Below are 51,770 nucleotides of genomic sequence, written 5' to 3'. Positions count from 1 at the left end.
GCCGGCGTGCAGTAACAGAACCCGAAGCCGATGCGCGCTCCGGCGGTGAACCGTCAGCAGCACGGACTCGCCGTTCCCCGAGCCCCTGAAGGGGCTTTCGCCCCGGGGGTCAGAGCTCGCGCAGGGTGCGGGCGGCGGCTTCGGGGCGGACATCGTTCATGAAGGCGCCCATGCCGGACTCGGTGCCGGCCAGGTACTTGAGCTTGTCGGCGGTCCGGCGCAGCGTGAACAGCTCCAGGTGCAGGGCGAGTTCGGTGGCGGCGGGCCGGGGGGTCTGGTGCCAGGCGGCGATGTACGGGGCCGGTTCGGGGAAGAGGCGGTCGAAGCGGCGCAGCAGGTCGAGGTAGATCCGCGGGAACTCCTCGCGGGCGGCCTCGTCCAGCCCGGTGAGGTCGGCGGCCCGGCGGTTGGGGTAGAGGTGCACCTCGTACGGCCAGCGGGCGGCGAACGGGACGAAGGCCGTCCAGTGCTCGCCGGCCAGCACGACCCGGGAGTCCGGCTTGCCGGTGGTGGCGCGCTCGGCGGCCAGCACGTCGTCGTACAGGTTGCGGCCGGTCGCGGCGTGGTGGGCGGCGGCGCGGTCCAGGGCGAGCGCGGTGCGCGGGGTGGTGAACGGGAAGGCGTAGACCTGGCCGTGCGGGTGGCCCAGGGTGACGCCGATCTCGGCGCCGCGGTTCTCGAAGCAGTAGACCTGCCGGACGCCGGGGCGGGCGTACAGCTCGGCGGTGCGGTCGGTCCAGGCGTCCAGGACGAGGCGGGCGTGCGGCTCGTCCAGGTCGGCGAAGGAGGCGGCGTGGTCGGAGGTGAAGCAGACCACCTCGCAGCGCCCGGTGCCGGGGGTGAGCGCGTACGGGCCGTCGGCCCAGGGGGCGACGTGCGCGGCGGAGGAGTCGGCGAGCGAGGGGAAGCGGTTCTCGAACACCGCGACCTGGTAGTCCGCGGCCGGGATCTCGCTGAGCCGGCCCTCCCGGGACGGGCAGAGCGGGCACTCGTCGGCCGGCGGGTGGTAGGTGCGGGACTGGCGGTGGGCGGCGATGGTGACCGCGTCCCCGGTGAACGGGTCGACCCGGACTTCGGAGACGCTGGCGGCCGCCTCCAGCGGGCGCTCGTCGAGCGCTTCGCGCGGGGTGGGTTCGGCGTCGTAGTAGACCAGTTCGCGGCCGTCGGCCAGCTTGGTCACCGTCTTGTGCACGGCGGCACTCCTCGTGGTTCGTGGCGCGGCTCGGGGCAGGAGTGTCGAGCCGATACATCAAACATCTTCGAACAGAGTGCACCACAATGCAACACCCCTCCGGTCAGCGGACCGAAGGGGTGCGGCGGAGGGGGTGGCAGAGGGGTGCGGCGGAGGGTGTGGCGGACCGGGCGGGCTCACGCCTTGGCGAGGACCTCGGTGACCAGTTCGCGGGCCTCGTCCTGGACCTGGGCGAGGTGCTGCTCGCCGCGGAAGCTCTCGGCGTAGATCTTGTAGACGTCCTCGGTGCCGGAGGGGCGGGCGGCGAACCAGGCGCTCTCGGTGGTGACCTTGAGGCCGCCGATCGCCGCGCCGTTGCCCGGGGCGTGGGTGAGGACGGCGGTGATCGGCTCGCCCGCCAGGGTGTCCGCGGTGACCCGGTCGGCGTCGAGCGCGGCCAGGGCGGCCTTCTGGGCCCGGTCGGCGGGGGCGTCGACCCGGGCGTAGACCGGGTCGCCGTGCCGGGCGACGAGTTCGCGGTGCAGCGCGGAGGGGGTGCTGCCGGTGACGGCGGTGATCTCGGAGGCCAGCAGGGCCAGCAGGATGCCGTCCTTGTCGGTCGTCCACGGCGAGCCGTCGCGGCGCAGGAACGACGCCCCGGCGGACTCCTCGCCGCCGAAGGCGACCGTGCCGTTCAGCAGGCCGTCGACGAACCACTTGAAGCCGACCGGGACTTCGAGCAGCTCCCGGCCGAGCCCGGCCACCACCCGGTCGATCATCGAGGAGGACACCAGGGTCTTGCCGACGGCCGCCGCGGCGGGCCAGCCCTCGCGGTGCCGGTACAGGTAGTCGATGGCGACCGCCAGGTAGTGGTTGGGGTTCATCAGCCCGCCGTCGGGGGTGACGATGCCGTGCCGGTCGGCGTCCGCGTCGTTGCCGGTGGCCAGCGCGTAGGCGTCGCGCTTGTCGATCAGCGAGGCCATCGCGTACGGGGAGGAGCAGTCCATCCGGATCTTCCCGTCCCAGTCCAGCGTCATGAACCGCCAGGTCGGGTCGGTCAGCGGGTTGACCACGGTCAGGTCGAGCCGGTGGGTCTCGGCGATCCGGCCCCAGTAGGCGACCGAGGCGCCGCCGAGCGGGTCGGCGCCGATCCGCAGGCCCGCGTCCCGGACGGCGTCCAGGTTGAGCACCGCGGGCAGGTCGTCCACGTACCGGCCGAGGAAGTCGTAGCGGCCGGTGGTGTCGGCGGCCAGCGCCCGGCCGTACGGGACGCGGCGGACGCCCTCCAGGCCCGCGGCGAGCAGGGCGTTGGCGCGGCGCTCGATCCAGCCGGTGGCGGTGGAGTCGGCCGGGCCGCCGTGCGGCGGGTTGTACTTGAAGCCGCCGTCGGCGGGCGGGTTGTGCGAGGGCGTCACCACGATGCCGTCCGCGAGCGCGGCGGGGCGGGCTCCGTCGTGGGCTCGGTTGTGGGTGAGGATGGCGTGCGAGACGGCCGGGGTCGGCGTGTAGCCGTCGGCGGTGTCCAGCAGCACGGTGACGCCGTTGGCGGCCAGCACCTCCAGGGTGGTGGCCCGGGCGGGCTCGGACAGCGCGTGGGTGTCGATGCCGAGGAACAGCGGCCCGGTGGTGCCCTGCTCGGCCCGGTAGTCGCAGATCGCCTGCGCGGTGGCCGCGATGTGGTCCTCGTTGAACGCGGCGCGCAGCGCCGACCCCCGGTGCCCGGAGGTGCCGAACGCGACCCGCTGTCCGACGTCCTCCGGATCCGGGTGCAGCGCGTAGTAGTCCGTCACCAGGCGGGCGACGTCGATCAGGTCCTGCGGCTGCGCCGGCTGGCCGGCCCGCTCGTGCACCATCGTGGCTACTCTCCTCGGTCGGTACGGCAAGGATGCCCGTCGACCATCATGCGGGCCACAGCGCGTCAACTGCGGGAACGCCGTGGGGTGCGTGGTCGACGGACCGGAAAAGCTGACGTAACGTCAGCCGTGACCCGTTCGATGTACGAACCCTTCCCTGTTTTGGGGGCGTCATGGCCATGCGTCCGTCCAACGGCTCCAACCACGACTCCGACCACGACTCCGACCACGCCGCAGGTCTCGGGCCGCTCGTCGGCGGTGCCCGGTGAGCGCGGTCCCCGCTCCGGCCGCTCCGCCCGAGCCGTCCGGGTCGTCCGGGTCGTCCGGGCCACTGGAGACACCGGTAGCGCCCATACCATCCGTGCCGTCCGTGCCGTCCGTGTCGCCGGAGGTCCTGGAGCTGTACAAACTGGCCGTCGAGATGGCCGACCGGGTCTCCGCCCGCCGGGGCACGGCCAACGCCTTCTTCCTGTCCGTGCAGACCGCCCTGATCGCCGTGATGGGGCTCAGCTTCCCCGAGTTGGCGCAGGCCCCGTGGTGGGCGTCGGCCGCCCTGAGCGCGGCCGGTCTCGCCCTGTCAGCCACCTGGTGGCTGCAGCTGCGCAGCTACCGGGACCTCAACAGCGCCAAGTTCGCGGTCATCAACGGGCTGGAGAACGGCCTCCCGGTGAGGATCTTCGCCGACGAGTGGAGGTACCTGAAGCAGGATCCGGTCCCCCCGCTGCGCAACCGCTACGCGGAACTCGGCTTCTCCGAGCGCGGCGTCCCCTGGGTCTTCGCCGCCATCTACCTGTTCGTGTTCGCCGGCCGACTGCTCGGCTGACCCGCCCCGGCCTCCCCCGGCCTCCCCCGATCTCCGTCGGCCTCCGTCGGCCTGCCCCGGCCTCCCCCGGCCTCCCCCGATCTCCGTCGGCCTCCGTCGGCCTGCCCCGGCCTCCGTGCGGGGCCCGGGGTCATTCCCGGCCCCGCCGCGCGGCCCCCCGCGGCCACACGACGCGTACCGGCACGCCCGCGCCGCGCGCCCTGAGCACCGCGTCGGCCGTACCGCCGCCGCGGCCGGTGGGGGGCGTACCGTCCCACACCGCCACCAACACGTCGGCCCGCGCGACGAGTTCGGCGTTCGCCGCCTCGTAGGCGTGCCGGTCGGCGGTGGCGAAGGGCAGGACGACCACCTCGGACGCCGCCCGCACGAGGCGGTCGAAGTCGGGCGCGTGCTCCGGGCCCACCAGCGCCTGCCGGTAGTCCCGCGACGGCAGGACGACGAGCAGGTCCCCGCCGGCCCCGAGCACGGCCTCGGCGAACAGGGTGTCCGACCCCGGCGCCAGGCAGGAGATCCCGACCAGCCCGCCGCCCGCGCGGACCTCCTCGGCCAGTACCCGGCGCAGGGCGTCGCGGACCGGTTCGCGGCTCGCCGCGGTGAGGTCCATGTGACCGGTGGTGGCAATGATCGGCATCCGTCGGCTCCCCGGCTCCCCGTGCGTCGTGCGTCGTGCGTCGTGGGTCAGTGGTGGCGGCCGGGGCGGTACCGGTCGAGCACCGGCCGGAGCCCCTTCGCCATGGCCGATCGGCCCGCACCGCCGGATCCGTTCCAGCCCCCGCCCCCGCCCCCGCCCCCGCCGAAGAGCACGAGGTGCGGGGCCCAGTCGCCGTCGAAGTACACGGCTCCCGTGAAGGCGAGGTCCTCCGGGGGCTCGCCGTCGGGGTAGGGCGGCAGGGCGGGCCGGGGCGGTGCCGCGTCCGGCCGGGGTGGCGCCGCCTGGGCCCGGAAGGTCTCGTACTCCTCGCGGTCGGACAGCAGCAGGACGAGCCGTTCCGCCGGGAGCAGCCGGGTCGCCTCCCCGAACTCCCACAGCAGCCCGGGCCCCAGCCCCACCGCCATCACCACCAGCCGGGCCCGCCGCATCAGGTCCAGGACGGTGTCCTGCCAGTCGTCGATCGGCAGGTACAGCCGCCGGGCGCCGACCAGGGGCAGCCGCTCCCCGGGCCGGCCCACGGCGACCATCGGCGCCACCGGCCGCAGCAGCCGGGCGAGTTGCTCCTCCTCGGTCTGCACGGACAGGCTCAGGTCCGACACCGCCGCGCCCGGCCCTGGGGCCGGGTGCCGGTTCTCCTCCAGCGCCGTGCGCCGGACGTCGTCCTCGAAGGACCGCAGGTAGAGCGTGAACGAACCGGCGGGGAGCTGCGCCGGATCCCGGACGACCTCCGCGAGGTGCTGGCGCCCGAGCACGGCGGTGCGGCGCGCACCGGCCAGCAGGGTCTGGGCGGCCACCACCACGAGGGGCAGCAGCAGGACGAGGTCCCACCAGGGCACGAGCACGTCGTCCGTCCAGAGCACGGAGACGAGTTCGAACCCCATGACCGGCAGGAAGTACCGCAGCCGGACGAACCCCGGCCCGACCGGCCGCCGCCGCAGCACCACAGCGTGCACCGCCTGGAGCCCCGCCGCCGCCACCACGGCCACGGCCGCGGCAGCAACCGTCGCGTACCACAGCGGGCCGTGCACGCCCAGGAACACCTTGACGGGCAACGTGACCTCAGGCTCGGCACCCTTCCAGTGGCTGAACGCGGACAGGGCCAGCCAGAGCCCCGCCGCCCCCATCGACCAACTCGCGACCAGCAGCAGCCCACCCCGGACCCGGGACTGCCGGGGCACGACGAGCCCCGCCCGCTGTCCGTCCCGCTTCTCCCCCACCGCCCCGCCCCCGTCCGGAACGGCCACCGCTGTCGACCGCCCCTGCCCGCCATGGTGCCGGAGCCGGAGCAAGTACGGAACCGGCTTGCCGGATCGGGGCCTTGATGCTGTGGATTCCCGCGGCGGCGTGAAGGAAGCGCGCCCTCAAGGGAGTTGGCGTATCGCCACCGAACCCCTGGCCCTTCCGGAGGGCGGAGCCGGGCCGGGTCGGCGGCGCCGAAGCGGGCCCTCCGCTCGGACGCGCAGGAGCCCCGCACACCCGAGTGGCGGGGCTCCCGAAGACGACCGAACGTCAGATCTCGCCGAACCGGCCGGACTTGACCGCCGCGACGAAGGCGGCGAAGCCGGACGCGGGAAACACCAGGGCCGGACCGTGCGGGTCCTTGGAGTCGCGGACCGGCACGAGACCGGCCTGCGCTCCGGGTGCCCACTCGACGCAGTTGCCGCCGTTGCCGCTGTAGCTGCTCTTCACCCAACGGGCGCCGGCCAGATCGACCTTCATCACAGTTCCTTCCGGAGAACGCGGACCCTGGCGAGTGTTGCCGCCGTGGACAACGACTCGACCTGGAGTCGATCGTAGTCGCTCTCCCAGGCCGCCAACGTGTCCCGGCCGCGTTCCACGTAACCGCGCGCCTGTGACTCGGAGTAGCCCAGGACCACGTGGTTCGGCATGTTCAGCAGCACCATCGAATGCGCGAAGGGGCGCGCCTCCGCCAACTCGAACGGCGCGATCTGCAGCGTGACGTTCGGCAGGTCGGAAAGCTCCTCCAGATGGGCGAGTTGGGCGTCCATCACGGCCCGCCCACCGATCGGCCGGCGGAGGCAGCTCTCGTCCAGCACGGCGTGCACGGTGGCCGTCGGAATGCGGTACAGGATCTTCTGCCGCTGGCTGTTGCGCTCGACCCGGCCGTCCGCCTGCTCCTGGGTGATCCGGCCGCGCCGGACGTTGCCCTGCTCCAGAGCGGCCAGGTACTCCGGGGTCATGAAGATGCCGAGGACGACGTCCATCTCGAAGGCACGGAGCCGCACGCACCGCGCCTCCGCCTCGGCGAACTCGTCGAAGCCCTCCAGGAAGCTCGAGTTCGCCACTCGGCGCCAAAGCTCCTGGAACCGGCCGCCGGTCTGGAACACCTCGTCGGCGCTGAGCGCGAAGTTGCGGGTGACGGTCTTCTTCCCCCGCTCGACGTACGAGATGAGCCCGCCCGAGTAGCTCATCCGCGCACCCAGTTCGGTCTGGGACCACCCCCGGGCCCGTCGCGCCCTGGTGAGTTCCGCGCCGAAGCGGAGCGCGGGAGAGTGCGTCGCGTCAGTTCCGCTCTCTTCCGTCACAGTTGACCCCCTGGAGTCCAGCTGATCCATCAGTTTTCACGTCCTGGTCAGCCTAGCCATCCCCACCCGCGCTCGTGACGCAAAGGACTCGATCGGACGCTTTCGGTGACCGGGAGGTCAGGAGTGGAAGGAGACCTCCGGGTTCTGCGGAGTCGGGCCGTCGAGGAGCGGCTGGGGGACGCCCTTGAGCTGCAGGTCGAAGAAGGCCGTGACGTACGTGCGGGTGAGCTGGAGGGCGCGGGCGGACGGGATGGTCCGGCCGCCGTCGGGGAGGCCGAGCCCGTCGAGGAGCACCGGGAAGTCGGTGAACGAGGCGTGGTTGGTTCCGGCGACGGTCAGCCAGCGCTTCCAGCCGTCGAGGCGGGTCCAGCCGTCGGTCCAGCTGGGGTCCTCGGCGCCGTCCGGCAGGGGGTGGCCGATCATCAGGAACGGTTTGCCGCCGAGGCCGGTGGCGGGCACGGGCTCATCCAGGGTGCCGTCCAGGTCGACGCCCGCCCGGATCCGATCGTCGGTGAGCAGGGCCGGGACGGCGGCCGCGCCGCCCGCGGAGTGGCCGGCCATGCCGACGCGGGACGGGTCGATCATCCGGGCGTAGCGCCAGGCCGGGTGGGGGTGGGCGGTGAGCCGGTCGAGGACGAAGGAGACGTCCCGGGCCCGGCTGCGCTCCAGGCCCGCCCAGTCCTCCGGGCTCTTCAACTGCCCGCACTCGGCGCACGGGAGGGTGCTCCCGTCGGGGAAGGTCGTCCCGGTGTTCTCGTAGGTGTGGTCGATCAGCGCCACCACGTAGCCGTGGCTGGTCAACTCCTCGGCGAGGCCGGTCAGCGAGGTGCGCGGCATGGTGAACCCGGGCGAGAGGAGCACCAGCGGGTAGCGGCCGGGCGCGGGGCGGGCCCCGGAGGCGGCCCAGGTCCGGGTCCCGGTGAGCGCCTCGGTGAGGATGGTGTTGCCCGGCAGTTTGGCGTCCAGCAGCATCCGGGCCGCGCCCGGGGTCATGTACGGGGTCGGGCTGCCGGTGCCCGCCCTGGCCGGGTAGTACACCGACACCATCAGCCGGCGCGGGCCCGCCGAGGGCACCCACGGGTCGGGGCGGTCCTGGTCGACGAGTTCCAGCACCTCCTGCCCGACCGCGTACGGCCCGGTGGGGCGCGGAAGTTCGGTCCGGACGGCGGTCGGTGCGGTGGCGGGGGCGCCGACGGTCGTGGTCGCGGGGGCCGGGGCTGCCGTCGCGGGCGGGGCGGCGGCGACGGACAGCGGCAGGGCAAGCAGCAGGGCGGCCGCTGCGGCGGCGTTGCGGATTCCGGTCATGTGGTGAATCTAGGTATGTCAGAAGGAAGTTGACGTCAGCTCAGCGGCCTAGGGGTTCTTCCGGAGGGCGCGGCGGCGGTCGGTGCCCGGCCCCTACGGGTTCCCCGGGCGGGTCGACCGGAGGAGCCGCCCCCGCAGTTCGCGCAGGCGCCACGGGGTCAGGTGCCAGGCGGCCGCGCCGAGGGTGAGGGAGGCGGCGGCCAGCAGCCAGCTGGGGGTGCTGTGCCAGTCCTGCCAGGGCCAGTTCCACCAGCGGACCGTGCCGGACGCGTCCCAGCCGAGGTAGCCGAGCGGGAAGAGCGTCGCCGCCGGCAGGATCCAGACCTGCGGGCGGCCCCAGAGCCGGCCGGAGAGGACCGCGAGGCCCCACCAGATCAGCAGGGCCCGGCCCAGCGCGGCCGCGCTCGCCGGGCCGGAGATCAGGAGTTCCGCGCCGCAGGCCAGGGCGAGGGCGGCCGCCCCGGCGGTGAGCAGGTGGGTGCGCTCGGCCTGCCGGAGCCGGGGGCCGGCCGCCGCCTCCCAGCCGTGCATGCCGCTGTGCAGCGAGCCCGCCGCCAGGGCGGCCCAGGCCACGGCCAGCAGCATGCGCAGTTGCAGCGTGCTGTCGCCGCCGAAGCCGCCGGGGAGCACGACCGCGACCGAGCCGAACCACAGTTGGACTCCGGTCAGGGCCAGCGCCGCGGCCGCGGCGCGGCCGAGCAGGCGCGGGCGCGCGTACAGCGCCGGATAGGTCGCCGGCGGTTCAGCCACAGTGACCCTCGCGCGGCAAGTGCTGGTCGAGCCAGGCGAGTTGGACGTCCTCGGGCTGGGCGACCAGGCGGCCGATCGCCTCCTGGTCGACGCCGGACGGGCCGCCGTGGACGCTCGCCGGGCGGCCGCCGCCCGCGAGCCGGGCGGTCAGCCAGGCGATCAGCTCCCACGGTGCCTCGCCCGTGCCCCGGCAGGACTGCGGGATCGTCGCGTCGACGGTCTGGAACGCGATGCTCGTCGCCACCTCCCAGGTCTCGCCCTCCCGGAGGTAGAACCCGTTCCCGTGGTCGAGCGGCTCCCCGTTCAGGCCCTCCTCCAGGAAGCGGTCGGGCACCTGGAACCGCCCCGCGGGCAGTGCCGCCGCCCTCCCCGCCATCGCCTGCAGGGCGGGCAGGTACTGCCGGCTCTCCGGCCACACGCAGATCGTCGGCGCACCCGTGGTGCACAGCGGGTGGGCCGGGGCGGGGCGCTGCACGAGCAGCGGGCCGGCCGACGCCCACAGCGCCACCGCCCCGGTGAGCGCCAGCACGCCGCCGGCCGTGCCGAACCGGCGGCCGCGCCACTCCGGGCCGTGCCCGTCGGTCCGCACCCGCCGCCCGGTGGCCACCGCGAGCCCGGCCAGCGCCAGCACGGCGGCGGCCCGAGCCAGCAGCGGCCAGGCGGCGACCGTCCGGCTCGGGTACCCGGACAGCACGGCGAGGCCGATGCCCGGCTCGGTGCCCTGCGGGACGAACCCGTACAGGCCGAGGAACGCCAGGCAGCCCAGCGTGCACACCACCGGCACCGCGAGCAGCGAGCGTGTCGCGCGCCCCACCAGGTGCCCCAGGGCCGTGCAGCCGGTGATCAGCAGCGCACCGAGCAGCACGTACCCGGGCCACTGGAAGGCGGGGCCGCCCCTCGGCGCGGTCACCGCGGCGGCCGTCAACACGCCGATGCCGTAGGCCGCCAGGCCGTACGTCAGCGTCGCCGCGAACTGCGCGGCCTCGATCCGCCAGGACGGCCGGGCCGCCGCGAACCCGGTCGGCACCCCGCTGCGCCGCCGGGCGGCCGCCGCCCAGGACGCCGCGCCCGCCATCGCCGAGCCGAGGAAGAACGCCGGGATCTGCGCCGCCGCGCTCGCCTGCGACCACACCCCGATCCAGGACCGGCTGCGTCCGAACAGCACCAGCAGCACCACCGCCACCAGCACCGGGAAGACCCAGCGCAGCGGCGAGCGCCGCAGCTCCGTCCGATAGGCCCAGGTCACCGCCGCACCACCGGCCGCCCGTCGAGGGCGCGCATGTAGCCGCGCTCCAGCGGGGTGTCGCCCGGGTCGCCGTCCCGGGCCAGGCCGGCCAACTCCTCGGCGGTGCCCCGGAAGACGATCCGGCCCCCGTTCATCACCACGACCTGGTCGCACACCGCGGCGACGTCCTCCACCAGGTGGGTGCTCAGCACCAGCGCCGTGCCGCGCAGCGAGCGGAGCAGCGCGCGGAACTCCAGCCGCTGCGCCGGGTCCAGGCCGACCGTGGGCTCGTCCAGCAGCACCAGGCGCGGTCCGCCGACCAGCGCGGCGGCGATCCCGGCCCGCCGCAGCATGCCGCCGGACAGCGACTTCATCCGCGTCCCGGCCCGGTCGGCGAGCCCGACCGCCTCGACGGCCTTCCGGGCGGCTTCGGCCGCCTGCCCGTCGGGCACCTCGCGCAGCCAGCCGCAGTAGCGGACGAACTCCTCGACGGTGTAGCCGGGGTGGTACCCGAAGTCCTGCGGCAGGAAGCCGATCCGCCGCCGCGCGGCCCGCGCCGTCCGCTCCGAGTCGACCCGCTCCCCGCACACCTCCAGCACGCCGCCGACCGGCGGGGCGACCGTCGCCAGCGTCCGCAGCAGGGTGCTCTTGCCCGCGCCGTTCGGCCCGAGCAGGCCCAGCACGCCCTCCCCGACCGCCAGGTCCAGCCCGTCGATCACCGTCCGGCGCCGGTACCCCTGCACCAGCCCCGCCACCCGCACTACCGGCTCCACGCCGCGCCTTCCCCACCGGGCTGTGTGCCCTGCGGCCCGGCAGCCCGGACCGCCCCTCGGACGAATTCGACGGACCGGACGCGGCGCGGCTTCCCCCGCCCACCACCGCCCGGTCGGAACCCGCACCGGCGCGGTGGGCCCGGCGGCGGTGCGGAGTTCCGGCCCAGCGTACGCAGAGCATCCGGCCCCGGCGGCCGTTTCCGCCATTTCGGGCCCCCGACCCCGCGGGCGGACGGTTACTTCTTGCGGCCGCCGCCGCTGCCGCCGCGCTTGGGCTGGGCGGTGCGGGCGCCGCCGGTGCGCGAGCCCGGCTTGGGCCTGGGCTTGCCGCCGGCCTGGGCGGTGCGGTGCTGGGGCTGGGCCTTGGACTTCTTCGTGGTGGACGGGCGGCGCTGCTCCTCGGCGGCGGCGGTGCGGCCGCGGGAGCTGTTGGCGGTGCGGCCGCGGACGATGCCGATGAACTCCTCGACCAGGTCGGTGGTGGCCTCCTCCGGCCAGGCCAGGGCGACCTGCGACTGCGGGACGTCGACCAGGGTGCGGTAGGTGAGGTCGCGGCGGTGGTGCAGCCGGGCCAGCGACTGCGGGACGGCCAGCACGCCGACGTTGGCGGCGACCAGTTCGATCGCGTCGGCGGTGGTGGCGGGCCGCTCGAAGGCGGGGCGGCCGGGGAGCTCGGGCCACTCCAGGGTGTCGTCCTGCGGGTGGAAGACGACCTCCTCGGCGAGGTCCGCGACGGTGACCTCCTCGGCGGCGGCCAGCCAGTGGTCCTTGGGGAACACCACGACGGTGGTCTCGGTGTACAGCGGGATCGCGCTGAGCACCGTCCGGTCCACCGGCAGCCGGACCAGTCCGGCGTCCGCGCCGCCGGACAGCAGCAGGGCGCGGCCGTCGTCGGGCGCCGACTGCAGCAGCTCGACCGGGACGTCCGGCAGCCGCTCCTCCCACACCCGCAGCCACTTGGTGGGCGTCACCCCGGGCACGTACACCAGGCGGAAGGGGGCGGGGGACTGCTCGTTCTCGGTCACGGGCTCCAGGCTAGCGGGCGCGCGGGCGGTGGGACGGCCGTGAGCCGGGCGGGCGCGCGGCGGCCGGGGCAGTGGGCGGGGCAGCGGGGCGGTGGCCGGGGCGATGGGGCGGCGGGACGGCCGTGAGCTGGGCAGGGGCGCGTTCCCTATACCCTTGTCGCATGACTACGCCCAAGCCCAAGACCTCCCAGACCATGAAGCCCGCGACCGCGGCCAAGAAGCTGGGGATCTACCTGGCGGCGACCCCCGCCGAGTTCCAGGCGGGCGTCGTCTCCCGCGACGAGCTCAACGCGATGCAGGCCGAGCCGCCGCAGTGGCTGGCCGACCTGCGCCGCAACGGTCCGCATCCGCGCCAGGTGGTGGCCTCGCGGCTCGGCATCTCGGTGACCGGCCTGAACCGCGCCGGGATCACCGAGGCGCTGACCACCGAGCAGATCGACGCGCTGCGCGAGGAGGACCCGGAGTGGCTGCGCCGCGAGCGCGCCCTCCAGGCGGACGTGCGCAAGGAGGCGCAGCGGGTGCAGGCGGCGGCGGAGAAGGCGGCGAAGGTGAAGGCCGAGCGGGCAGCCGGGAAGGCCAAGCGCAAGTAGCGCCGTCCTCGGGCAGCGGGATTCGAACGTCCGTCGGGGGTGTCGCCGGTCGGCGGCACTCTTTCGGATGGTGTGCGCACGACATGAACGGCGTTGCGGGGTACGGAGGCTGACGGTCCGTCAGCATGGCGATCATGATGTCGCTACGCCGTACTTCCTCGGCAGCTCTCGTCGCCTGCGCGGCCCTGCTGCTGCCGCTCGCCCCCGCTGCCCAAGCCGCCGCCGACCGGGCCGGCTCCCGCCCCACCGAGGCGGCCGTGAACGGCCTGCTGGACGGGATCCGGCAGGACCCGGCGCGCCTGGACGCCTTCCTGCGGGCGATGCCCAAGGGCGGTGACCTGCACAACCACCTCTCCGGCGCGGTCACCACCGAGTTGCTGATCAAGCTGGCCGCGCAGGACAGCCTATGCATCGACTCGGTGACCTTCACCTCGGCGACCGGCCCGTGCCAGGGCACCGCGCGGCCCGCCGCGGACGCGCTGGCTGAGGGCGAGTTCCGCACCCAGGTGATCCGGGCCTGGTCGATGCAGGACTTCACGCCGGGCGCGGAGTCCGGCCACGACCACTTCTTCGCCACCTTCGGCAAGTTCGGCGAGGCCAGCTGGCGCCACCCGGGCACGATGCTCGCCGAGGTGACCGACACCATGGCGGCGCAGCACCAGAGCTACCTGGAGACCATGCTGACGCCGGCCTCCGGCGGGGTCGCGGCGCTGGCCGCCAAGGTCGGCTTCGACCCGGACTTCGCGGCGCTGCGGCAGAAGCTGCTGGCCGGCGGCCAGATGCAGGCCCTGGTGGACTCGGCCCGCGCCGACCTGGACGCCGCGATGGCCGAGTACCAGGACACCGAGCACTGCGGCACCGCGCAGGCCCGGCCGGGCTGTTCGGTGACGGTGCGGATCCAGTCCCAGGCGTCCCGGGCGTCCACTCCGGCGCGGGTCTTCGCCCAGCTGCTGATCGGCCTGGAACTCGCCTCCCAGGACGAGCGGTTCGTCGCGGTGAACCTCGTCCAGCCGGAGGACTACCAGGCATCGCTGGACAACTACCAGTTGCAGATGCAGATGCTCCAGTACCTGCGCCCGCTCTACCCGAAGGCCCACGTCAGCCTGCACGCGGGCGAGCTGGTGCCCGGACTGGTCAAGCCGGAGGACCTGACCTTCCACATCCGGCAGGCCGTGCTGACCGGCCAGGCCGAGCGGATCGGGCACGGCGTGGACGTCACCCACGAGGACGACTCGGCGGACCTGCTGCGCACCCTGGCCGAGCGCAAGGTGCTGGTGGAGGTGCCGCTGACCTCGAACGCGCAGATCCTCCAGGTCGAGGGCGCGCAGCACCCGTTCCCGCTGTACCGCAAGTACGGGGTGCCGACCGCGCTGGCCACCGACGACCCGGGCGTGGAGCGGATCGACATCACCCACGAGTACGTGCGGGCGGCGCGGACGTACGACCTGGGCTACACCGACCTGAAGGACCTGGCGCGCAACTCGCTGGAGTACGGCTTCGTGGCGGGCCGCAGCCTGTGGCGGGACCGGAACGGCTTCAAGCCGGTGCCGGAGTGCCAGGGCCGGCCGATCGGGTCGGAGAACCCGGCGCCGAAGTGCGCGGCGCTGCTGGCGGCCAGCCCGAAGGCGGCCCTGGAGTGGAAGCAGGAGGGCGCGTTCCGGGCCTTCGAGGCTTCGGTGCTACATCTGAAGTAGCCTGCGGGCCGCCGGCGTACCCGCCGGCGGCTTCAGCGGCGGGCGAGGTGGGAGCGGAGTTCGACCAGTGGTTCGGCGGCGTCGGGGGCGTCGGCGGCGGTGAGTTCCGCGATGGCGGCGTCCAGGCGGGCCCGGGCGGCGTCGGGGCGGTCGAGGCGGCCGGCCTCCAGGACGGCGGCGACCCGGATCGACTCGGCCTGCCCGTGGTACGCGTCGGCGCCCAGGGCGGCGAACGCGGCGATGGCGAGTTCCATCTCGGCGAGCGCCTCCTCGTCCCGGCCCAGGGTGCTCAGGGTGCGGGCCCGGGTGTCGTGCAGGGTGCCGTCGGGGCAGCCGTAGTCGAAGTCCTGGCCCTCGCGTTCGGCGGTCGCCGCCACTTCGGCGGCCTCCGTCAGCCGGGCCAGCGCCTGGTCGGCGGCCTCGGGGTGCGCCTCGTCGTGCAGTTCGGCGAGGTGGCGGGCCTGGCGCAGCAGCATGTCGAAGACCGAGTCGGGGTGCGGGCCGGCCCGGTGCGCCTCCAGGGCGCGCTGCCGAGTGAGGTCGGCGGCGGGCCACTGTTCGGCGGCGGCGAGGGCGACGGCGGCTTCGGCGGCGACCATGGTGAGGATGTGCTTCTCCTCGAAGTCGGCGACCCGGTCGGCGAGCAGCAGGTACTCCTCGGCGGCGGCCCGGGGTTCGCCGGCCCCGCGCAGGCCGCGCGCCAGGGTGAGCCGGGCCTGGGCCTGTTCGCGGACGTCGAGTTCGGCGAACGCGGGCTCCAGCAGCACGGATTCGAGGACGGCCACGCCGTCGTCGGGGCGTCCGGCGCTGCTCAGCGCCTGGCCGAGCATGATGCGGGCGGACGCGGCCTCGCCGGCCTCGCCGAGGCGGTCGTAGCGGGCGGCGGCCTCGGTGAGCGCCCGGGCGGCCTCGGCGTGGCGGCCCAGGCAGAGGTGGGCGCGGGCCAGGCCCGCGTGGACCCGGGCGGCGGCGCTGGAGCGGTCGCCGTACCGGGCGGAGACCTCGGTGGACCGCTGGAAGTGCTCCACCGCCTCTTCCAGCTCTCCCCGGCAGAAGGCGAGTTCGCCGCGCTGGCTGTGGACGTGGGCGAGCCGCCAGGGGGCGGCGGCCTGTTCGATCAGCCGCTCGGCCTCGGTGACCAGCCGCTCGGACTCGGCGAAGTCGGCGCCCTCCTGCTGGCGTTCGGCCAGGAAGCGGATCCGGGCGCCGAACAGGCGGGCGTTGGCCTGGCGGTGCGGGAGGCCGTGGCGGGCCGCCTCGGTGTGGAGCAGTTCGAGGGTGGCCTCGGCCTCGGCGAGCTCCTCCGGGTCCGGGTCCGGGCGGGGGAGGTCGGGGCCGCCCTCCTCGGAGGTGCTCTGGAAGACGGCGCGCAGTTCGGCGCTGGCCTGGACCTGGAGCACGGCGACCAGTTCGCGGCCGCCGAACGGGGCTCCGGATTCCACCAACTCCTCGAGCTGGGCGCGCAGTTCGCGGATCACCCGGAGGTCGCCGGGGCGGCCCTCCTTGGGGCCGGCCAGCCGGGCCCGGCAGGCGAGGGCGCGGGCGGTCAACCCGGCCTGCTCGAACAGTTCGGCGGCCGAGGCGTACAGGGCGTCGGCCTGCTCGTCCGGGATGTGCTCCTCGAAGGCGCGCTCCAGGGCGAGTTCGGCCTTCAGCTGGACGAGCGGGCCGAGGCCGGACTGCTCGGCGTCCTCGGGGTGCCGGTGGTCGGGGTCCTCGATCAGGGCGGCGATCCGGTTCCAGTACAGGATCGACTCGGGGTGGTTGGTGAAGCTCAACTCGCGCGCCTTGGTCACGAGTTCGGCCAGGTCGGCGGGTCGGCCCGGGGTGGCCGGGGCGGCCGCGGGGGTGGGCTTCGGGGCCTCGGCGGGGGTGGCGGCGCGCAGGCCGAGCGGCAGCGGTTCGGCGACCAGCGGGGTGCGGGCCAGCCGGGCCCGGCGGGCTTCGCCGACCGCGTCGGTGCCGTTGCGGGCGTCGAAGCGGGCGGCCAACTCGTCGCCCTCGGTGCGCAGTTCGGCGTACAGGGTGGCGGCGGCGCGGTGCGCGCCGGGCGGGCCGGCCACTGGGACGTCGCCGTGGCCGTCCTCGACCAGCCGGCCGAGCAGGAGTTGGGCGCCGGTGAGGAAGTGCAGCCGGGCCAGCGGGTCGCCGTGCCGGTCGAAGAGGTCCCGGTTCTCGGCGAGGATCTCCAGGCCGCGCGGCTCGTTGCGGGTGAGCGCGCAGAACTCCAGGTGCAGGCCGATCGACTTGGCGGCGGCGGAGCGGCCGCGGGCCCAGCGGTAGCCGGTCAGGTGCGCGGAGCGGGCCTCCTCGACCCGGCCGGTGCGCAGCAGCGGCAGCAGCGCGAGGGCCCGGCTGACGTGCGGCTCCTCGGAGCAGGAGCGCTCGCCGGAGAACACCGGCCGCCAGACCTCCAGGGCCCGTTCGTCGTCGCCGAGCCGGACGAAGTGCTGGGCCTGCTCGCGCAGTTCGCAGGCGTGGCAGTCGCTGTAGCGGGAGCGCCAGCGGGTCGCCCACAGCTCGAAGACGTCCTGGACGCCCTGGCCGGTGTGCGCGGCCAGCTGGTACTGCCGGGCGTAGTAGGGCTGGAGATCGTGGCCCTGGGCAAGGTAGTGCGAGCGCAGTTCGCCGTGCCAGCGGCGGACGGCGTCCAGCGGCACCTCGGGGACGCTGAGCAGCGCGCTGGCGACCCACTTGTAGCGCCAGTCGGTGGCGTGGTTCTCCCAGTCGCCGAAGCCGTCGGGGTGCTCCTTGCGGAGCTTGGCGATCCGGGCGAAGGCGACCGGCAGCTTGCGCTGCTCGGCGTCGTACTCGTACGCCTCGGTCAGCTCCAGCAGGGCGACGGCGAGCAGCTCGGGGTCGTCGAACTGCTCGGCGGCGTCGACGAGTTCCTCGGCGGTGACGGTGCGCGGGCGGCCGTGCGGGAGTTCGTCGTTGGCGCGCAGGGCGGCGCGGACGGCGTCGATGGTGTCGAGCATCACGACTCCTGGTGCGGCGTGGTCGGGCCGGCCTGGTCGGAGGCGGCGGCGGGCTCGTGGCCGAGCATGGCGTGGTCGAGCAGGGCGAGGAAGGAGCGGTTCAGCAGCGCGGACTCGCTGGCCTTGAGCGGGCGGCGGGCGAGCAGCAGGGCCTGGCCGTAGAGCGCCTCGACGGTGGTGGTGGCGAGTTCGGGGTGCCGGATGGCGGCGGCCCGGCGCACCAGCGGGTTGAGGTGGTTGAGCACGAGTTGGGCGCGCGGCGCGGAGCTGCCCAGCGAGCCGAGGATGTCGGCCCACAACCCGTCGGCCTGGTCGGCGAGTCGGGTGCGGGTGCGCTCGTGCCGGGCCTCGCGGTCGTCGAGCAGCAGGGCGGGGGCGCTGCTGGGGTGGAAGGTGCGCAGCGCGACGTCGCAGTCGAAGCGGCCGAGGACTTCGCGGGCGGTGGCGAGGAACGCGGCGGCGGCGAGTTCGGTGGCCGGGTCGACGTTGTCCAGGTGCGCGGTGACGGTGGCCGGGTCGAGGTCGGCGACGGTGGTGCCGGTGCGGATCTCGGGCAGCCGGTGCACCAGGTCCCGGTCGTAGGTGTAGCCGCCGTTGATGACGCCGAGGCCGGCCGCGCCGGCGATCGGGGCGACCTGGCGGAACTCCTCGACGGTGCGGGTGACCAGCACCACCGGGTGGGCGCGGACGAACTCGTCGAGCGTGACGTTGCCGTCGGTGGTCTCGAACGGCAGCCAGGGCAGCAGCATCCGCAGCAGTTCGTCGTCGTGCCGGGCCAGCGACTTGACGGCCAGGTGGTGCACGGACAGGAAGCGGTGCAGCAGGCCCGGGTCGCTGGCGGACAGGTCGGTCAGCCAGTCGCGGATCCGCAGGCCGAGCGCGTCGCGGACGGCGGCGAGCGTCTCGTCCGCGTACAGCGCCTCGCGGGAGGCGGTGGGGCGCAGCCGTTCGGCGTCGACCACGCAGCGCACGAAGAACGCCCACTCGGGGAGCAGTTCGTCGGCCTGGTCGGAGAGCAGCATGCCCTTGAGGTGCACCCGGTGCCCGGCCCGGCGGGACGGCGGGACGGCCTCGGGCAGCACGTAGGCGACGCCGCTGAGGCCGACCAGCGGCAGGTCGAGGTCGATGGTGTCGAGCGGGGTGAAGTCGAAGGTGTCGCGGCAGTGCGCGGTGAGCGCCTCGCGGCGGGCGGCGGGGGTGTCGTGACGGCGGGCCCAGGGCGCGGGGGTCTGGTTGATCTGCGTGGCGCGCCCGGCGCCGTCGACCACGGTGACCCGGTGGCGCAGCAGGCTGCCGTAGTGCCGGGCCAGTTCGAGGACGCGGCGCGGGGCGGTCCACTCCTCGGCGTCGGTGCGCGGGGTGAGGGTGACGGTGGTGCCGGGCTCGGGGCGGGCGTCGGCGGGCAGGGTGGTGATGGTGTAGCGGCCGTCGGAGCGGCCGCGCCACTCGACCACCGGCGCGTCGGGGGTGCGGGCGGAGCGGGTGGTGACGGTGATCTCGTCGGCGACCACGAAGCAGGCCAGCAGGCCGATGCCGAACTGGCCGATGAACTCGGTGCGGGCGTCGGCGAGTTGCCCGGCGTCCAGGTCTCCGTCGGCGGTCCGCTTGGAGCTGCGGCCGATGGTGGCGAGGAAGGTGTGCACGTCGGCCTCGGTCAGGCCGACACCGGTGTCGGAGACCGAGAAGGCGTCGCCGGTGGTGACGGTGATCCCGGCGGGCGCGGCCGGGTCGAGGGCCTGCCGGGCGGTGATCGCGTCGACCGCGTTCTGCAGCAGTTCGCGCAGGTAGACGCGGGGGCTGGAGTACAGGTGGTGGGAGAGCAGGTCGACCAGGCCGCGCAGGTCCACCTGGAAGGTGTGCTGCGCGCTGGGCTCGTTCGGGGTCACCGGGGCTGGTCCTTCGGCTGGTGCGGGCGGCGGTCTGTGGGTGCCGGGGGCACGGCTGGGTGCGGCGGGGCGCTGCGGGCTGCGGACGGGCGCGGCCGGGGTCAGTGCCCGGCGCAGCGCAGGCGGGTGCGGTGGTAGACCTCGGCCGGGTCGCCCCAGTAGGCCCAGGGGCGTTCGGTGGCGAGGTCGCCGAGTTCGGCGAAGAGCCGGTTCGCGGCGGCGAGTTCGCCGGCCAGCGCGAACGCCATCGCGAACTCGTTGTGGGCGAGCGGCCAGTCCCGGCCGCGGACGTGCGCGGGGTGGCGCACCGAGCGGTCGGCGGCCTCGTGCAGCTGCTCGCGGACGTGCTCCTGAGCCATGTACACGGCGTCCTCCTCGGGCGGCAGCGAGAGCCAGTGCTCGATGTGGGCGCGGGCCACCAGCTCGCCGTGCGGGCCGCCCTCGGGGGCGGCGAGCATCGCGGCGCGGGCGAAGGCGTGCATCTGCTCGTGCGAGCCCTGCCACTTCTCGCACAGCTGCTGGAGGCGCTGGCGCTGCGAGGCGAGGTGGTGCGGGCGGCGGCGCAGCGCGGCCTCGAAGCGGTGGCGGGCGGCCTCCCGGTCGAGCGAGGCGCCGCGGCCGCTGATCTGCAGGAAGTACCAGGGGCCGAGCAGCTCCGGGTCGAGCTCGGCGGCCCGGTAGAGGTGCTCCTCGGCGCTCTCCAGCCGCTCGTGGAACAGCTTCCACTGCTCCTCGGTGACGTCCCGGGCGCCGGCCCTGGTCCGGGCCTCCCAGGCCCAGCTGACGTGCCGGGCGCCCTGGACGAGCTGCAGCAGCGGGTCGTCGGGGGCGGCGGCGAGGGCCCGGCCGATCAGCACCTCGGCGCCCCTGACGTCCGCGACGGCCTCGACCATCAGCGTCAGGTCCTCCTGGTCGGCGGCGCCGTCGAGGAGCGCCCTGGCACCGGGCCAGGAGCCGACACCGACGAAGGCCCGCAGCTTGGCCAGCCCGGCGTCACCGAACGCCGGGTCGACGACGGGGCGCTCCTGCGGCGGCGCGGCCGCGGCCGTCGACGCGGCGGTGGCCGCCGGGTGGTCCTCGCCGGCGTCGCGGCGGCCGAGCAGCCGTGCGAACAGTCCCATTCCTGGGTCCCCTCCGAAGTGCTTCGCGTTCCCGTGGGGGCCGCGCGTGGCGGTCCCCGGATCGAGATTCCTATCACGTCCGTGCGACAGGTGTGCGAAGTGTTTTCAGCGGGAGGGCAAGCACACCAGGGGCTCGGGGAACGGCGAGTCCGTGCTGCTGGGGGTCGGAGCCCATCGGAGTGTTCGTGCTGCTGCGTGTCTTTGACGGAACCGGAAGCCGATGCGCGCTACGGCAGTGAACCGCTCGCAGACTGGGTCTCGCCGTTCCCCGAGCCCCTGGTGGAGCCCTCTATTCGGCGGTGTGGACGGCGCGGCCGCCGACGTAGGTGCGCAGGACGCGGGTCTCGGCGATCTGCTCGGCGGGGGCGGCGAACGGGTCGCGGTCGAGGACGACGAGGTCGGCGAGGTTGCCGGGGCGCAGGACACCGGTGTCGTCGAGGCGGTTGAGGTGGGCGGTGCCGCTGGTGTAGGCGGCGAGGGCGGTGGCCAGGTCGAGGCGCTGTTCGGGCAGGAAGACCGGGGTGTCGGGGCCGGCGCCGGGTTCGCGGCGGTTGACGGCGGTGTGGATGCCGTCGATCGGGACGGCGCTGGAGACCGGCCAGTCGGAGCCGGCGGCGAGGGTGGCGCCGGTGCGCAGCAGGCTGCCGAACGGGTACTGCCAGGTGGCGCGTCGGGGGCCGAGGAAGGGGATGGTGAGTTCGTCCATCTGCGGTTCGTGGGCGGCCCACAGCGGCTGGATGTTGGCGAGGGCGCCGAGGGCGGCGAACCGGGCGAGGTCGTCGGGGTGGACGACCTGGAGGTGGGCCAGGTGGTGGCGGTTGCCGCGGCGGCCGTTGGCGGTGACGGCGGCCTCGACCGCGTCCAGGGCCTCGCGGACGGCGCGGTCGCCGAGGGCGTGGAAGTGCACCTGGAAGTCGAGCGCGTCGAGGGCGGTGACGTGTTCCTTGAGGGCCTCCGGGTCGACGAAGCTGAGGCCGCTGTTGCCGGTGGCGCAGCCGCAGCCGTCCAGGTAGGGGGCGGTGAGGGCGGCGGTGAAGTTCTCGGCGATGCCGTCCTGCATGATCTTGACCGAGCTCGCCCGGAACCGTCCGTGGCTGAACTTCTCGCGGCGGGCGACGAGTTCGGGGATCTGGTCGGCGCCGCGTTCGCGGTCCCACCACAGGGCGCCGACGACGCGGGCGGTGAGGGTGCCGTCCTGGGCGGCGGTGAGGTAGGCGTCGGAGGGGTCGGGGTTGCCGCCGAACTCGCCGAGCAGGGCGTCCTGCCAGGCGGTGATGCCGAGCGAGTGCAGCATCGCCTGGGCGCGGTGCAGGGCGGCGAGGCGGTCGGCGGCGGTGGGGGCGGGGGCGTGCCGGCCGACCAGGCCGACGGCGCCCTCCTGGAGCGTGCCGCCGGGGGTGCCGTCGGCCTCGCGTTCGATCCGGCCGTCGGCGGGGTCGGGGGTGTCGCGGGTGAGTCCGGCGAGTTCCAGGGCGCGGGTGTTGGCCCAGGCGCCGTGGTGGTCGCGGTTGGCGAGGAGCACCGGCCGGTCGGGGACGACGGAGTCGAGGAGCTGCCGGGTGGGCAGGCCGCCGTCGAAGCTCTCCATCGACCAGCCGCCGCCGGTGATCCACTCCTTGTCGGGGTGGGCGGCGGCGTACCCGGCGATCCGGGCCAGGTAGTCGGCGACGGTGACGGTGCCGGTGAGGTCGCAGGCGGCCATCTCGAGGCCGCCGTAGACGGCGTGCACGTGGGCGTCCTGGAAGCCGGCGATCAGCAACTTGCCGTGCAGGTCGACGACTTCGGTGCCGGGTCCGGCCAACTCCCGTACCTCGTCGTGCCCCACCGCGGTGATCCGCCCGCCGGTGACGGCCAGCGCGCTCGCCCGGGTGCGGGCGGCGTCGCCGGTGTGGATCGGCCCGCCGGTGAAGAGCAGGTCGGCACGGTTCATGGGTGGTGCTCCGTTTTCGTTGTGGGGTACGGGAGTTGACTGTTCGTCAGGTGAGGGTGGCGGATTCCGTCTCGGTGCCGGTGCCGGTGCCGGTGCCGGCCCGGTCGGTGGCGCCGGTGAAGTACGGCGAGCGGCGGCCCCAGCGCGACCGGGCGGCGGCGACCAGGCCGGAGCCGATCATCAGGGCGGGCACGGTCAGTTCGAACCAGCCGTTGTCGGCGGCGAGTTCGAAGTGGTCGGTGGAGTCGTAGAACGTCCGGGCGAGGTAGCCGCCGACCAGGAGCAGCACGATCGCGCCGAGCAGCGGGGCGACCACCGCTTTGAGGCCCTCGACGGGGCTCTCCCGCAGCAGGTGCCGGAAGCGCACCGCGGAGGCGATGGCGACCAGCGCGTAGTAGAGGGCGACGACGATGCCGATGGCGTTGACGGTGGCGGTGATCAGCTCGGTGACGGTCGGGATGGCCAGTGCCAGCCCGGCCAGTGCCAGCGCGATGCCGGTGATCAGCCAGGTGCCGGCGGCGGGGGTGCGGTGGCGCGGGTGCAGCCGCGTCCAGATCCTGCCGAGCGTGCCGTCGCGGCCCATCGCGTAGGTGCCGCGGGCGGTCGGGATGACGGCGGCCTGCAGCGAGGCGGCGGCGGAGAAGGTGAGGGCGACCAGCGGCAGCGCGGCCAGCGGCTGGTCGGCGAGCTTGTCGGCGAAGTACGCCAGGCCGGTGGTGCCGTTGTCGGCCAGCTCGTCGATCGGCAGCACCCGCTGGAAGGCGGTGCCCGCGAAGAGGAACAGTCCGAGCATCAGCAGCAGCGACAGGAAGCCGCCGCGGGTGGCGTCCTTCGGGTCGTGCACCTCCTCGCCGACGCTGAACACCGACTCGAAGCCCCAGTAGCAGAACACCGCGAGCACCATGCCCTGGGCGAGCGCCGCCATCGAGGGGATCTCGAACGGGTCGTACCAGGACAGGCTGAACGGCTGGTCGCCGGCGAACAGGCCGTAGCCGCAGAACGCGAGCAGCACCGCGTACTCGAAGACCAGCAGGTACTTCTGCAGCCTGGCGGCGAGGTCGAGGCCGCGGACGGCGACCACCGTCGCGGTGAGCAGCACCAGCATGCCGATCAGCGTGCACTGGAAGCTGGAGTCCGGGTCCAGCCGCACGCCGGGCAGCGCGTGCAGGCCCGCCGTACCGACCAGTTGGATGATCGCCGAGCCGGTGACGGTGGTGGTGTACGCCATGAAGACGATGGTGGTGACGATGTTGACCCAGCCGGTCAGGAAGCCGAGCCACGGGTTGAGCGCCTTGCCGACCCAGCGGTAGGAGCTGCCCGCGTCCGGTTCGACCCGGTTGAGCCGCCCGTAGCCGCAGGCGATGCCGAGCACCGGCAGGAAGGCCAGCAGCATGATGGCCGGCAGGTGCAGGCCGACCACGCCCGCCATCAGGCCCAGGCCGATGCCGATCGAGGTGGTGGCGGCCGTGCTGGACGCGGCGATCACCACCACCGCGCCGACACCGACCGACTTGCGCATCGCGTCCGGGCCCGCGGCGGGGCCGCCGCCGGAACCGCCGTCGGGGACGGAGCCCCGGTCCTTGACCGTCGTTGCCAAAGGATCACCGCCGAGAGGTGTGGTGGGGGGACGCCCGCGGGCGGGCGCCGGGTGGGGGTGCGCCGGAACGGTGGCGCGGGGGGGTCGCCGGTCGCCGGCGGGCGTCGCGGGGCTCGGCGCGCCGGGTGGGGGTCACCGGCGGAGAACCGCCGGCAGGGAGGCCATGAAACCCCCGCCCCCGGCGAACGTCAATGCTGTTGTCGTAAGGGGGATGCCCTAGGCTCACGGGCCATGACCGACCGCCCCGACCGTTCCGGCCGCCCCGGGCGCGCCGACCGCCCCGACCCTGTCGAGCGCCCCGACCGCGTCGTCCCCGAGACCGCGCGCCGCCGCCGGCGCCCCACCAAGCACGGCACCGTGCTCTCCGAACAGGTCATCGTCGACACCGCCCTGCGGCTGGTCGGCCAGCACGGCGCCCAGGCGTTCACCGTCCGCCGCCTGGGTCTCGCGCTCGGCGCCGACCCCAGCGCGATCTACCGCTACTTCCACAGCACCGACGACCTGCTGCTCGCCGTCGCCGACGAACTCATCGGCCTCGGCCTGGACGGCTGGCGGCCCACCGGCGACTGGCGCGCCGACCTGCGCGAGGTCGGCCTGCGCATCCACGCCCGCTCGCTCGCCCACCCGCAGGCCGCCGTCCTCGCCGCGTACCGCACCACCGGCCGGGCCAACGAGATCCGCGCCATCGAGACCATGCTCGGCATACTGCGCGAAGCCGGGTTCCCCGACCCCGACGCGGTCAGCCTCTACCACGCCTTCATCGACCAGGCGCTGGGCTTCGCCGTCCTCGACTCCGCCGCGATCGCCCTGCCCGCCCCCGCCCAGCACGCCGACAGCAGCGTCTGGGACACCGCCTACCGCGGCCTCTCCCCCGACACCCACCCGAACATCGCCGCCACCGCCGACCTGCTCGCCGCCGACATGCGGCGCAGCGCCTACCCGCTGGCCCTCGACCTGCTGCTCGACGCGCTCGCCGCCCGGCTGCCGTCCTGACCCGGTGCCGCCCCCGCAGGCACCGGATCACTACTGACGGACCGTCACAAGCCTTGCTGTTCCGGCAGGTTGTGCCAGTGGTGCGAGCAGCCGTCGGCGCACCAGCGGCCCCGGCGGCGCTCGTCGGCGATCGCGAACAGCGCGCTCAACAGGCGGTAGGACTTGACCTGTTCGTCGGCGGGCAGGAAGGCGATCCGCCCCGCGTTCCGGACGCCCCGGGCCAGCATGACGGCCGGGGTGTGGGTCGGCCGGAGGCCCGACCGGCGGACCGCCTCGGGCACGTCGGCGTCCTCGGCCCGAGCCTGGTCGCAGCAGAACCACAGGGCGTACAGCGCCACCTGCCGCTGCTCCCCCTCCAGGCCGGCGAACCACTCCAGGCCCTGCTCAGTGCTGCGCAGGCCCTGGGCGACCCGGTTGATCATCAGCAGGACGTTGTCCTCCTCCGGCTGCCGCATGCCACCCACCCCCTCCGTGCCGCCGGCGTTCCGCGCCGCCGACATTCCGTGCCGCCGACATTCCGTGCCACCGGTGTTCCGTGCCGCCGGTGTTCCGTGCCGCCGGTGTTCCACGCCATCCAAGCAGCCCGGCGTCCCGGCGTGCCGCCGGTTTTCGGCGGGGGGACGTCATAGGGTCGCCGCGTCCCCGTCCGTTCCCCCTCCGCAGGAGATCCGCATGCGCATCCACCTCACTTCGGTCTTCGTCGAGGACCAGGCCGCGGCGCTCGCCTTCTACACCGGCGTCCTGGGCTTCGTGAAGAAGCACGACGTGCCGCTCGGCGGCGGTGCCCGCTGGCTGACGGTGGTCTCCCCCGAGCAGCCCGACGGCACCGAACTGCTGCTGGAGCCCTCCGGCCACCGCGCCGTCCCGCCGTACAAGGCGGCGCTGCGCGAGGACGGCATCCCCGCCGCGTCCTTCGCCGTGGACGACGTCCCCGCCGAGTACGAGCGGCTGCGGGCGCTGGGCGTGGTCTTCACCCAGGAGCCGACGGCCATGGGGCCGGTCACCACCGCGGTCTTCGCCGACACCTGCGGCAACCTGATCCAGATCGTGCACGCGCCGTAGCGGTCGCCCGCGCGCCGCGGTGTCGGGCGCACCCGGTAGCCTCCCGGCCGTGATCATCGAGAACGGGCGCCGGAGCGGCGCGAGTTGGTGGGGGACCGTCGTGGACCGGCTGCGGGCCCGCGGTCTGCGGTTGCTGGCGGTGGTGGCGGCCGCGACGGCCGTCCAGCTGGTCGTCCTGGAGGTGCTCCGGGCACTGTCGCCGTCCTACCAGGTGGGGCGCGTGCTGGTCGTCGTGCTGGACACCCTGGTGCTGTCGTACGAGTACGGCGTGGCCGTACGCCTGCTGGCCTCCGGGCCGGGGACGGGCTGGGCGGCCGTGCTGCGGGTGCCGGGGCGGCAGTTCGGCCGGGTGGCGCTCTGGTCGGTGCTGCTCTCGCTGGAGACCCTGGTCGGCCTGCTGATCGTCTTCTGGCCCGACACGTTCCTCGGAACGTACAGAGGGCTGCTGGGGGTGGCGCTGGTGCTGCCGACCGCGCTCGGGGGCGCCCTGAACGCGGCCCTGCCGACGGTCGCGTTCCTGGAGGACGGCGGGGTGCGGGCCTGCTGGCGGCTGCTGTGCAGCGGGTGGGCGACGGCCGCGCGGCTGTGCGCGATCGCACTCGGCGCGCGCCTCGCCGGAGCAGCGATCACGTCGCTGTACAGCTCGGTCTTCTTCCGGGGCGGTTCCCGACTCGCCCTGGACTCGGTGAACGCGCTGGCGGCGCCGGTGGGGTTCGTCACCGTGCTGCTGCTGTTCGCCACCTACCTGCGCTCGCCCGCCGCCCGTCCGACCGCGCAGGCGGTCGCACCCGCCGCCACGACGGTGGACGCGCTGTTCGAGCCCGGACGGCCGTCCGGTACGGTCGGGGCGTGATCGAGGACGTGGCGGGTCGGGGTTCGGTGTGGTGGGCGGTCGCCAAGGAGCGGGTGGCCGCCTGCTGGTGGCAGCTGCTCGTGGTGGAGCTGCTGCACCTGGTCGTGCTGTCCGTGCTGAGCAGCGTCGTGGCCGGGGCCGGGGCGGCCCGGTCGGCCGCGGCGGTGCTGATGTTCGCGGTCGGCGCGGTGCTCGGGGCCTGGCGCTGGTCGGCCCGGCTGCGGCTGCTGGGCGGCGAGGGCGACCTGGTGCAGGCGCTGCGGACGGCGGGCGCCCCCGTGCTGCGGCTGGCCCTGCTGACCTCCGCGGTGAACCCGTACGGGCTGGTCTGGTTGGCGTCGACGCTGTTCACGGGTGGCGACTCGCTGGTGCGCTCGGTGTCCCTGCCGCTGTTCCCGGTCGGCCTGGCGCTGGCCGCGGTGTTCGCGCTGCTGCCGATGGCCGTCCTGCTGGAGGGCCGCGGCCTCGGCCGCTCCTGGCGGCTGCTGCGCGACAACCGGCGCTCCGCGGTGCGGATCGGGCTGGTGGTGCTGGGCCAGACGGTGCTGTCCATGGCGCTGCCGGGCTCGATGCTCTCCCTGCTGATCGACCCGGCCGCCGCGGTGCTGCTGTTCGCCTCCTACCGGCTCTCCCTGGACGAGGAGAACTCCCCTTCCAGGAAGGGTTTCTGACGTTCCGTCCGGTTTCCTCCGGGATCCGTCCGGCCTCCGGCCCCGGGCGGCGGCGCCGGCAGTACCGGATCCGGTTCCCGGGCCCACCCGGCGTGTTGGTATGTTCTCCAACCGTCACTGCTGGCACAGCCGTCCCATGGGGGGATTCCCATCAGTATGCGCACCCGTCAACTCGCCGCCGCCGCAGCCCTGCTGACCGTCGTGCTGGCCGCCACCGGTTGTGACCCGGAGGACGCCTCGGACGGTGGATCGACCGCCGCGCAGTCCGCCGCCGCCACCACCGGCTCCGCATCCTCCGCCGCCGCTCCGTCCGCCGCCGCGTCCAAGGGCGCGTCCGGCTCCACCTCGAAGGCCGCCGCCGCGCCCGCCGGCGGCGAGGCCGTCAAGCCCGCCGACGAGGCCGCGTTCGAGAAGGGCAGCCTGGACCCGGGCAGCTGCGCCTCGTTCTACAAGACCCACAAGATCCTGGTGATCGAGAGCCTGAAGAACGGCCAGCTCAAGGCGTACCAGGAGAAGGTGGAGTGCGGCCAGTACGGCCGGCAGCTGGACGACCCCGCGGGCGACGCCACCGTCATGAAGGTGGCCCCCAACCTCACCGTCACCGTGCTGGGGAACACCGTCAGCTCCTCCTCCACCAACTACCCGCACTTCGAGGCGCACAAGGTCTCCTTCGCCGATTTCGTGAAGTCCCGCAAGCCCTGCGACGACTTCCCCGACCCGGACGACCGTCCGGCCGACGCCAGCTGCGACCCCCTCTTCGTCTACGAGACCGACGGCAGCGGCACGGTCACCTCGCTGCACGAGACCTGGGAGCCCACCGACTGACCCGCCCGGCCCCGCGGGAACGGGCCGGTGCCCGGCCCGTTCCCGCCAACCAGCCTGGTACGTAACGGAGTTCGCGGCCATGCGGCGTAGGGTCGGAGCCATGGACCCCCACCCGCAAGGCACTTCACGCACCCTGCGCAACACCTCGCGCCTCCTGCTCCTCGACCACCGGGACCGCCTGCTGCTGCTCTGCTCCCGGGACCCGCGGCCGGCGGGCGGCCGCTGGTGGTTCACCGTCGGCGGCGGCACCGAGGAGGGCGAGGACGCGCTGACCGCCGCCGTCCGGGAGTTGCGCGAGGAGACCGGGCTCGACCTGCCCGCCGAGCGCCTCGGCCCGCCGGTGTGGACCCGCACCGCCGACTTCACCTTCGACGGCCGTCCCTTCCGCCAGTGGGAGGAGTACCGCCTGCTGCGCCTGACCGCCGCCGAGACCGCCGCCGTCCGGGTCGACCCCGGCGAGGCGAAGTTCGGCCACCACTGGTGGAGCGTCGAGGAGTTGGCCGGCACCGACCAGACCGTCCGCCCGCGCGAACTGGCCGTCCTGCTCCCCGCCCTGCTCCGCGACGGCCCCGGCGGGGCCCCGCTGGACCTGGGCCTGGTCGACGACGACGACGATCAGGCCGCGCCCTAGGTGTGCTGTCCTGTGAGGTCGGGAACGCGGCCGGCGGGTGGTGGGCCTGCGAGTGCGGTGTGTCCGCGGTGGTGATTGCAGGTGCGGAGCCGGGCGGGGTAGGCGTCGGACCGGCCGTCCGCGGTCAGAGGGTGGCTGCGCGCAGCACGATCAGGGCGACGGAGACCACGGTGAGGACCGCCGCCGGGGACGCGCCCTTGCGGTCGCCGACGCGCAGGTGGAAGGCGATCGCCCCGGCGAAGTAGAGCGTCAGGCCGATCGCGGCGGCGATTCCGAGGGGCCCCCAGCGGAGTCCGGCCACCACACCGGCCGCGCCCGCGATCTGGGCGCCGATCAGGAAGGCCATCAGGCCCTGCGGCACTCCGAGGGCGGACATCTGCTCGGTGATGTGCCGCGTCCGCAGGAACTTGGCCCCGGCCGATGCCAGGAGAAACGCCGCCATGACCACGGTGACGACAGCGAGGGAGACGAACATGGCTGAACCCCGATCGTGCGAGATGCGAGTAAGGAGGCGTGCGCACTTCGACGACGATAGGCGGCCGTCAGGTACCTCCAGGTAACCTTCGGGGGCATGAGCCTGCGACCCGGAATCGCCTTCCTCGCCGACTGTCCCGCCCTCCTGGCCATGGAGATCATCGCCAGCAAGTGGTCCATGGTCACGCTCTTCGCGCTGACCGACGGCCCGTTGCGCCACGGCGAGTTGGTCGAGCTGAGCGGTGGCGTCTCGCGCAAGGTACTGACCCAGACGCTGCGCCGGCTCCAGGCCAACGGGCTCGTCGAGCGGCACGCGTACGCCGAGGCGCCGCCGCGCGTGGAGTACGGCCTGACCGATCTCGGGCGCACCCTGGAGGAGCCCATCAGGATGCTCACCGCATGGGCGCAGGAGAACGGCGAGGCGGTCGTCACCTTCCGGGAAGCGGCCGAGGCGGCGAAAGGGCCGGACCTGTAGGCCCCCCGCGGTGCGGTCCGGCAGCAGGCCACCCGCCTCATGGGCGACTCCGGACCTGGAACCGGCGCCTGACCGCGGGTGGTTGAGCGGCGCCCCCGGCCCGCCCGGCCTGCTCCGGGGCGGCCCCCTACAGCACCGAGTAGGTCCGGTACTCGCCCCGCAGGGACGAGGTGGCCGCGTCCGCCACGACCGCCTGGGGGCCGGCCGCGCACGCCCGGAGGAACTCCGTGACCCGGGGGCCCGTCCATCCCGCCGCCGCGGCAGCGGCCCAGAACCGGCGGCCGTCGTAGGGGGCCAGGGGAGCGAGGAAGTCGAGGAGGTGGTCGATCGCGGCCGCGTCCAAGGGGAGCCGCCGCATCGCGACGGCGCGCAGCGCGCCGTCGGCGAGCATCGGGGTGCCGGACTCCAGGCACCGGCGCAGCGAACGGGCGGTCTCCTCCGGCGGGCTCAACCGGATGACGGCGTCGCCGAGCGCGACGTACACCATGGTCGCCTCGATGGGGCGCCGGGCGAGCTCCTTTATCAGCCCGAGGGCGGGCCGGTGGCCGCACTCCCCCAGGGCCATGACCAACTGGTACTGGGTCTCCCACGTCCGGACGTCGCGGACCTCCCGCTGGAGCGCCTCCAGCAGCGGCGGGCCCGCCGCCGGATCGGCCAGCCGCCGCAGGCGCAGCGCGGCGGAGCGCCGCTTGGGTGAGAGCCGGTGGCCGAGCTGCGCCACGGCTTCGTCCAGGGTCAGTGCCATTCTCAAGTCCCGTCCGGTCCGGTCAGTGCCGTTGCAGGGTAGGTCCTCGCCCCGACAAGGGCGGTACGCGTCCCCCCGCGCCGAGGGGTCCGGTGCCCTCAGTCCGGTGCCCTTCAGCCCGGTGCCGTCAGCCCGGTGCCGTCCGGGCTCGGCGGTCGGTGCGGGCCAGCAGCAGGGCGGCCACGGCCGGCAGGGCGACCATCGCGCGGAGCAGGCCGCTCTCGGGGTAGGTGTCCTGGCGCAGGTGCAGGGCGAGGAGGGCGGCGGCCAGGGCGACCGTACCGGCGAGGGCCAGTGGCAGGGCCGCCGCGCGGATCCGGCGGTCGGCGAGGGCGGCGGCCGCCACCAGCGCGGCCCCGGCGGCGGAGAGCCAGGGGTGCGCGTAGCCGAGGCCGTAGCGGATCGCGAGGGCCGGGGGCAGGAACAGCACGAGTGCCCGGCGCAGCAGGACGGCGAGCGCGGCGGTGCCGGGGCCGGGCTCCGGGGCGGTGGGGCCGGGCCGTGCGGAGGTGGGGCGGCGGTCGTACCCGGTGGCGGCGAGGACGGCCAGGGCGAGTGCGGCCTCGGGCCAACGGCCGGGCAGGTGGCGGAGGTTGTAGAGCAGCGCGGTGTCGTACACCACCATCACCAGGGTGCCGACGGCCCACAGTTCGGCGGCGAAGCGCAGCAGCCCGAGGGTGCCGGGGCACCGTTCCGCCCCGGGCGCGCGGCGGGCGGTGCGGAGCAGCAGCGGGACGGTGAGCAGCGCGGAGAGCACGCGGAGCGCCACGTCCTGGACGGTCCACGGGTTGGCCAGCGCGCATTCGACGGTGCCGAACACCAGGGTGTACGAGGCGGCGGTCGTCCACACCAGCGCGGGCGAGCCGAGGACGCGGCGCAGCAGCGCGGGGCTGAGGCGGTGCAGCACGGTCGCGTAGGCGAGCAGGACGAACGGCAGCTCCAGGAACGCCTGCACCCGCAGCACCGTCGGCGCGAACAGCCCCGGCACCGGCAGGTGCGCGGCCAGGGCCCGGACCACCGGGTGGCCGGTCGGCTCGGCGAACCAGCCGGGCGGCAGGTAGCGGGCGACGTACCCGGCGTCGCCGCCGTGCGCCCGCAGCAGGTAGGCGGAGCAGAGCAGTTGGTTCAGGTAGATCAGTGCGACCACCCCCGCCAGCAGCACCTCCGGCCGACGGGCGGCCCGGACGGCGGGCCGGACGGCGGGGGTGTCGGTATCGGTGTCGGTGTCGGCTGCCGTCGTACCCGTGTCCGTGGCGGCGGTGTCCGTGGTGGCGGCGGCGCCGGTGGCGGGTGGGCGCAGGGCGCGGGGGCCGAGCAGCAGGGCAGTGCCGGTGGAGCCGAGGACGGCGGCGTCGACCAGCAGCATGGTGGTGGTCATCCGCGGGATGCTACTGCCGCCCGTCATCCCAGGTCACCGCCGGGGCCGGGGCACCGCAGCCGGCCCGGCCGCATCCCCGGCGCCGTCCGGTCGTTGCACCTCGACGGCGGCCGAGCGCCCCGCCCGCCCACCACCGACCACGGAGGCCCGCCATGAGGGAACGCGTCCGCGCCGTCCTGCTCACCGACCGCGCCGGCATGCTCGTCATCCACCGCGTCCGTCCCGGCACCGACCCCTACCAGGTCCTCGTCGGCGGCGGCGTGGAGGACGGGGACGCCGGCCCGGAGGCGGCCCTGCTGCGCGAGATCCGCGAGGAGATCGCCGGCACCGCCGTCGACCTGCGCCCCTTCCACGTCTGGAGGAACGACAGGGGCGAGACCGAGCGCTTCTACACCGCCCGGGTCACCGCCTGGAACTTCGCCGCCCGGACCGGCCCCGAGTTCTCCCGGGGCGACCGCGGCGAGTACCTCCTCCAGGAAGTCCCGCTCACCGCCGACGCCATCGGGGCGCTGAACCTGATGCCCCCGCAGATCAAGGCCGCGCTGCTGGACGCCCTCGAGGACGGCAGCCTGCCCGCCGCCACCCGGTAGCGCTTCGTCGTCCGGTCGGTTGGTCGTCCGGTCGGTCGACCGGTTGGCCGTCACGCCCCGTCACCGCGTGGGGCGCCGGGTGGGCGGCGGGTGGTGGCGGGCGGGAGTGCGCGGGAGTGGAGGGGTGGGCTCCGGCGGTGTGGGGTTCCCGGTGGTCCGGATTGTTTCGGGGGGTCGGTTCCGGCGCGCGGAATGCGGTGGTCGGGATCCGGCCGGGAAAAGTCGGTTCGTTCACCAAGCGCGCTTGACCGGGACGGTCGGCTATCGCACACGTCCACTTTGCGGTTCCTTTCCCGGCCGATTTCGCAAAGCGCCGTCGCTTCGCTGACGCACCGTCAGCGTGCTGGTGCGGCGGTGGCCGTGGCGGCAGTGGGGGCCGCCGGGTGGCGTGGCGGTGACCGGCCCCGCCCGATGACCGAACGTGATCAAGTCGTGGTCCGAAGGGGTTCGCGGGGCGATCCGGGGCGGCCCGGATAATCCGCTCGGCAGCCATTGTGGGGCCGGATCGCTGGAGGTAGAGTCCCGGTTCGCCGAAGCACGGACGGGCACCTCTGGGCATTTTCTTGGAGCGGGCATGTCAAAGAACGGCGGCGTCAACAGACCTGGTTCGGACCTGCTCGACACGTTCGCGCAAACCGCGCTCCGGTGGCCCGAACGGGTCGCCATCGATTCCCCCGAGGGCACCCTCGACTACCGTCAACTCACCACTTGTGTCAGCGGGTTGGCCGCTGCGCTGGGTGACCGGCCGGGCCCCGTCGCGGTCTCCGCGGAGCACGCCCCGCGGACCGTGGTCGCCCTGCTCGGGATCCTCGCGGCGGGCGGCACGTACGTCCCGGTGGACCCGGCCTTCCCGGTGGAGCGGCAGCGCCGGATGGTGGTGGCGGCGGGCTGCACCGCCCTGGTGGGCTCGGCCGGACAGGCCGCGCTGCTCGGGCTGCCGCACGTCGAACCGGCCTGCGGGGAGGGAGAGTTGCGGGCGACCGTGGCCGCCGCCCCGGACGATCCGGCGTACCTGCTGTTCACCTCCGGTTCGACCGGGCAGCCGAAGCCGGTGCTGACGCCGCGCCGGGCGGTGTCGGCGGTGGCGGAGTCGCTGCGCGGGCTGTTCGGGGTGACGCCCGCGGACCGGGTGCTGCAGTTCGCCTCGCCGAACTGGGACACCTGCTTCGAGGAGATCCTGCCCGCACTGACCGCCGGGGCCCGGCTGGTGTTCGCCCCGGAGGCGCACTCGGGCTCGTTCCCCCGGCTGCTGCGGGCGGTGGAGCGGCGCGGCGTCACCGTGCTGGACCTGCCCACCGCGTTCTGGCACGAGCTGGTGCTGCACCTCGCCGAGGACGGCCCGGACGCCGAACTCCCGTCCTGCCTGCGGCTGGTGGTGATCGGTGGCGAGGCCGCGGACCCGGCCCGGCTGGCGGACTGGAGCCGGCTGGCGGACAGCGCCCGGATCCGGCTGCTGAACACCTACGGCTGCACCGAGACCACCCTGATCACCCATGCGGTGGACCTGCTCGGCCCCGACACCCCGGAGCCGGGCCGCCGCTGGGACTCGGCCGAGCGCGCGCCGATCGGCCGCGCCCTGCCGCACGTCGAGGAACTGGTCACCGAGGAAGGCGAGTTGCTGATCGGCGGCCCCGCCCTGGCGACCGGCTACCCCGGGCTGCCGGAGGCCACCGCCGCACGCTTCGCCGAACGGGCGGGACGGCGCTGGTTCCGCACCGGCGACCGGGTCTCCCGGGCGCCGGACGGGGTGCTGACCCACCGCGGCCGGATCGACCACGAGGTCAAGATCCGCGGCATCCGGGTCGACCCGGCCGAGGTGGAGACCGCGCTCGGCAGCCATCCCCGGGTGGGCCTGTCCGCGGTCACCGCTACCACCCTGGCCGGACGCACCGCACTGGTCGCCTACGTCGTCCCGCGCGACCGGGCCGCGGCGGACCCGCCCAGCTCCGCCGAACTCCTGCGCCACCTGCGGGAACTCCTGCCCGCGCACCTCGTCCCGAGCCGGCTGAGCGTCGTCCCGGAGCTGGCCCGCACCCCCGGCGGCAAGATCGACCGCGCCGCCTCGCACCTCCTGTACGCCAACTGACGCTCCGTCGGGCAAGGCCACCGCCCCATCCGCGCACCACCACGCGCACCCCTCGCACCGCGCACCACCACGCGCACCCTCGCACCGCGCACCACCGCACAGCGCACCACGCACCACGTACCACGCACCGCGCACCACCTCGCGCACCGCTGGCACCACGGACCACGCGCACCCCGCACCGGTCGAAGGAGACCCCGCATGAGCCTCGACACGTCCGCCGTCCCGTCCGCCGTCCCGCCCACGCCGCTGGGCGTCCCGCTGAGCGCCGATCCACTGCTCGACTCGCTGACGGCGGTGTTCCGCCGCGTCCTGGAACTGGCGGAGGTGCCCGCGGACGGCAACTTCTTCCTCCTGGGCGGGGATTCGCTGGTCGCCACCCGGGTGCTGAGCGCGGTGGCGCGCGCCCACGGCGTCGAGCTGACCTTCGAGGAGTTCCTCGCCGACCCGACCCCGGCGGGCCTCGCCGCCCGCGTCACGGCCGGCACGGCCGGCACGACCGGCACGACCGGCATGACCGGTATAACCACCACCACCGCCACCGCCACCGCCACGGCCGCCCGGTGAGCGCCGCGGCGTCCTCCCCCTCCGCCGCGCTGTCCGTTCCCGCCGGTGCGCCGCGTTCGGTGGTCGTGGTCGGGGCCGGCCCGGCCGGGCTGACGGCGGCCGTGGAGCTGGCGGAGCGGGGCGTGCGGGTGACGGTGCTGGAGGCCCGGGAGCGGGTCGGCGGGCGGACCCGGGGCATCGAGGTCGCGCCGGGGCGGTGGATCGACGCGGGCGCCGCGTACCTGGGCGACCGGCACACCGGGCTGCACGCCCTGCTGGCCGCCTGCGACCTGAAGACCGCGCCGACGGAGATGGCGGGCGCGGCCCGGTTCGCGCTGGGTGCGGACGGCGATCCGGAGGTGACCGTGGAGGGGCGTTTCCCGCCGTTGAACGCGGTGGCCCTGGGCGAACTGTTCGAGCGGCTGGAGGAGTTGGCGGCGGCCGTCCGCCCGGACGCGCCCTGGCTGTCGCCGGACGCCGGGCGGCTCGACGCGCTGACCGCCGCCGACTGGGCGGAGCGCGAACTCCTCCACCCGGACGCCAAGTTGTTCTTCCCGCTGTTCCTGGGCGAGATGATGGCGGCCGACCCGGCGAAGGTGTCCGTCCTGCACATGGCGTTCTACCTGCGGTCGGGCGGCGGCCTGCGCTACCTGAACGCCTTCGCGGGCGGCGCCCAGCAGGACCGGGTGGCGGGCGGCGCGCACCGGCTGTGCGAGCGGCTGGCCGACCGGCTGCTGGCGGCGGGCGGGGTGCTGCGCACCGCCGAACCGGTGCTGGCCGTGGAGCAGTCCGGTGAGCAGGTCACCGTCCGTACGGCGGCGGGGAGTCACCGGGCGGAGGCGGCCGTGGTGGCGGTGCCGCCGCTGCTCGCGGACGCGATCGGCTTCCGGCCCGAGCTGCCGGTGCGGCGGGCGGGGGCGCGGACCGGGCGGGGCTGTGCGGTGAAGGTGCACCTGGTGTTCCCGGAGCCGGTGTGGCGGGCGCACGGCCTGTCCGGCTGGTCGGTGAACGCGGCCGGCCCGCTGCTGTCCACGGTGGACGACACCCCGCCGGAGGGCTCGCCCGGCGTGCTGACCGGCTTCGTGACCGGCGCGGAGGCGCACCGCTACGCGGCTCTGTCGCCCGCCGAGCAGCGGGCGGCGGCGTTCGCGCAGGCCCGGCGGCTGTTCCCGATGCTGCCCGAGCCGATCGGCTTCCACCTCACCGACTGGGTCAACGAGCCGTGGAGCAGGGGCTGTTACGCGGCCCTGTTCGGCCCCGGCGACTGGTCGGTGCTCGGCCCGGCGCTGACCGCCCCGCACGGCCGGGTGCGCTTCGCCGGGACGGAGACCAGTACCGAGTTCTTCGGCCTGCTGGAGGGCGCGGTCCGCTCCGGCCACCGGGTGGCCGCCGAACTGCTCGACGGCTGACGCGGCGTCAGTTCACGGAAGTTTCCAGCCCGTTCGGACCTTTCCCCTGCCCGGCGCGCGCCCCACGAGGGCGGCCCCGGCGACGAGTCCTGCTTGGAGGGCGCCATGAGCGACCAGACCACCCCTCTCGCCCCGCTGCCCGTCCGGGAGCGGTTCGCGAGCGATCCGACCCTCGGTGCGGGCAACTTCCTCGACCGGGCGGCCGCGGCGAACCCGAACCGGGCGGTGCCGTACGCCTTCGACCACCGGCTGGACCACCGCGGGCAGGTGGTGCTGGTCGGGCACAGCCTGCTGGACCTGGTGGCGCTGCGCGACCGGTACGCGGCCTGGTACCACGCGGTGGGGGTGCGGCCGGGCGAGCCGGTGGGCGTGGTGGTGGCGGAGGGGCTGGAGCCGCTGCTGCACTTCTTCGCGCTGACCGCGCTGGGGGCCGTCCCGGCGCTGGTCAACGACGCGATGCGGCCGGACGTGATGGTGCGCTACCTGGACCGGGTCGGTGTGGTGGGGGTGGTCGCGGACGACACCACCCGGCTGGCCGCGGCGTACCGGCAGGACCCGCGGCGCCGGCCGCGGTTCCTGGCGCTGACCGCCGAGGTGCAGTCCTTCGACGCGGCCGCGGCGCCGCTGCCGGAGCGGTACCCGTACGAGCACGCGGCCGAGGACGTGGTGGCGCTGATCCACTCCTCGGGGACGACGGGCACGCCGAAGTCGACGGTCCTGGCGCACCGGCAGTTCTGGGAGGGCAAGCAGCCGCGGATGACCCGCTTTCCGGCCGAGCCGTCCGACCGGCTGATGTCGCTGATGCCGCACACCCACGCGGGCGGCTTGAGCTACTTCCTGACCGCGACGCTGCTGGGCCTGCCGACGGTGGTGATGGCCGGCTGGCGGCGCGCGGTGGTGGAGCCGGTGATGGAGGCGTTCCGGCCGACCATGGTGGCCTCCTTCCCGCGCACCTTCGTCGAGTTGGCGACCGGCGAGCTGCCGGTGAAGGGCGCGGCCAAGGTGCACTCCTGGTTCAACACCGGCGACAGCGCGCACTACGGGCACGTCCGGCGGCTGGTGCGACTGGGCGAGCGTCCGGCCGGGTTGATCAGACCGTGGCTGCTGCCACAGGAGAAGGCCGAGCAACCGGCGCTGCCCGGCTCGCAGTTCGTGGACGGGCTGGGTTCCTCCGAGATGGGCATGGCACTGTTCGGCCAGGTCACCTCGCCGGAGACGGAGCGCGCCGACCGCTGCGTGGGGAAGCCGTCCGAGGTGGTGGAGCACGCCGCCGTGCTGGACGACGAGGGCAACGAACTCCCGGACGGCACACCGGGGTTGCTGGCGGTGCGGGCGCCCTCGATCACCCCCGGGTACTGGAACGACGAGCGGCTGACGGCGAGCTTCCGGCTGTCCGGGTACTGGCTGACCGGGGACGTGGCCTACCGGGACGCCGAGGGCCGGTTCTTCCACCTGGACCGGACGGTGGACGTGATCGACACCCTGGACGGGCCGGTGTACAGCCTGCCGCTGGAGGAGGTGCTGCTCGCCGACTGCGCCGGACTGGTGCGCGACTGCTCGGTGGTGGGCGTGCCGCACCCCGGCGGCGGGCAGCGGCCGGTCGCCGTCGTCCAGCTCCAGGAGGGGGCGGAAGTCGTGGACGAGGAAGGCTTGTTGAAGGCGGCCAACGCCGAACTGTCCCGGGCCGGGCTGGCCGAGCTGGCCGCGCTGCGGGTGGCCCGCACGGACGGGGACTTCCCGCTCGGCCCGACCGGCAAGGTGCTCAAGCGGGAGCTGCGCGCCCGGCACGCCGGCCTGCTGGCCGGATCGGCCGCCTGATGGAGCGGCAGGCGCAGCCGTACCAGTACGTGCGGCGGCCGCTGGTGGAACCGGACTGGCGGCGGCTGCCGGGCTGGCGGGAGGTGACGGCCGCGCAGTGGCGGGACGCCCAGTGGCAGCGGGCGCACTGCGTGCAGGGCGAGCGGCAGCTGCGGCAGGTGTTCGGGCCGCTGCTGACCGACCGGTTCTACGACGAACTCGCGGCCGACCAGCGGGAGTTCGCGACCATGTCGGTGCTGGTGCCGCCGCAGATGCTGAACACCATGGCGGCGGGCGCCGAGTTGGCGCCGGCCGCGTTCACCGAGGCGTTCCTGGCCGATCCGGTGCGCCGCTACATGCTGCCGGTGCGCGCGGACCGGCTCGCGTCCTGGCCGAGCCATCCGCTGGCGGCCCGGGACTCGCTGCACGAGGCGCAGATGTGGGTGGTGGAGGGGCTGACCCACCGCTACCCGACCAAGGTGCTGGCCGAACTGCTGGCCACCTGCCCGCAGTACTGCGGGCACTGCACCCGGATGGACCTGGTGGGCCGCTCCACCCCGCAGGTGGCCAAGACCCGGCTGGTGCTGCGTCCGGCGGACCGCGAGGAGCAGATGCTCGACTACCTCAAGCGCACCCCGTCGGTGCGGGACGTGGTGGTCTCCGGCGGCGACCTGGCGAACGTGCCGTGGCCGCGGCTGGAGTCGTTCCTGCTGCGGCTGCTGGAGCTGGGCTCGGTGCGGGACGTCCGGCTGGCCAGCAAGGCGGTGGTCGGCCTGCCGCAGCACTGGTTGCAGCCGAAGGTGCTGGCCGGGGTGGAGCGGGTGGCCCGGCTGGCGGCCCGGCGCTCGGTCAACCTGGCGGTGCACACCCACGCCAACCACGCGGCGTCCGTCACCCCGCTGGTCGCCGAGGCGGCCCGGTCCCTGCTGGACGCGGGCGTGCGGGACGTGCGCAACCAGGGCGTACTGATGCGCGGCGTCAACGACTCCCCGGCGGCGCTGCTCGACCTGTGCTTCGCGCTCCAGGGCGAGGCGAACGTCCTGCCGTACTACTTCTACCTGTGCGACGTCGTCCCGAACGCCGAGCACTGGCGGCTGCCGCTGGCGGCGGCGCAGCGGCTGCAGGAGGCGATCCTCGGCTACCTGCCGGGCTACGCCACGCCCCGGCTGGTCGCGGACGTGCCGCACGTCGGCAAGCGCTGGGTGCACCAGGCGGTCGGCTACGACGAGGTCCGCGGCATCTCGTGGTGGACCAAGAACTACCGCACCGGGCTCGAACTGCGCGGCGGCGAGCCGCCGTTCGGCCCGGACGGGCTGGCCCGCCGGTACCCGTACGCGGACCCGGTGGACACCCTGCCGCCGGAGGGGCGGGCCTGGTGGGCCGAACGGGCCGCCGCGGGGCGGGACTTCGACGTGAGCGAGCTGGAGGAGGGCGAATGAGCGAGCAGCGGGCGCCGCTGCGCCGGATGTGCTGGATCTTCCCGGACCGGGAGTCGAGCCGTTCCGGTGCGATGTGGAAGCACTACTTCTGGGACGTGTACGCGGAGATCGCCGCCGAGCTGGGCCTGGCGTGGACGATGCACGCCCCGGAGGCGGTGACGGTGGACGGCACCGATCCGGCCCGGCCGCGGGTGTACGTGGACGGCGAGCGGGTGACGCCCGGGGACACCCTGTTCATCACGGCGCTGTACTCGCTGCCGTACCAGTCGATGGACGTGTTCAACCAGCTGGCGCTGTGCACCGTGCTGGAGCAGGCCGGGTTCTACCTGCCGTTCCCGGCCCAGGTGTCGCTGCTGGGCAACGACAAGCTGGCGACGGTGCTGTTCCTGGCGGACTCGCCGGTGCCGCCCGTCCCGTCGGTGCGGATCGGCTCCGGGCGGGACGTCTCCAAGCACCAGTACGAGGCGGCGCTGGACGGCCTGACCTTCCCGGCGATCGTGAAGCCGTCCGGCTGGTGCGGCGGCGGCGGGATCTGCCTGGCCCGCTCCCGGGAGGACGTGCGCGGCCTGGCCAGCCTGGCGCAGGGCGGCGACACCGTGTTGGTGGCGCAGCCGTACCTGGGGGACGGCACGGTCGACTACCGGGTGTACGTGGTCGACGGGCAGCCGTACGCGGCGCTGCGGCGCACCCCGGAGGCGGGGTCGCCGGTGGCCAACGCCAGCCGCGGCGGGTCGATGGAGTTCTGTCCCGTTCCGCCCGAACTGGCCGACGCCACCGCCTACTTCGCCAAGAAGCTGCCGATCCCGTTCTTCTGCGTGGACTTCCTGCACGACGGCGAGCGGTTCTGGTTCTCCGAGCTGGAGCCGGACGGGGTGATCGCCCCCGACCTGGAGGACCCCGGCCGGCCGGTGCAGCGCGCGGTCACCCGGGCCCGGTTCACCGCCTACCGGGAGGCGCACGCGGCCTTCGTCGCGGACGGGGGCGTGCGGCGATGACCTTCTCACTGACCGAGGAGCAGGCGGCGGACGGGCTGGCGGTGGCCCGCCGGACGCTCGAACTGCTGCGCGGCGTACCGGAGTTCGCCGAACGGTACGCGGCCGCGGCGCCGCCGTCCACGCTGGCGGAGCTGGCCGCGCTGCCGCCGCTGGCCAAGGACGACCTGAACACCGCGCTGGCGCACCTGGAGCCGGCCGCCGAGCACGGCGCGACCTGGCTGTTCCAGAGCGGCGGTTCGACCGGCGCGCCGAAGGTCGGCTACGCGCCGACCGGGTTCTACATGGCGAAGGTGTTCGAGCACTGGCAGCCGCTGGACCGGGAGGACGTGTTCGTCAACGCCTGGGGCGCGGGCCGGATGTGGGGCGCGCACTTCCTGGCGGCGGGCCTGGCCGACCTGTCCGGCTGCCGGGTGATCGCGCTCGGCTCGGTGGCGGCCGAGGAGTACCCGCAGTGGCTGGGCTTCCTGGCCGCCCGGAAGGTCACCGCGATCGGCGGCACCCCGAGCGTGCTGCGGCTGTGGTTCGCGCACGCCCGCGCCGCCGGGATCGAACTCCCGTCGCTGCGCAAGGTGTTGTGGCTGGGTGAGGCATGGCAGCCGCAGCTGGAGGAGGACCTGGCGGCCGTCGCGCCGAAGGCCCGCCGGCACGGCATGTTCGGCTCCACCGAGACCTGGGTGGTGGGCTCCAACTCCCCCGACTGCCCGGCCGACACCTTCCACCCGTTCCCGCACCAGCTGGTGCACGTCGGCGACGGCGGGCTGCTGGACTTCACCTCGCTCGACCCGGCCATGCTCAACCCGGTGCTGCGCTACCGCACCGGCGACGCGGGCGAGTTGGCGCCCTGCCCGTGCGGCCGGCCGGGCCCGGCGATGCGGGTGCTGGGCCGCCGCGACAGCGTGGTGCAGGTCCGCGGCCTGGGCCTGCACGTGGACGAGCTGCTGGCCCGGGTCGAACGCGAACCGGGCGTCCTCCGGGCCCAGGTGCTGATCACCGAACGGGGCGGCCGGGCGCAGGGGGTGGACGTCCTGGTGCTCGGCGAGCTGCCCGATCCGGAGCCGCTGCGGCGCGAACTGCTCGCCGGCACCTTCACCTTGAGCACCGCCTTCGTCCACGACCCGGAGCACGTGCGGGTGCGGGTGGTGGACGCGCTGGTCGGCAACGAGCGCACCGGGAAGACCGCGGGTTTCGTGGTCCGGGAGGAACCGTGAAACGAGGACTCGTGAAACTGCGCAGGCCCGAACAGCTGGGGCAGGGCTTCAACCTGTTCTGGCTCGGCAAGTCGGTCTCCAACATCGGCGACCGGGTGACGGTGTTCGTCGTCCCTACCCTGATGATCTTCGTGCTGCACGCCTCGGCGCTCCAGGTCGGCGTCGTCGCGATGGCCCAGTACCTGGGCATCCCGCTGCTCGGCCCGGTGGCGGGCGTCCTGGTCGACCGCTGGGACAAGCGGCGCACCCTGATCGCCTGCGACCTGATCCGGCTGGCGGCGGTCGCGGTGATCCCGCTCGCGTACTGGCTCGACCTGCTCTCCACGCCGCTGCTGTTCTGCTGCGTCGCCGCGGTCTCCGGCGCCACCATCTTCTTCAACGTCGGCTACCTGGTCGCCGTCCCGGCCGTCGTCGAGCAGCCGCACCTGGTGCGCGCCTACTCCCGGCTGGAGGGCAGCGGCTCGGTCGCCGAGGTCTCCGGCCCGTCGATCGCCGCCGCCCTGTACGGGGCGCTCGGCGCGGCCTCGCTGCTGGTCGACGCCGCCAGCTACCTGGTCTCGGCGGTCTGCTTCCGCTGGATGCCGCCCTGGGGGCAGCCCACCGTCGCCCGGGGCACCGTGTGGCAGCGCCTCACCCTCGGCTTCCGGCTCAACTGGCAGGACCCGGTGCTGCGCCGGGTCGTGCTGGCCGCCGTCACCCTCAACTCCGGCGGCCCGGTGTTCGTCACCGTCCTGCCGGTGCTCGCCTACCGCGGCCTGGGCGTCAGCGTCGGCGTGTACGGCGCCGCGATGTCCGCGGGCGCGGTCGGCGCGCTGCTGGGCGCGCTGGCCGCCCCGCGGATCGGCGAACGCCTCGGCATCGGACGGACCCTGGCCTGGGCGCTGCTGCTGCACTGCCTGGTCGGCCTGGGCGTCCTGGCCGCGCCCGCGCTGCCCGCCGGGCCGGTCATCGCCGTCACCATGGGCGCCTACGGCTTCTTCATGTCCTGCATCAACGTCTGCTCGGCCCCCGCCCGGCAGTCCCGGATGTCGGCCCGGCACCAGGGCGTCATGCACGCCGCCTTCCGCACCGCCACCTGGGGCGTGATCCCGCTCGCCGCCCTGGCCGGCGGCCTGGCCGTCTCGCTGCTCACCGGCCCGCTCGGCATCCTGAACGCGGCCCGCTGGACCATGGTCGGCGGCACCCTGCTGGCCGCCTGCTCCTTCCTCCCCGCCCTCGGCGTACAGCCCCGGATGGACGCCGACCTACCGAAGGCCGTCGACCTCGTCCCCGACCCGGCCGGACTCGTCGACAGCGCCAACCAGCCCGCGGAGGCCGCGAAGTGACGGAGCATCAGAGACTGCTGGTCACCGGGTGCTCCTCCGGGATCGGGTTGGCCGTCGCGGCCGCGGCGAGCCGGGCCGGCTGGGAGGTGGTCGCCACCGTCCGTGATCCGGGGCGGGCCGGGGCGTTGCGGGAGGCTGCGCCCGGGGTCGAGGTGCGGCGGCTGGACGTCACCGACGAAGGATCGGTCGCGGAGTGCTTCGCCGGGATCGACCGGCTCGACGCGCTGGTCAACAACGCCGGGGTCTCCAACTCCGATCCGACGCTGGAGATGTCCACCGCGAAGGCGCTGCGGGACAACCTGGAGGTCAACTTCTTCGGCACCGTCGCCGTCTCGCGCGCCGCGATGCCGCTGCTGCGGGCCTCCGGCGGCCGGCTGCTGACCATCGGCAGCGTGCACGGCGTGATCGGGCAGCCCTTCAACGAGGCCTACTGCGCGGCCAAGTTCGCCGTCGAGGGCTTCATGGAAGCGCTCGCCCCGGTCGCCGCCGCGCACGGCGTCCGGGTCTCGGTGCTGGTGCCGGGCTACGTCCCGGACACCCGGTTCGGCATCTTCCCGGACGTCGACCGCCGTACCGTGCAGGCCGCTTCGGGCCCGTACGCGGAGACCTTCGCCGCGTACGGGGACCGGATCGGCGCGCACTGGGCGGGTGCCGGGCAGCCCGCCGCGGAGGTCGCCGAGGCGGTGCTGCGCACGCTCGCCGAGGAGCGGCCGCCGTTCCGGATCCCCACCGGGCCGTGGGCCGCGGCCTACCTGGACGCCAAGCTCGCCGACCGCGACGGCGGCGCCGTGCAGCGGCTCGCCCGCGACTGGATCGGCCACACCCCCGTAGAAACCCCCTGACCGAGGAGCAACTCCCTTGCCCGCTCTGCCGCTTCAGGCCCTGGTCGACCACGCCCGGCGCCGCTCGCCGTTCTACGCCGAGCTGTACCGCGACGTGCCCGCCACCGTCACCTCGCTGACCCAGCTGCCCGTCATCGACCACGTCGCGTTCTGGTCGGCCAACCGCTGGCCGGACAACCGGCTGCTGACCGGCCCGCTGACCGACGCCGCGGTCTACAAGTCCGGTGGCACCACCGGCGCGCCCAAGTTCTCGCCGTGGACGCGCTCCGAACACGTCGACTCGGTCAGCGCGTTCGGCGCCGGGCTGGTCGACGCCGGGCTGAAGCCGGGGCAGAAGGTCGCCAACCTGTTCCGGGCGGGCGAGTTCTACAGCGGCTTCCTGTTCATCGAGGGCGCCCTGCACCACGCGCCGATCGACAACGTCCGGCTGCCGGTGGCCACCGCGCCCGACGAGTACGTCGCCGACCTGGTGCACTCCTTCGGCGTGGACGTGCTGGCGGGCGAGCCGATGAAGCTGTCCGCCGTCGCCGAGACGCTGCTCAAGCAGGAACGGCCCGCCCCGCAGGTCGAGTTGATCCTGTTCGGCGGCGACATCCTGTTCAACGACCTGCGCCCGCTGCTGCGTTCGGCCTTCCCGAACGCGGCGCTGTCCTCGATCGGCTACGCCTCGGTGGACGCCGGGCTGGTCGCCGGGCCGGTGCCCGCCGGGGACGACCTGCGGGTCCACCGGGCCTTCCCGAACCGGACGGTGGTCGAGCTGGTCGACGACGCCACCGGCGAGCCGATCACCGAACCCGGCGTCCCGGGCCGGGTGGTGGTCACCAACCTGTTCCGCACCCTGGTGCCGATCCTGCGCTACCCGGCGGGCGACCGCGCCGAGTGGACCGACGGGACCTGCACCACCTTCCGGCTGCTCGGCCGCTCCTCCGAGGGCGCCCGGGTCGGCATCGTCAGCATGCCCACCGAGGACGTCCGCGACGTGCTGCTCGCCCACGACCCCGGGCACCACATCACCGGCATGCAACTCGTCCAGCGCCGCTGGGAGAACCGCGACGGCCTGATCATCCGCCTCGGCCACACCGGCGACGCCGCGCCGCCCGCCGAACTCACCGAGACGCTGCGCCGCGCCGTCCTCACCGCCCGGCCCACCTACGCCGACGAGAGCGCGATCGGGGCGATCCACCCGCTGCGGGTGGAGTGGGTGCCGCGCTCGGAGCTGCTCACCAATCCGCGCACCGGCAAGCTCCGCCAGGTCGTCGACGAGCGGCCCGCGCACTGACCCGGGCCGTGCCGTACGGCCCCCCGGGTTGGCATGATGGTCCGATGAGCGACCTTCAGCGCACCGAGCCCTCCCGGGTGGCCGACGACCGGGCCTCCCTGACCGAGTTCCTCCAGTACCAGCGCGAGACGCTGGCGATGAAGTGCGCCGGCCTGAGCGCCGAACAGCTCCGGGAGCGCGCCGTGCCGCCCTCCGAGCTCTCGCTGCTCGGCCTGGTCCGCCACCTCGCCGAGGTCGAGCGCAGCTGGTTCCGCAACGTCGTCAACGGCGACGACGCCCCCGCGCACTGGCCCGGCGACGCCGCCTTCGAGGTGGACGCCGCCGACCCCGACGAAGCCTTCCGGATCTGGCACGAGGAGTCCGCCCGCTCCCGCGCCACCGTCAACGACGCCGCCTCCCTCGACACCCCGATCCACTGGCGCGAGGAGGTCTTCACCCTCCGCTACGTCGTCACCCACCTGATCGAGGAGTACGCCCGCCACAACGGCCACGCCGACCTGCTGCGCGAACGCCTCGACGGCACCACCGGGGAGTAGGCCCTACTCGGGGAGCGGCTCCGCCGCCGTCCGCCCGCCGCGGGGCGCCATCCGCGTGCCGACCGTCCAGGCGTGGCGGGTGACGGCCAGCAGGAAGCGGCCCCGGGAGGTGCGGACGGCGTGCAGGGCGGGGCCGTGGTCGACGGCGACGAACAGGGCGCCAGCGAGGGCCAGCAGCAGCCAGGACAGGTGGGCGAACGGGCGGGCGGCGGGCGCGAGTTCCGCGAAGGACTGGCGCAACCGCCGGACGTGGAACGGGATGTGGCGCCGCTCGTCGCGCAGGATCCGGTCGGTGACCTCGCGGGCCAGCGGGTCCGCGAGGCCGTCGCGCAGGCTGCGGTAGTACTCGACGGCGACCAGCTCGGCGACCATCAGCACCATCAACTCGGTGCGCAGACCCAGCAGTCGGCGTACCCGGACGAACACCCCGTCACTCCAGTGCCCGTCCAGCAGCGGGACGCCGGCCGCGCCCAGCAGTTCGGCGAGCAGCCGCGCGTGGTTGCGCTCCTCGTCGACGAACAGCCGCACCGCCGCCGCGTACGCCGCGTCCCCCGCCAGGTCGGCCTTGGCCCGCAGGTTGGCGCCGTCCCCGTCCTCCCCCACCTGGAACTTCTGCAGGCTGCGCGCCACCACCGCGGGCAGCTCGACCCCGCGCGCCCACTCCGGGTCGGCGATCCACTCCCGGCGCGCCTTCTCCGCCTCGAACTCCGCCACCCACTGCTCGAATCCGCTTCCGGGCATGGCTCCGCCCCCGCTCTCGTACGTGGTGCCGCGCCCGCCGCACCGACGGCGTGCGGGCGTACCAGGAGGAACGCCACGGTCCGGTGGCGCCCGACCGGTACGCTACCGCACCACTGAACGCGTTCAAATAGCCGGGGCTGAACACGTTCAAACAGGACCTGCCGGCCCCGGTCAGTACACGTCGCGGACGTAGCGCTTCTCGGCGGCCAGGGACTTGACGTAGGCGGCGGCGTCCTCGGGGGTGAGGTTGCCGTGGGCGGTGGCGATGTCGTGCAGGGCGCGGTCGACGTCCTTGGCCATCCGGGAGGCGTCGCCGCAGACGTAGAAGTGGGCGCCGTCCTGGAGCCAGGACCACAGGTGGTGGCCGTGTTCGCGCATCCGGTCCTGGACGTAGACCTTGGCGCGCTGGTCGCGGGAGAAGGCGGTGTCGAGGCGGGTGAGGGTGCCGTCGGCGAGGTGGGCGGTGAGTTCCTCCCGGTAGTAGAAGTCGGTGGCCCGGTGCTGCTCGCCGAAGAACAGCCAGTTGGGGGCGCGGTGGCCGCGGGCGCGGCGGTCCTCCAGGAAGCCGAGGAAGGGGGCGACGCCGGTGCCGGGGCCGACCATGATCATGGGGGTGGCGGGGTCGGCGGGCGGGCGGAAGTGCGGGGAGCGCTGGAGGTGGACGGGGACGGCGGCGCCGGGGTCGGCGTCGGCGAGGTGGGTGGAGCAGACACCGCCGCGCGGCTGGCCCTTGAGGCTGTCCCAGCGGACCACGGAGACGGTGAGCGAGACCAGCCGCGGGTCGGTGAGCGGGCTGGAGCAGATCGAGTACTGGCGGGGCTGGAGCTTGCCGAACACGTCGGCCCAGTCCTGGGCGCCGGCGCGGACGCCGAACTCGGCGGCCACGTCGACGGCTTGGCGGCCCCACGTCCAGCGGGCCAGCGCGTCGGTGTTGTCGGCGCGCAGCAGGGCGCGCAGCTCGCGTTCGTCGCGGGTGCGTTCGGCGGTGAAGCGGAGCAGTTTGGGGCTGACCCTGGTGATGTCGAGGTGGTGGGCGAGGGCTTCGCGCAGCGGCAGTTCGCCGGGGCCGGGGAGGGTGACGGCGCTGTCGCCGGGCAGGCCGGTGACGGCGAGCCATTCGTCCACCAGGGCGGGCGAGTTGACGGGGTGGACGGCGAGCGCGTCGCCGACGGCGTAGTCGAGCGGGAGGCCGAGGTCGCCGGTGTCGAAGGTGAAGCGGCGCACCTCCTTGCCCGAACCGGGACCGGAGAGCAGCCGGTTGCCGACCAGCCGGGCCGGGGTGGTGGCGCGGCGCGCGCTGGTGGCGGGGGCGGCGGCCGGGGGCGGCGGGGGCGTGCCGGGCCGGCCGAGGGCGGCCAGGACGCCGTCCAGCCAGCTGTCGGCGGTGTTCTCGTAGTCGGGTTCGCAGTCGGCGCGGGGGGCGAGGCGGTGGGCGCCGAGTTCGGCGAGCCGGGTGTCGAGCCGGCGGCCGTGGCCGCAGAAGTCCTGGTAGTGGGAGTCGCCGAAGGCGAGGACGGCGTAGCGGCGGCCGTCGAGGCGGGTGGTGCCGTCGGCGCTGAGGGCGTCCCAGAAGCCGGCGCCGTTGTCGGGGGCGTCGCCGTCGCCGTAGGTGGAGGTGATCAGCAGCAGGTCGGCGTCACCGGGGAGGGCGGCCGGGTCGGTGTCGGCCATCGCGCGCAGGGCGGCGGGGTGGCCGCCGGCGGTGAGCCGGGCGACGGCGGCGGCGGCGTACTCCTCGGCGGTGCCGGTCTGCGAGGCCCACAGGACCAGGAGTTGGCGGGTGGGGCCGGCGGCGGCCGGGGCGGGCTCGGTGGCGCGCGAGTAGAGGCCGGCCAGGGCGCCGTTGACCCACTGGGCGTGCCCGGGGTCGAACGGGGCGTCGGCGGGGAGCACGGGCACGCCGGGCAGGCCGGTCGGGATGGCGGCCAGGAACCCGGCCAGGTACCGGCGTTCGCCCTCGGAGAGGACCGGCGGGGGCGCGGTGTCCAGCCCGAACACCGAGGCGGTGGTGGGGGTGGCGGCCGCGGTGGGCACCGGCGAGGGCGTCGGTACCTTGGTCAACGAGACGGCGCAGTACTTGAGTTCGGGTTGGAAGGAGAGCGGGTCGACGGCGTCGGAGGTGACGGCGTTGACCGACAGGTACTCGCCGAACAGGTCGTTCCAGTGGAACGGCGCGAAGCAACTCCCCTTCTGCACCCGGTCGGTGACCTTGGCGGGCAGCACGGCCCAGCCGCGCCGGGAGGAGACCTCGACGCTCTCGCCCTCGCCGACGCCGAGCGCGGCGGCGTCCTCGGGGTGGATCTCGACGAACGGCAACGGGTCCAGCTTGGCCAGCTTGGCGACCTTGGCGGTCTTGGTGAGGGTGTGCCACTGGTGCGGGAGGCGGCCGGTGTTCAGCACGAACGGGTAGTCGTCGTCCGGGAGTTCGGCCGGGTCGAGGTGCGGTCGGGGGTGGAAGGCGGCCCGGCCGCTGGGGGTGGGGAAGTGCGGGGTGCCGTCGGGCAGCAGGTAGCGGATCGGGTTGCGGTCGGGGCCGTCCGGGTCGGCGGCGGGCCACTGCACGGGGGTGTCGCGCAGCCGGGGGTAGGAGGCGCCGCGCAGGTCCCAGCCGGTGGCGGGGTTGTACGCCTGCTTGAGTTCCTCGAAGACCTGCTCGGCGTCGGTGAATTCGAAGCCCTCCGGGTAGCCCATGGCGCGGGCGACCTCGGCGATGATCCGCCAGTCGGGTAGGGCCTCGCCGGGGGCGTCGGCGGCGGGGCGGGCCAGCGTGAGGTTGCGTTCGCTGTTGATCAGCACGCCCTCGGTCTCGGTCCACAGCGCGGCGGGGAGCACGACGTCGGCGTAGGCGTTGGTCTCGGTGTCGGTGAACACGTCCTGGGTGATGACGAGTTCGGCCTTCTCCAGGCCGGCTATGACGGTGCGCCGGTTGCCGACCGAGGCGACCGGGTTGGTGCAGATGATCCAGCACGCCTTGATCTCGCCGTCGGCCAGTTTCTCGAACATCTCGACGGTGCCCTTGCCGACGCCGTCGGCGCGCAGCGTGCCGGGCGGCAGGTTCCACAGCCGCTCGGTGAACTCCCGGTCGGCGGGGGCGAGGACGGAGCGCTGGCCGGGCAGGCCGGGGCCCATGTAGCCCATCTCGCGGCCGCCCATCGCGTTGGGCTGGCCGGTCAGCGAGAACGGGCCGCTGCCGGGGCGGCAGATGGTGCCGGTGGCCAGGTGCAGGTTGACCAGGGCGTTGGTGTTCCAGGTGCCGTGGGTGGACTGGTTCAGCCCCATCGTCCACAGGCTGGTGAACTCCCCCGCCTCGCCGATGAGTTCGGCGGCCCGGCGGATGTCGGCCTCGGCCAGGCCGGTGAGTTCGGCGACCTTGTGCGGCGGGTAGTCGGCGAGGAACTCCGGCATCGCCGCCCAGCCCTCGGTGTGCCGCTCGATGAACGCCTCGTCGAGGTGCCCGTTCGCGTGCAGCAGGTGCAGCAGGCCGTTCAGCAGCGCCAGGTCGGTGCCGGGCCTCAGCTGGAGGAACAGGTCGGCCTTGGCGGCGGTGGCGGTGCGCCGGGGGTCGACGACGATCAGCTTGGCGCCCGCCTTGACCCGGTCCATCATCCGCAGGAACAGGATCGGGTGGCAGTCGGCCGCGTTCGAGCCGATCACCAGGAACACGTCCGCCAGGTCGAGGTCCCGGTAGGAGCCGGGCGGGCCGTCCGCACCCAGCGACAGCTTGTAGCCCGTCCCGGCGCTGGCCATGCACAGCCGGGAGTTCGATTCGATCCGGTTGGTGCGCAGGTACCCCTTGGCGAGCTTGTTGGCCAGGTACTGGGCCTCCAGGCTCATCTGCCCGGAGACGTACAGCGCGACGGCGTCCGGGCCGTGCTCGTCCACGATCGCCCGCAGCCGGCGGCCGGTGGCGGCGATCGCCTCGGCGACCGGCGTCGGCACCGGGTCCTCGCCCCGGGCGGGGCGCACCAGGGCGGTGGTGAGCCGGCCGGGCGCGGCCAGCATGTCGGCGGTGGTCGCGCCCTTGGTGCACAGCCGGCCGCGGTTGGCCGGGTGGTCCGGGTCCCCGGAGACCTTCCGCACGGTGCGGCGGCCGTCCGGGCCGGTGCCGACGTCCAGGAGCAGGCCGCAGCCCACCCCGCAGTAGGAGCAGACCGACCTGACCTGTTCGGTCCCCGGTCGCTGCGGCTTCGCTGCGTCCTGCGCCACCTGTCCGGCCACGGGAGCCCTTCCGTTCGACCTGCACCTGCCTGTGGCGACTGTAGGAAGGGCGCATTTCGCGACTGTCTCCGCGGCGGACGGTCGGCGGTTACGCCGCCCGCACAGCGCGGGGGCACCCCCGGTGAGGGGCGTCCCCCCGTCGCAGTTCCCGGGCTCAGCCGCCGTGCGGCACGCCCGAGGCGCTGTGCGGCACGCCCGCGACCAGCACGCTCTGGCCCCGGAACTCGGCGACCACCGTGCCCGCCGCCGTCCGCACCGTGACGTCGTAGACGCCCTGCCGGCCCGCCATGGTGCGTTCCACGGCCTCCGCCACCAGCTCGTCGCCGAGCTGCGCCGGGGCCAGGAAGGCGATCTGCGCGCCCTGGGCCAGCGCGACCGGCCCGTAGCTGTTGCAGGCGTACGAGAACGCGGCGTCGGCGAGCAGGAACACGTACCCGCCGTGCCCGATCCCGTGCGCGTTGGCCATCTCCTCGGTGACCTTCATCCGCGCCACCGCGCGGCCTCCGGACACCTCCTCGAGCACGATGCCCGCACCACTGGCGGCCCGATCGCGTTCGAACATTGCGTCGATCCTGGAACGTCCCATTCCCGGCTCCCCCCGGTGAGCTGCGCGTTCGGCGAAGCAGCATTAGACCGAGGCTGCTGACAGCCTGTCAACGCCACCGCGCCGCGACCGCCCGCTCCTTCCCCGCCCCTTCCCGTCCCGTTCGCCCGCCGTTCCGGCCCGGCCCACGGC

Annotated in this window: 45 protein-coding genes; 22 read left to right on the top strand and 23 right to left on the bottom strand. The window is 74.5% G+C overall.

Going from position 1 to position 51,770, the window contains the following annotated elements; all coding sequences use genetic code 11:
* Positions 1-109 precede the first annotated feature (109 nt).
* Positions 110-1,192, bottom strand: a complete 1,083-nt coding sequence (gene galT, locus ACFUEL_RS02145; protein WP_380233989.1) for a galactose-1-phosphate uridylyltransferase — start codon at positions 1,190-1,192, stop codon at positions 110-112.
* 176 nt (positions 1,193-1,368) lie between these two features.
* Positions 1,369-3,024 (bottom strand): phosphoglucomutase (alpha-D-glucose-1,6-bisphosphate-dependent), encoded by a 1,656-nt coding sequence (pgm, locus tag ACFUEL_RS02140; RefSeq protein WP_380233988.1) that lies wholly within the window; start codon positions 3,022-3,024, stop codon positions 1,369-1,371.
* Between the two features lie 379 nt (positions 3,025-3,403).
* Here pgm and ACFUEL_RS02135 point away from each other — a divergent pair, with 379 nt between their 5' ends.
* On the top strand, positions 3,404-3,847 hold the full coding sequence (locus ACFUEL_RS02135) for a hypothetical protein (protein WP_380233987.1): 444 nt from the start codon (positions 3,404-3,406) through the stop codon (positions 3,845-3,847).
* Between the two features lie 130 nt (positions 3,848-3,977).
* Here ACFUEL_RS02135 and ACFUEL_RS02130 read toward each other — a convergent pair whose 3' ends face one another.
* From ACFUEL_RS02130 to ACFUEL_RS02090, 9 genes are all read right to left on the bottom strand, one after another.
* The gene (locus ACFUEL_RS02130) at positions 3,978-4,478 is read right to left on the bottom strand and encodes a hypothetical protein (RefSeq protein ID WP_380233986.1); all 501 of its coding nucleotides are present in this window, start codon (positions 4,476-4,478) and stop codon (positions 3,978-3,980) included.
* A gap of 47 nt (positions 4,479-4,525) precedes the next feature.
* On the bottom strand, positions 4,526-5,677 hold the full coding sequence (locus ACFUEL_RS02125) for a hypothetical protein (RefSeq protein WP_380233985.1): 1,152 nt from the start codon (positions 5,675-5,677) through the stop codon (positions 4,526-4,528).
* 331 nt (positions 5,678-6,008) lie between these two features.
* Positions 6,009-6,218 carry a DUF397 domain-containing protein gene (locus tag ACFUEL_RS02120; protein WP_380233984.1) on the bottom strand — a complete coding sequence of 70 codons (210 nt, stop codon included), beginning with the start codon at positions 6,216-6,218 and terminating at the stop codon, positions 6,009-6,011.
* Positions 6,218-7,075: a Scr1 family TA system antitoxin-like transcriptional regulator gene (locus tag ACFUEL_RS02115; protein WP_380233983.1), complete on the bottom strand. Its 858-nt coding sequence runs from the start codon at positions 7,073-7,075 to the stop codon at positions 6,218-6,220. The genes ACFUEL_RS02120 and ACFUEL_RS02115 overlap by 1 nt, the downstream gene beginning before the upstream one ends.
* Positions 7,076-7,162: 87 nt before the next feature.
* Positions 7,163-8,350: an alpha/beta hydrolase family protein gene (locus tag ACFUEL_RS02110; RefSeq protein WP_380233982.1), complete on the bottom strand. Its 1,188-nt coding sequence runs from the start codon at positions 8,348-8,350 to the stop codon at positions 7,163-7,165.
* Positions 8,351-8,443: 93 nt separating this feature from the next.
* Positions 8,444-9,100, bottom strand: a complete 657-nt coding sequence (locus ACFUEL_RS02105) for a hypothetical protein (RefSeq protein WP_380233981.1) — start codon at positions 9,098-9,100, stop codon at positions 8,444-8,446.
* Positions 9,093-10,346: an ABC transporter permease gene (locus ACFUEL_RS02100; RefSeq protein WP_380233980.1), complete on the bottom strand. Its 1,254-nt coding sequence runs from the start codon at positions 10,344-10,346 to the stop codon at positions 9,093-9,095. Before ACFUEL_RS02100 ends, ACFUEL_RS02105 begins: the two co-directional genes overlap by 8 nt.
* On the bottom strand, positions 10,343-11,098 hold the full coding sequence (locus ACFUEL_RS02095) for an ATP-binding cassette domain-containing protein (protein WP_380233979.1): 756 nt from the start codon (positions 11,096-11,098) through the stop codon (positions 10,343-10,345). The genes ACFUEL_RS02100 and ACFUEL_RS02095 overlap by 4 nt, the downstream gene beginning before the upstream one ends.
* A gap of 236 nt (positions 11,099-11,334) precedes the next feature.
* Entirely contained in the window at positions 11,335-12,123 is a 789-nt protein-coding gene (locus tag ACFUEL_RS02090; protein WP_380233978.1) for a LysR family substrate-binding domain-containing protein, read from the bottom strand.
* A 161-nt stretch (positions 12,124-12,284) separates the two neighbouring features.
* Here ACFUEL_RS02090 and ACFUEL_RS02085 point away from each other — a divergent pair, with 161 nt between their 5' ends.
* Together ACFUEL_RS02085 and ACFUEL_RS02080 are read left to right on the top strand one after the other, a co-directional pair.
* On the top strand, positions 12,285-12,713 hold the full coding sequence (locus tag ACFUEL_RS02085) for a DUF5997 family protein (protein WP_344553248.1): 429 nt from the start codon (positions 12,285-12,287) through the stop codon (positions 12,711-12,713).
* A 125-nt stretch (positions 12,714-12,838) separates the two neighbouring features.
* Positions 12,839-14,407, top strand: a complete 1,569-nt coding sequence (locus ACFUEL_RS02080; RefSeq protein WP_380233977.1) for an adenosine deaminase — start codon at positions 12,839-12,841, stop codon at positions 14,405-14,407.
* A 32-nt stretch (positions 14,408-14,439) separates the two neighbouring features.
* On the opposite strand, the gene ACFUEL_RS02075 is transcribed toward ACFUEL_RS02080, so the two are convergent.
* The 5 genes from ACFUEL_RS02075 to ACFUEL_RS02055 form a co-directional block, all read right to left on the bottom strand.
* Positions 14,440-17,385 carry a tetratricopeptide repeat protein gene (locus ACFUEL_RS02075; protein WP_380233976.1) on the bottom strand — a complete coding sequence of 982 codons (2,946 nt, stop codon included), beginning with the start codon at positions 17,383-17,385 and terminating at the stop codon, positions 14,440-14,442.
* Complete coding sequence (locus tag ACFUEL_RS02070) at positions 17,385-19,271, bottom strand: HSP90 family protein (protein WP_380233975.1); 1,887 nt, start codon at positions 19,269-19,271, stop codon at positions 17,385-17,387. The genes ACFUEL_RS02075 and ACFUEL_RS02070 overlap by 1 nt, the downstream gene beginning before the upstream one ends.
* A 101-nt stretch (positions 19,272-19,372) precedes the next feature.
* Positions 19,373-20,392, bottom strand: a complete 1,020-nt coding sequence (locus ACFUEL_RS02065; protein ID WP_380233973.1) for a hypothetical protein — start codon at positions 20,390-20,392, stop codon at positions 19,373-19,375.
* 289 nt (positions 20,393-20,681) lie between these two features.
* The gene (locus ACFUEL_RS02060; RefSeq protein WP_380233972.1) at positions 20,682-22,322 is read right to left on the bottom strand and encodes an amidohydrolase; all 1,641 of its coding nucleotides are present in this window, start codon (positions 22,320-22,322) and stop codon (positions 20,682-20,684) included.
* A gap of 46 nt (positions 22,323-22,368) precedes the next feature.
* Positions 22,369-23,919: an APC family permease gene (locus ACFUEL_RS02055; protein ID WP_380233971.1), complete on the bottom strand. Its 1,551-nt coding sequence runs from the start codon at positions 23,917-23,919 to the stop codon at positions 22,369-22,371.
* Between the two features lie 231 nt (positions 23,920-24,150).
* On the opposite strand from ACFUEL_RS02055, the gene ACFUEL_RS02050 reads away from it, so the two are divergent.
* Complete coding sequence (locus ACFUEL_RS02050; RefSeq protein ID WP_380233970.1) at positions 24,151-24,912, top strand: TetR/AcrR family transcriptional regulator; 762 nt, start codon at positions 24,151-24,153, stop codon at positions 24,910-24,912.
* A gap of 44 nt (positions 24,913-24,956) precedes the next feature.
* Here ACFUEL_RS02050 and ACFUEL_RS02045 read toward each other — a convergent pair whose 3' ends face one another.
* Positions 24,957-25,367 carry a DUF5958 family protein gene (locus ACFUEL_RS02045; RefSeq protein WP_380233969.1) on the bottom strand — a complete coding sequence of 137 codons (411 nt, stop codon included), beginning with the start codon at positions 25,365-25,367 and terminating at the stop codon, positions 24,957-24,959.
* Positions 25,368-25,584: 217 nt separating this feature from the next.
* Between ACFUEL_RS02045 and ACFUEL_RS02040 the strand changes: the two genes are divergently transcribed.
* The 5 genes from ACFUEL_RS02040 (at position 25,585) to ACFUEL_RS02020 (ending at position 28,954) form a co-directional block, all read left to right on the top strand.
* The gene (locus ACFUEL_RS02040) at positions 25,585-25,974 is read left to right on the top strand and encodes a VOC family protein (protein ID WP_380233968.1); all 390 of its coding nucleotides are present in this window, start codon (positions 25,585-25,587) and stop codon (positions 25,972-25,974) included.
* 49 nt (positions 25,975-26,023) lie between these two features.
* Positions 26,024-26,827 carry a hypothetical protein gene (locus tag ACFUEL_RS02035; RefSeq protein ID WP_380233967.1) on the top strand — a complete coding sequence of 268 codons (804 nt, stop codon included), beginning with the start codon at positions 26,024-26,026 and terminating at the stop codon, positions 26,825-26,827.
* A complete protein-coding gene (locus ACFUEL_RS02030) occupies positions 26,824-27,498 on the top strand; it encodes a hypothetical protein (RefSeq protein WP_380233966.1) in 675 nt (224 codons plus the stop codon). Before ACFUEL_RS02035 ends, ACFUEL_RS02030 begins: the two co-directional genes overlap by 4 nt.
* Before the next feature lie 156 nt (positions 27,499-27,654).
* Entirely contained in the window at positions 27,655-28,323 is a 669-nt protein-coding gene (locus tag ACFUEL_RS02025; protein ID WP_380233965.1) for a hypothetical protein, read from the top strand.
* A 100-nt stretch (positions 28,324-28,423) separates the two neighbouring features.
* The gene (locus tag ACFUEL_RS02020; RefSeq protein ID WP_380233963.1) at positions 28,424-28,954 is read left to right on the top strand and encodes an NUDIX hydrolase; all 531 of its coding nucleotides are present in this window, start codon (positions 28,424-28,426) and stop codon (positions 28,952-28,954) included.
* Between the two features lie 124 nt (positions 28,955-29,078).
* Here the strand turns inward: ACFUEL_RS02020 and ACFUEL_RS02015 are convergent, their stop codons facing one another.
* Positions 29,079-29,429: a DoxX family protein gene (locus ACFUEL_RS02015; protein ID WP_380233962.1), complete on the bottom strand. Its 351-nt coding sequence runs from the start codon at positions 29,427-29,429 to the stop codon at positions 29,079-29,081.
* A gap of 96 nt (positions 29,430-29,525) precedes the next feature.
* Here ACFUEL_RS02015 and ACFUEL_RS02010 point away from each other — a divergent pair, with 96 nt between their 5' ends.
* A complete protein-coding gene (locus ACFUEL_RS02010) occupies positions 29,526-29,903 on the top strand; it encodes a winged helix-turn-helix transcriptional regulator (protein ID WP_380233961.1) in 378 nt (125 codons plus the stop codon).
* A 127-nt stretch (positions 29,904-30,030) separates the two neighbouring features.
* Here ACFUEL_RS02010 and ACFUEL_RS02005 read toward each other — a convergent pair whose 3' ends face one another.
* Positions 30,031-30,648, bottom strand: a complete 618-nt coding sequence (locus ACFUEL_RS02005; protein WP_380233960.1) for a HEAT repeat domain-containing protein — start codon at positions 30,646-30,648, stop codon at positions 30,031-30,033.
* A gap of 127 nt (positions 30,649-30,775) precedes the next feature.
* A complete protein-coding gene (locus tag ACFUEL_RS02000; protein ID WP_380233959.1) occupies positions 30,776-32,026 on the bottom strand; it encodes a hypothetical protein in 1,251 nt (416 codons plus the stop codon).
* A gap of 152 nt (positions 32,027-32,178) precedes the next feature.
* Between ACFUEL_RS02000 and ACFUEL_RS01995 the strand changes: the two genes are divergently transcribed.
* The 12 genes from ACFUEL_RS01995 (at position 32,179) to ACFUEL_RS01940 (ending at position 46,075) form a co-directional block, all read left to right on the top strand.
* Positions 32,179-32,616: an NUDIX domain-containing protein gene (locus ACFUEL_RS01995; protein ID WP_380233958.1), complete on the top strand. Its 438-nt coding sequence runs from the start codon at positions 32,179-32,181 to the stop codon at positions 32,614-32,616.
* Between the two features lie 574 nt (positions 32,617-33,190).
* Positions 33,191-34,702, top strand: a complete 1,512-nt coding sequence (locus ACFUEL_RS01990) for an amino acid adenylation domain-containing protein (RefSeq protein ID WP_380233956.1) — start codon at positions 33,191-33,193, stop codon at positions 34,700-34,702.
* 198 nt (positions 34,703-34,900) lie between these two features.
* Positions 34,901-35,266, top strand: a complete 366-nt coding sequence (locus ACFUEL_RS01985) for an acyl carrier protein (RefSeq protein WP_380233955.1) — start codon at positions 34,901-34,903, stop codon at positions 35,264-35,266.
* Positions 35,263-36,654 (top strand): flavin monoamine oxidase family protein, encoded by a 1,392-nt coding sequence (locus ACFUEL_RS01980; RefSeq protein WP_380233954.1) that lies wholly within the window; start codon positions 35,263-35,265, stop codon positions 36,652-36,654. Before ACFUEL_RS01985 ends, ACFUEL_RS01980 begins: the two co-directional genes overlap by 4 nt.
* A 105-nt stretch (positions 36,655-36,759) precedes the next feature.
* Positions 36,760-38,472 (top strand): class I adenylate-forming enzyme family protein, encoded by a 1,713-nt coding sequence (locus tag ACFUEL_RS01975; RefSeq protein ID WP_380233953.1) that lies wholly within the window; start codon positions 36,760-36,762, stop codon positions 38,470-38,472.
* Positions 38,472-39,890 (top strand): KamA family radical SAM protein, encoded by a 1,419-nt coding sequence (locus tag ACFUEL_RS01970; protein ID WP_380233952.1) that lies wholly within the window; start codon positions 38,472-38,474, stop codon positions 39,888-39,890. The genes ACFUEL_RS01975 and ACFUEL_RS01970 overlap by 1 nt, the downstream gene beginning before the upstream one ends.
* Positions 39,887-40,885 carry a RimK family alpha-L-glutamate ligase gene (locus ACFUEL_RS01965; protein ID WP_380233951.1) on the top strand — a complete coding sequence of 333 codons (999 nt, stop codon included), beginning with the start codon at positions 39,887-39,889 and terminating at the stop codon, positions 40,883-40,885. The genes ACFUEL_RS01970 and ACFUEL_RS01965 overlap by 4 nt, the downstream gene beginning before the upstream one ends.
* Positions 40,882-42,093, top strand: a complete 1,212-nt coding sequence (locus ACFUEL_RS01960) for an AMP-binding protein (RefSeq protein ID WP_380233950.1) — start codon at positions 40,882-40,884, stop codon at positions 42,091-42,093. Before ACFUEL_RS01965 ends, ACFUEL_RS01960 begins: the two co-directional genes overlap by 4 nt.
* A gap of 11 nt (positions 42,094-42,104) precedes the next feature.
* A complete protein-coding gene (locus ACFUEL_RS01955) occupies positions 42,105-43,418 on the top strand; it encodes an MFS transporter (protein ID WP_380233949.1) in 1,314 nt (437 codons plus the stop codon).
* Complete coding sequence (locus ACFUEL_RS01950; protein WP_380233948.1) at positions 43,415-44,260, top strand: SDR family NAD(P)-dependent oxidoreductase; 846 nt, start codon at positions 43,415-43,417, stop codon at positions 44,258-44,260. The genes ACFUEL_RS01955 and ACFUEL_RS01950 overlap by 4 nt, the downstream gene beginning before the upstream one ends.
* A gap of 16 nt (positions 44,261-44,276) precedes the next feature.
* Complete coding sequence (locus ACFUEL_RS01945) at positions 44,277-45,539, top strand: phenylacetate--CoA ligase family protein (protein ID WP_380233947.1); 1,263 nt, start codon at positions 44,277-44,279, stop codon at positions 45,537-45,539.
* A gap of 44 nt (positions 45,540-45,583) precedes the next feature.
* Positions 45,584-46,075, top strand: a complete 492-nt coding sequence (locus ACFUEL_RS01940) for a DinB family protein (RefSeq protein ID WP_380233946.1) — start codon at positions 45,584-45,586, stop codon at positions 46,073-46,075.
* 3 nt (positions 46,076-46,078) lie between these two features.
* Here ACFUEL_RS01940 and ACFUEL_RS01935 read toward each other — a convergent pair whose 3' ends face one another.
* From ACFUEL_RS01935 to paaI, 3 genes are all read right to left on the bottom strand, one after another.
* Positions 46,079-46,816 carry a ferritin-like domain-containing protein gene (locus ACFUEL_RS01935; protein WP_380233945.1) on the bottom strand — a complete coding sequence of 246 codons (738 nt, stop codon included), beginning with the start codon at positions 46,814-46,816 and terminating at the stop codon, positions 46,079-46,081.
* 171 nt (positions 46,817-46,987) lie between these two features.
* Entirely contained in the window at positions 46,988-51,034 is a 4,047-nt protein-coding gene (locus tag ACFUEL_RS01930; RefSeq protein WP_380233944.1) for a molybdopterin-dependent oxidoreductase, read from the bottom strand.
* Between the two features lie 154 nt (positions 51,035-51,188).
* Complete coding sequence (paaI, locus tag ACFUEL_RS01925) at positions 51,189-51,596, bottom strand: hydroxyphenylacetyl-CoA thioesterase PaaI (protein WP_380233942.1); 408 nt, start codon at positions 51,594-51,596, stop codon at positions 51,189-51,191.
* Between the last annotated feature and the right edge of the window lie 174 nt (positions 51,597-51,770).

This window comes from Kitasatospora sp. NPDC057198 (genome assembly GCF_042670125.1).
Taxonomy (GTDB): domain Bacteria; phylum Actinomycetota; class Actinomycetes; order Streptomycetales; family Streptomycetaceae; genus Kitasatospora.
Note: the sequence above shows the minus strand (reverse complement) of the source record. Positions and strands in the feature narration are given on the sequence as shown.

Bases quoted from the DNA above. Each gene is read 5' to 3' on its own strand.
- ACFUEL_RS02015 (WP_380233962.1), bottom strand. From the start codon at position 29,429: ATGTTCGTCTCCCTCGCTGTCGTCACCGTGGTCATGGCGGCGTTTCTC.
- ACFUEL_RS01960 (WP_380233950.1), top strand. From the start codon at position 40,882: ATGACCTTCTCACTGACCGAGGAGCAGGCGGCGGACGGGCTGGCGGTG.
- ACFUEL_RS01935 (WP_380233945.1), bottom strand. From the start codon at position 46,816: ATGCCCGGAAGCGGATTCGAGCAGTGGGTGGCGGAGTTCGAGGCGGAG.
- ACFUEL_RS02025 (WP_380233965.1), top strand. From the start codon at position 27,655: ATGCGCACCCGTCAACTCGCCGCCGCCGCAGCCCTGCTGACCGTCGTG.
- ACFUEL_RS01985 (WP_380233955.1), top strand. From the start codon at position 34,901: ATGAGCCTCGACACGTCCGCCGTCCCGTCCGCCGTCCCGCCCACGCCG.
- ACFUEL_RS02005 (WP_380233960.1), bottom strand. From the start codon at position 30,648: ATGGCACTGACCCTGGACGAAGCCGTGGCGCAGCTCGGCCACCGGCTC.
- ACFUEL_RS02020 (WP_380233963.1), top strand. From the start codon at position 28,424: ATGGACCCCCACCCGCAAGGCACTTCACGCACCCTGCGCAACACCTCG.
- ACFUEL_RS02060 (WP_380233972.1), bottom strand. From the start codon at position 22,322: ATGAACCGTGCCGACCTGCTCTTCACCGGCGGGCCGATCCACACCGGC.
- ACFUEL_RS01965 (WP_380233951.1), top strand. From the start codon at position 39,887: ATGAGCGAGCAGCGGGCGCCGCTGCGCCGGATGTGCTGGATCTTCCCG.
- ACFUEL_RS02065 (WP_380233973.1), bottom strand. From the start codon at position 20,392: ATGGGACTGTTCGCACGGCTGCTCGGCCGCCGCGACGCCGGCGAGGAC.
- ACFUEL_RS01990 (WP_380233956.1), top strand. From the start codon at position 33,191: ATGTCAAAGAACGGCGGCGTCAACAGACCTGGTTCGGACCTGCTCGAC.
- ACFUEL_RS02010 (WP_380233961.1), top strand. From the start codon at position 29,526: ATGAGCCTGCGACCCGGAATCGCCTTCCTCGCCGACTGTCCCGCCCTC.
- ACFUEL_RS02075 (WP_380233976.1), bottom strand. From the start codon at position 17,385: ATGCTCGACACCATCGACGCCGTCCGCGCCGCCCTGCGCGCCAACGAC.
- ACFUEL_RS02080 (WP_380233977.1), top strand. From the start codon at position 12,839: ATGGCGATCATGATGTCGCTACGCCGTACTTCCTCGGCAGCTCTCGTC.
- ACFUEL_RS02130 (WP_380233986.1), bottom strand. From the start codon at position 4,478: ATGCCGATCATTGCCACCACCGGTCACATGGACCTCACCGCGGCGAGC.
- ACFUEL_RS01940 (WP_380233946.1), top strand. From the start codon at position 45,584: ATGAGCGACCTTCAGCGCACCGAGCCCTCCCGGGTGGCCGACGACCGG.
- ACFUEL_RS02120 (WP_380233984.1), bottom strand. From the start codon at position 6,218: ATGAAGGTCGATCTGGCCGGCGCCCGTTGGGTGAAGAGCAGCTACAGC.
- ACFUEL_RS02085 (WP_344553248.1), top strand. From the start codon at position 12,285: ATGACTACGCCCAAGCCCAAGACCTCCCAGACCATGAAGCCCGCGACC.
- ACFUEL_RS01975 (WP_380233953.1), top strand. From the start codon at position 36,760: ATGAGCGACCAGACCACCCCTCTCGCCCCGCTGCCCGTCCGGGAGCGG.
- paaI (WP_380233942.1), bottom strand. From the start codon at position 51,596: ATGTTCGAACGCGATCGGGCCGCCAGTGGTGCGGGCATCGTGCTCGAG.
- ACFUEL_RS01970 (WP_380233952.1), top strand. From the start codon at position 38,472: ATGGAGCGGCAGGCGCAGCCGTACCAGTACGTGCGGCGGCCGCTGGTG.
- ACFUEL_RS02115 (WP_380233983.1), bottom strand. From the start codon at position 7,075: ATGGATCAGCTGGACTCCAGGGGGTCAACTGTGACGGAAGAGAGCGGA.
- ACFUEL_RS01995 (WP_380233958.1), top strand. From the start codon at position 32,179: ATGAGGGAACGCGTCCGCGCCGTCCTGCTCACCGACCGCGCCGGCATG.
- ACFUEL_RS02000 (WP_380233959.1), bottom strand. From the start codon at position 32,026: ATGACCACCACCATGCTGCTGGTCGACGCCGCCGTCCTCGGCTCCACC.
- ACFUEL_RS02040 (WP_380233968.1), top strand. From the start codon at position 25,585: ATGCGCATCCACCTCACTTCGGTCTTCGTCGAGGACCAGGCCGCGGCG.
- pgm (WP_380233988.1), bottom strand. From the start codon at position 3,024: ATGGTGCACGAGCGGGCCGGCCAGCCGGCGCAGCCGCAGGACCTGATC.
- ACFUEL_RS02045 (WP_380233969.1), bottom strand. From the start codon at position 25,367: ATGCGGCAGCCGGAGGAGGACAACGTCCTGCTGATGATCAACCGGGTC.
- ACFUEL_RS02110 (WP_380233982.1), bottom strand. From the start codon at position 8,350: ATGACCGGAATCCGCAACGCCGCCGCAGCGGCCGCCCTGCTGCTTGCC.
- ACFUEL_RS02050 (WP_380233970.1), top strand. From the start codon at position 24,151: ATGACCGACCGCCCCGACCGTTCCGGCCGCCCCGGGCGCGCCGACCGC.